This window comes from Bifidobacterium imperatoris (assembly GCF_002860405.1).
GTDB classification, from domain to species: domain Bacteria; phylum Actinomycetota; class Actinomycetes; order Actinomycetales; family Bifidobacteriaceae; genus Bifidobacterium; species Bifidobacterium imperatoris.
Genome location: NZ_NMWV01000031.1, coordinates 1 through 40473, shown reverse-complemented (window position 1 = coordinate 40473; position 40473 = coordinate 1). Strand labels below are relative to the sequence as shown.

31 protein-coding genes, 1 rRNA gene, 1 pseudogene and 1 riboswitch are annotated in these 40473 nt (G+C 55.2%); of the genes and pseudogenes, 11 read left to right on the top strand and 22 right to left on the bottom strand.

The features are described 5' to 3' along the window. The 15 genes from Tam1G_RS10100 to Tam1G_RS10030 all read right to left on the bottom strand — a co-directional run. Window positions 1–338: ribosomal RNA gene (locus tag Tam1G_RS10100) — 16S ribosomal RNA — on the bottom strand; the annotation flags it as partial. Window positions 339–861: 523 nt separating this feature from the next. Next, complete coding sequence (locus tag Tam1G_RS10095; protein WP_101626418.1) at window positions 862–1362, bottom strand: GNAT family N-acetyltransferase; 501 nt, start codon at window positions 1360–1362, stop codon at window positions 862–864. Window positions 1363–1556: 194 nt separating this feature from the next. After that, window positions 1557–3434 (bottom strand): oleate hydratase, encoded by a 1878-nt coding sequence (locus tag Tam1G_RS10090; RefSeq protein ID WP_101626417.1) that lies wholly within the window; start codon window positions 3432–3434, stop codon window positions 1557–1559. 110 nt (window positions 3435–3544) lie between these two features. Further along, window positions 3545–4426 carry an aldo/keto reductase gene (locus Tam1G_RS10085; protein ID WP_101626416.1) on the bottom strand — a complete coding sequence of 294 codons (882 nt, stop codon included), beginning with the start codon at window positions 4424–4426 and terminating at the stop codon, window positions 3545–3547. Between the two features lie 81 nt (window positions 4427–4507). Next, complete coding sequence (locus tag Tam1G_RS10080) at window positions 4508–4906, bottom strand: DUF4186 domain-containing protein (protein WP_101626415.1); 399 nt, start codon at window positions 4904–4906, stop codon at window positions 4508–4510. A gap of 23 nt (window positions 4907–4929) precedes the next feature. Continuing rightward, window positions 4930–8487 carry a DNA polymerase III subunit alpha gene (dnaE, locus tag Tam1G_RS10075; RefSeq protein WP_165781987.1) on the bottom strand — a complete coding sequence of 1186 codons (3558 nt, stop codon included), beginning with the start codon at window positions 8485–8487 and terminating at the stop codon, window positions 4930–4932. 192 nt (window positions 8488–8679) lie between these two features. Beyond that, a complete protein-coding gene (locus Tam1G_RS10070; protein ID WP_101626413.1) occupies window positions 8680–9621 on the bottom strand; it encodes an RluA family pseudouridine synthase in 942 nt (313 codons plus the stop codon). Continuing rightward, the gene (locus tag Tam1G_RS10065; protein WP_101626412.1) at window positions 9621–10172 is read right to left on the bottom strand and encodes a signal peptidase II; all 552 of its coding nucleotides are present in this window, start codon (window positions 10170–10172) and stop codon (window positions 9621–9623) included. The genes Tam1G_RS10070 and Tam1G_RS10065 overlap by 1 nt, the downstream gene beginning before the upstream one ends. 20 nt (window positions 10173–10192) lie before the next feature. After that, a complete protein-coding gene (locus Tam1G_RS10060) occupies window positions 10193–11503 on the bottom strand; it encodes a DivIVA domain-containing protein (RefSeq protein ID WP_033889743.1) in 1311 nt (436 codons plus the stop codon). Window positions 11504–11650: 147 nt separating this feature from the next. Then, entirely contained in the window at window positions 11651–11953 is a 303-nt protein-coding gene (locus Tam1G_RS10055; protein ID WP_101626411.1) for a YggT family protein, read from the bottom strand. A gap of 113 nt (window positions 11954–12066) precedes the next feature. Then, on the bottom strand, window positions 12067–12555 hold the full coding sequence (locus Tam1G_RS10050; protein WP_033889741.1) for a cell division protein SepF: 489 nt from the start codon (window positions 12553–12555) through the stop codon (window positions 12067–12069). A gap of 12 nt (window positions 12556–12567) precedes the next feature. Continuing rightward, entirely contained in the window at window positions 12568–13779 is a 1212-nt protein-coding gene (gene ftsZ, locus Tam1G_RS10045; RefSeq protein ID WP_101626410.1) for a cell division protein FtsZ, read from the bottom strand. Window positions 13780–13965: 186 nt separating this feature from the next. Continuing rightward, the gene (gene dusB / locus Tam1G_RS10040; RefSeq protein ID WP_101626409.1) at window positions 13966–15207 is read right to left on the bottom strand and encodes a tRNA dihydrouridine synthase DusB; all 1242 of its coding nucleotides are present in this window, start codon (window positions 15205–15207) and stop codon (window positions 13966–13968) included. 88 nt (window positions 15208–15295) lie between these two features. Then, window positions 15296–16768: a glycine--tRNA ligase gene (locus Tam1G_RS10035; protein WP_033889739.1), complete on the bottom strand. Its 1473-nt coding sequence runs from the start codon at window positions 16766–16768 to the stop codon at window positions 15296–15298. A gap of 116 nt (window positions 16769–16884) precedes the next feature. After that, entirely contained in the window at window positions 16885–18312 is a 1428-nt protein-coding gene (locus Tam1G_RS10030; protein WP_423220491.1) for a C1 family peptidase, read from the bottom strand. 174 nt (window positions 18313–18486) lie between these two features. After that, window positions 18487–18594: riboswitch (TPP riboswitch) on the top strand. Here Tam1G_RS10030 and thiM point away from each other — a divergent pair. The 11 genes from thiM (at window position 18586) to Tam1G_RS09975 (ending at window position 32402) form a co-directional block, all read left to right on the top strand. Beyond that, complete coding sequence (gene thiM, locus Tam1G_RS10025) at window positions 18586–19482, top strand: hydroxyethylthiazole kinase (RefSeq protein ID WP_101626407.1); 897 nt, start codon at window positions 18586–18588, stop codon at window positions 19480–19482. (Overlaps the previous riboswitch by 9 nt.) Window positions 19483–19663: 181 nt before the next feature. After that, window positions 19664–22405: a phosphomethylpyrimidine synthase ThiC gene (thiC, locus tag Tam1G_RS10020; protein ID WP_101626406.1), complete on the top strand. Its 2742-nt coding sequence runs from the start codon at window positions 19664–19666 to the stop codon at window positions 22403–22405. A 54-nt stretch (window positions 22406–22459) separates the two neighbouring features. Then, window positions 22460–23257, top strand: coding sequence for a bifunctional hydroxymethylpyrimidine kinase/phosphomethylpyrimidine kinase (gene thiD, locus Tam1G_RS10015; protein ID WP_101626405.1), 798 nt, complete (start codon window positions 22460–22462; stop codon window positions 23255–23257). 10 nt (window positions 23258–23267) lie between these two features. Then, window positions 23268–23645, top strand: coding sequence for a thiamine-binding protein (locus Tam1G_RS10010; RefSeq protein WP_101626404.1), 378 nt, complete (start codon window positions 23268–23270; stop codon window positions 23643–23645). 298 nt (window positions 23646–23943) lie between these two features. Then, the gene (locus Tam1G_RS10005) at window positions 23944–25317 is read left to right on the top strand and encodes an MFS transporter (RefSeq protein WP_101626403.1); all 1374 of its coding nucleotides are present in this window, start codon (window positions 23944–23946) and stop codon (window positions 25315–25317) included. Between the two features lie 116 nt (window positions 25318–25433). Further along, window positions 25434–25907, top strand: coding sequence for a hypothetical protein (locus Tam1G_RS10000; RefSeq protein WP_101626402.1), 474 nt, complete (start codon window positions 25434–25436; stop codon window positions 25905–25907). 9 nt (window positions 25908–25916) lie between these two features. Continuing rightward, window positions 25917–27287 carry a serpin family protein gene (locus Tam1G_RS09995; protein WP_101626401.1) on the top strand — a complete coding sequence of 457 codons (1371 nt, stop codon included), beginning with the start codon at window positions 25917–25919 and terminating at the stop codon, window positions 27285–27287. 20 nt (window positions 27288–27307) lie between these two features. Further along, window positions 27308–28351 carry a LacI family DNA-binding transcriptional regulator gene (locus Tam1G_RS09990; protein WP_101626400.1) on the top strand — a complete coding sequence of 348 codons (1044 nt, stop codon included), beginning with the start codon at window positions 27308–27310 and terminating at the stop codon, window positions 28349–28351. A gap of 318 nt (window positions 28352–28669) precedes the next feature. After that, window positions 28670–30232, top strand: a complete 1563-nt coding sequence (locus Tam1G_RS09985) for a glycoside hydrolase family 32 protein (protein ID WP_101626399.1) — start codon at window positions 28670–28672, stop codon at window positions 30230–30232. A gap of 274 nt (window positions 30233–30506) precedes the next feature. After that, on the top strand, window positions 30507–31562 hold the full coding sequence (locus Tam1G_RS09980; protein WP_101626398.1) for an ABC transporter substrate-binding protein: 1056 nt from the start codon (window positions 30507–30509) through the stop codon (window positions 31560–31562). A gap of 63 nt (window positions 31563–31625) precedes the next feature. Beyond that, window positions 31626–32402, top strand: coding sequence for an ABC transporter permease (locus Tam1G_RS09975; RefSeq protein ID WP_101626397.1), 777 nt, complete (start codon window positions 31626–31628; stop codon window positions 32400–32402). 48 nt (window positions 32403–32450) lie between these two features. Here the strand turns inward: Tam1G_RS09975 and Tam1G_RS09970 are convergent, their stop codons facing one another. The 7 genes and pseudogenes from Tam1G_RS09970 to Tam1G_RS09940 form a co-directional block, all read right to left on the bottom strand. Next, window positions 32451–33239: an isoprenyl transferase gene (locus Tam1G_RS09970; RefSeq protein ID WP_101626396.1), complete on the bottom strand. Its 789-nt coding sequence runs from the start codon at window positions 33237–33239 to the stop codon at window positions 32451–32453. Window positions 33240–33241: 2 nt separating this feature from the next. Next, window positions 33242–33961, bottom strand: a complete 720-nt coding sequence (gene recO, locus Tam1G_RS09965) for a DNA repair protein RecO (protein ID WP_101626395.1) — start codon at window positions 33959–33961, stop codon at window positions 33242–33244. A gap of 88 nt (window positions 33962–34049) precedes the next feature. Next, complete coding sequence (locus Tam1G_RS09960; protein WP_165781988.1) at window positions 34050–35762, bottom strand: alpha/beta hydrolase family protein; 1713 nt, start codon at window positions 35760–35762, stop codon at window positions 34050–34052. Window positions 35763–35905: 143 nt separating this feature from the next. Then, window positions 35906–37108 (bottom strand): flavodoxin-dependent (E)-4-hydroxy-3-methylbut-2-enyl-diphosphate synthase, encoded by a 1203-nt coding sequence (ispG, locus tag Tam1G_RS09955; RefSeq protein WP_033889721.1) that lies wholly within the window; start codon window positions 37106–37108, stop codon window positions 35906–35908. A gap of 72 nt (window positions 37109–37180) precedes the next feature. Beyond that, a complete protein-coding gene (gene dxr, locus Tam1G_RS09950) occupies window positions 37181–38368 on the bottom strand; it encodes a 1-deoxy-D-xylulose-5-phosphate reductoisomerase (protein ID WP_101626393.1) in 1188 nt (395 codons plus the stop codon). Beyond that, the gene (locus Tam1G_RS09945; protein WP_101626392.1) at window positions 38365–39987 is read right to left on the bottom strand and encodes a DivIVA domain-containing protein; all 1623 of its coding nucleotides are present in this window, start codon (window positions 39985–39987) and stop codon (window positions 38365–38367) included. The genes dxr and Tam1G_RS09945 overlap by 4 nt, the downstream gene beginning before the upstream one ends. Before the next feature lie 299 nt (window positions 39988–40286). Then, window positions 40287–40473, bottom strand: a pseudogene (locus Tam1G_RS09940) (site-specific integrase); the annotation flags it as partial.

The window sequence follows — 40473 nt, the reverse complement described above, 5'->3', positions numbered from 1 at the left end:
AGGAGTCTGGGCCGTATCTCAGTCCCAATGTGGCCGGTCGCCCTCTCAGGCCGGCTACCCGTCGAAGCCACGGTGGGCCGTTACCCCGCCGTCAAGCTGATAGGACGCGACCCCATCCCACGCCGCAAAAGCTTTCCCAGAAGACCATGCGATCAACTGGAACATCCGGCATTACCACCCGTTTCCAGGAGCTATTCCGGAGCATGGGGCAGGTCGGTCACGCATTACTCACCCGTTCGCCACTCTCACCACCAGCAAGCTGATGGATCCCGTTCGACTTGCATGTGTTAAGCACGCCGCCAGCGTTCATCCTGAGCCAGAATCGAACCCTCCACAAAAAAACAATGCGGAAAGACATCGAATAGATGACTCTCAAAACAAAATCGACGAGACGATTCCTTAAGGAAGGAACCACTCTCACAAAAACCTCGTCCCGTTTCAACCAACCAAGGACCCAACCGACAAAAACAGTCAGGCACGAGACAAGCTGGCAATCATTGACTATAAAGAAGTAGTACAAACACGCTCTTGAGTTCTCAAACCACCACCACACCGGCAAGCAGCCAACCAACCAAGGGAAGGAAACCCGCCGTGCCGAGCGGCAACAGATGAATAACCTACACGACAACCAGAACAAACGCAAATCAGGCATACTAAAATACGCCAAAAACGTTGCAACGCCGGCGTTCCATCGGCGTGTCGAAAATCAGAAAAACCACGCCTTATCTGTCACATTACGCTTGTTTTCCGCACCAACGTGGACCGACATTAATCATTCACTAGTGTGTCGTGATAATTCATTTCACGTTCAATTCCCCTCAATCCGCTACGCAGACACCTGCCTTCCCTTTTGTGAGGGGCTTAGAAGGTCAGACGCATCTGGTGCCAAACCACATTGCCATGCGTAGACCCAGAGATGCCTTCATCCTTATAACCGAATCGTGCATAGAAACCGACCAGCCGGTCTTTGCAGGTGAGCACCAGTCCTTTGCGGCCGCGAGCGCGGGAATCCTCAATCACCTGCTGCATCAACATGCTGGCATATCCATGATGCTGATATAACGGTGCAGTATCCACACCGAAAATCATCTGCCATGCGCCGTGCGGGTCGTGTTGCGTGGCATCGTCGTACATATCATCAGTCAAATCGGCACGGTTGGTGGCAAAGCCATTGATGAAGGAAGCAATATGGTTGTCATCTGTTAATAGCCAGAAGCATTCCGGATACGACTGCAGCCGCGCCTGGAGTGAATCACGACTTGCTGCCTCCGCGGCCGGGAAGCATTCCGCCTCAATCGAAGCCAATGCATCGAGATCTGCAACAGTAGCGTGACGAATCGTCCAGGTTTGCGGCACAGTCATATTCGTATTTCCTTTCTTATCTGCGGTCTCTCCCTCAGTCTCCGCATACGCGGAGCCAGCTCGTCCAGCAACTAAGGACGAACTTCATTCGCCTTTTGTTAGCTCGACGGTCGTCTCGCACATTGCCTACAAACAGCTCTGCTGTTTGCTTTACGGCAACGTCCCATCAGAGGGAGCCGTGAAAGAGGTGGCAATCAGATGACGTGGTATTCCTTGAGCAGGGTGGCGATATCGGTGCCGTCGAGTTTCTTCAGCACCTTGCCGAGCACTGCCTTTTCAATGAAGTTGAGCTTCATATCCGTCACCGGTTTGCCATCACGCAGTTTGACGGTGGCATTGAGCAGGTTGCGCACATCGTAGACACTGCCCCACACTTCAGGCACGCCACGGTCCACATCAAGCAACGTGTACACCGCTTCCATACCGGTGCGCATTGAGTACTCAGTGGTGAAGATCGTGTCACGCGGGGTTTCGGCGAACTGACCGAGGAACGCGAAGTTCACAGCACCATCAGGCACCACATCCGGGCGGTCGCCGGCCGCGCGCGGCATGAAGAACGCCGTGATATACGGCATCATCACCGGCACCGTGTTCGCATGATTCTTGGCGAGTGCCTCGATCTTGTCGGTTGGCACACCCATGTGGTAGAGCCATTCCTCGCAAATCTCCTCACCGGTGCATTCGGTCATCGGCTTCTTCACATAGTTGCCGGGCTTGTCTGGGAATAGGCCATAAACCCATACGCACAGCTGATCCTTGGGCTGGTCACGGAACTGCTGCTGACGGTTCAGCGTCCAGCTGAGCAGCCAGTTGGAATCAGTGACGGTCACAATGCCACCGGTGACTACGTGACCAGTGAATGGGTCACGCTTGCAGATCTTCTGAATATACGGAGGAATCTCACCGTCCAGTGTGGTGACGGTGGCGCTCATCCACTTGGTGGCCTGCGGGTCGGAGCAGAACTTGTTCGGGTGGCCAAAGCTGGGATCCTGCTTGGCGATGTTGCGCCACATATCCCAACCGCCGCCCGGCTTCAAGTCCGGATTCCATGCGGCCGGCGAATTCTGCGAACCCATTGTGGAGTTCTCCACGCAGCCACCGTTGGTGATGAACACCAGATCATCTGCGGTCAGATCAATCGAGGACTTCTCTCCCTCATGATCAATATCCAAACGCACAGCAAGCTTCTTAGTAGGCGAGCTGTACGGATTGCGCTTGAAGACGCCGGAAGTGGCTTGAATCTTCAAAATCGTATCCTGCCCCACTCCAGTGTGTTCGCGCTTGGGGCCGTCGCCACCACCGATGGCGAATTCCACGTTCTCCACTTTGGTGTTGTACTGGAATTGCACGCCGTGGCTTTCCAAATACTTGACCATCGGCAGAATCATCGACTCATACTGGTTGTATCGGGTGAAACGCAAGGCTGAGAAATCAGGCAAACCGCCAATGTGGTGGATGTAGCGCTTGATGTACAGCTTCATTTCCAACGCGGAATGCCAGTTCTCGAATGCGAACATAGTTCGCCAATACAGCCAGAAGTTGGAATTCAGTACCTCATCATCGAAGAAATCAGTGATGGGCTTGTCGTACAACTCTTCATCCGGCGTGAAGAAGAGCTTCATGATTTCCTGTGAAGCCTTATCACTCAGACCGAACTTGCCCTGGAAACCAGCATCCTTGCCGAGATCCTTAGTAGCACGGCACAGGGAATAGTTCGGGTCTTCCTTGTTGAGCCAGTAATACTCATCCAGTACGCTCACGCCCTCAGTCTCAATGGAGGGAATCGAACGGAATAAATCCCACATGACCTCGAAATGGTTGTCCATTTCGCGACCGCCACGCATCACATAGCCGAGGCCTGGAATATCTGCGCCATCGCAGGCACCACCCGGCACAGGATCCTTCTCGAGGATATGAATGTGATCGCCCGGCATTTGACCGTCACGCACTAGATAGCAGGCCGCAGACAGCGCAGCAAGTCCAGTACCGATAATGTAAGCGTTCTTGTGATCGACTCCGACCGGCTTCTCCGGGCGGGCAAAGGCTTCGTAATTACCGTTGGAATAGTACATGGCACTCCTCCTTTGGAGAATATGTTGACATCACGTCAACCTTTTGACAGACATCTTGTCGCATTATTTGCCGCTCTGCCATAGGCAACTCTCGGTGTTGTGTGGGTTTATCAGATATTGCCTCGTACATGTTGGTCGGCCCATGACTGAGAATGGGTGAACGTAGCAGGATTGGCGCTTACGTTGCCGTTCGGCTCGTCTAATGCGTCGATGGCAGCCAATTCAGTGGGCGTCAGATCAAAGCTGGCGCTGGCGAGGTTCTGACGCATACGTTCCACATGCTTCGACTTCGGAATGATGATGCGGCCTTCCTGCGTATGCCAACGCAGCACTACTTCTGCTGGAGTCACGCCATGAGCCCGAGCCGCAGCAACCACCGGAGCAGATTCGATATCCTTACCGTGGCCCAGCGGACTGTACGCCTCAGCAACAATGCCATGCGCCTTGCAGAATGCAAGATTGCCGGGCTGGCTGAATCGTGGATGCACTTCAATCTGGTTAACGGCAGGGGCCTCACCAGAATCCTCGATAATCGCACGCAGATGCTCAGGTAGAAAGTTGCTGACGGCAGGCACACGAATCGCACCCTCATCGCGAAGCTTCAGCAGCGCGCGCCAGGTTTCCTTATAGAAACCAGCGGCAGGGAACGGCCAGTGAATCAGGTACATATCGATAACATCGACCTTGAGCTTCTTGCGTGATTCCTCGAACGCCACCATCGCTGAGTCATAGCCCTGGTCGCAATTGCGCAGTTTAGTAGTCACCCAAACCTTACCTGCCATGCCAGTGGCTTTGAGCGCATCGCCCACCTGTTCCTCGTTGTAGTAGGCTGCCGCGGTATCAATGTGACGATAACCAATCTCCAAGGCTTCCTCAACAGCTCGCTGCGTATCCTCCGGAGGAATCTGGAAAGTACCGAATCCAATTTGTGCAATTACAGACTTGGATTTATCCTGCAGCGTAATTGATGGCGATTCGAGTTGTTGGCTCATAAGTATCGCTTCCCTTCAATGCGATCATGTTCCTCGCCCATTGTAAGTTTGCGATGTTCTTCTAACCAGTATCTTGCTCGATTACCGCACCGGATGGTGAATCAAATCACGTTCAATCCAAGCCATGACCAAATCTGCAAGCCTGTTGGTTTCCTCTTCAGTAAGTGCACGACCTTGAGGAATATGATGCCATTTTTCGATACAGCCTCGGCAACAAGTAGCAGTGGCATGCTGAGCGGTGAATACGGGGTGACCGCGCCACGGCGTCTGTTTGCCATCATTCTTAGGCTCGGCAGCGCCGACACGATCATGTAGCATTTCATGAGCATGGCGGTTGATGATGGCTTTGCCCTTCGCACGAGCGTAGGCGCGGTCCTTATCTGAAAGCATGAACTTGGCGCGAAACTTCGAATGCGATAGTCGTTCCAATGTTTCCGCTATCCAGCGTTGTTCATCTCGTTCAGCTTCTACGTTAGGCACGGTTCGCTATGGTAGTCCCCTAATTACGCGGCAGCAGGCAAACAGCTCGGACCGAAGAGGATTTTAATCTCAGCGAATAATGACGTGTCACGCTTTACTCGGAAACGATCACCGAACGTCAGCACCTGAGCATTGCCCTTTTCATCCATTACAGCGAGATGAACCTCGCTGTATCCGGGATGACTGGCCAACACTTGCCCCAAACGAGCCATACGATCGCGTTCCAACGCCACGGTCGGCAACGTAATCACCAAAGGTCGTTCATCTTCGGCTTCCAAGGTGGGCACCTGCATTTCCGTGGCTCTCAAGGATACGGTTTCGTCACGCAGCTCCACCTGTCCGCGAATCTGCACCACCGCGTCCACGGCAAGTTCCGCGGCGGCAGCCTCATACACTTTGCCGAAGAACATGCACTGAATGCTGCTTTCCATGTCTTCGATGGTGACGATGGACCACGGATTGCCCTTCTTGGAAACACGGCGATCCACACCAGTCACCAAACCAGCCAACGTGACCTGCTGTCCGTCAGGCATAGTTTTGGCACGGTCAATCAAATGCGCAATCGACATCTCTCGCAAGCTTGCAAGCACAGACTGCATGCCCGAAAGCGGGTGGTCGGACACATACAAACCCAGCATCTCACGTTCGAAGTTGAGCTTGGTCTTCTTATCCCACTCCTCCACATCCGGCACGGTCACGGACGCATCGCCCATTGCCTCCGCTCCCCCGTCCTCATCATCGGAGAACAAATCGAACTGGCCCTCAGCCTGCTTGCGTTTCAGACTTACCACCGAATCGATGGCAGCCTCATGCACAGTGAACAAAGCACGGCGGTTCGGATCGATGGAGTCGAATGCACCGGCCTTAATCAAAGATTCCACGAGTCGGCGGTTCAGTGCGGTCAGTGGCACACGGCGAATGAAGTCCATGAAATTCACGAACTTGCCGCGCGGCCCCTCACGCTCGGCAATAATGTCCGCCACGGCTTTCTCACCCACGTTACGGATAGCGCCCAAACCGAATCGCACCACGTCGCCGACTGCGGAATACTCATATACCGACTCGTTCACATCCGGAGAGAGCACCTGAATGCCCATACGTCGTGCCTCGCCAAGGTACAAGGCCGTCTTATCCTTGTTCGTAGCCGCACCCTGCAACAAAGCAGCCATGAACTCTACCGGATAATGAGTCTTCAAGTATGCGGTCCAATAGGAAATCAGACCATAGGCTGCGGAATGCGCCTTGTTGAAGGCGTAGCCGGAGAACGGAACCAGAATATCCCACACAGCATTCGCTGCCTCTTCGGAATAACCGTGTTCCTTCATGCCAGCGAAGAACGGCACCTTCTCCTTAGCCAGCACCTCAGGCTTCTTCTTACCCATTGCTCGACGCAGCACATCTGCCTTGCCCAACGAATAACCTGCCAAGATTCGGGCGGCGGACTGCACCTGCTCCTGATAAATAATCAGACCATACGTCTCATCGAGCACCTGCTTGAGCGGTTCCTCGAGCTCGGGATGAATTGGCGTGATCTTCTGCAAGCCATTCTTGCGCTTCGCATAATTAGTGTGCGAATCCATCGACATTGGGCCCGGTCGATACAGAGCGATCAATGCGGAAATATCGTTGAAGTTATCCGGCTTCAACGTCTTGAGCAAGGAACGCATACCATCGGAATCAAGCTGGAACACGCCCAACGTGTCACCACGGGAAAGCAGTTCATACGTGGGTTTGTCGTCCAGCGGAATCTTCGTATAGTCGATGGCCGGCTTACCGTTCGCTTCGATGTTTCTCAGCGTGTCATGAATCACCGTCAAGTTGGAAAGTCCAAGGAAATCCATCTTGACCAAGCCCAGCGTTTCGCACGTATGATATTCGAACGTGGTAGTAATTGTGCCATCAGTACGCTCCAGCAGCGGGCTCGTATCCGTAATCGGAGCACTACCCATGATGGTGGCGCACGCATGCACACCCGTCTGGCGAATCAGACCCTCGATGCCCTTGGCTTCGTCCGTGATGCGGCGCGCATCTGGATCGGACTCATACATCTCGCGGAATTCACGCGCCTCTGCATAGCGTTTCGCCGTCGGGTCGAAGATGTCATGCAGGCTGATGTCCTTGCCGCCCGTGGCAGCCGGAGGCAACGCCTTGGTTACCTTCTCACCCACTGAGAACTCGTAGCCCATGATTCGAGCCGAATCCTTCAGCGCCTGCTTCGTCTTAATCGTGCCGTAAATCACGCACTGTGCAACCTTATCGGTGCCATATTTCTCGCCGCAATACTCGATTACACGGGCGCGGCCTTCCGGATCGAAGTCGACGTCGATATCCGGCAGAGACACACGCTCCGGGTTCAGGAACCTTTCGAAAATCAGGCCATGCTTCAGCGGGTCCAGCTCAGTGATACCCATTGCGTAGGCCACCATTGCGCCTGCTGCAGAGCCACGGCCGGGCCCCACCATGATGCCGTGGTCTTTCGCCCATTGGATGTAATCGGCCACCACCAAGAAGTAGCCGCAGAACTGCATCTGGCAAATCACACCACACTCGTAATCCGCTTGCTTGAGCACTTCAAGCGGAGGGTTGCCGTCGTAGCGCTTCTCCAGACCTTCCTCGACCTTCTTCAGGAACAAAGAAGTCTCATCCCACCCCTCGGGGCAGGGGAACTTTGGCATGAACGCGCCATCCTCATGATCGTCGAACATCACATTGCAACGCTCAGCGATTCGAAGCGTGTTATCGCACGCCTCAGGCAGCTCCTTGAACAGGGTGCGCATCTCCTCTGCCGTCTTCAGGTAGTAGCCCGTGCCATCGAACTTGAATCGGTCCGGGTCATCCAGACGAGAGCCTGAATTAATGCATAGCATCGCATCCTGTGCGCCCGCATCTTCCGCGTGCACGTAATGCGAATCATTCGTTGCCAGAATCGGAGCGTTAAGTTTTTTCGCAATGGTGAGCAAATCCTTGGTCACCTGCGTTTCAATCGAAAGCCCGTGATCCATCAGCTCGATGAAGAAGTTGTCTCGGCCGAAAATGTCCTGGAACTCGCCGGCTGCACGCAGCGCCTCATCGAACTGTCCCAGACGAATGCGCGTTTGGATGATGCCCGAAGGGCAACCAGAAGAAGCGATCACGCCTTTGGAATATGTGGCCAAAACCTCCTTATCCATACGGGGATATCGCATCACACGACCTTCAAGGTTGGCCACTGAGGAAGCCTTGATGAGGTTGACCAAGCCTTCATCGTTTTCCGCCCACATGGTCATGTGGGTAATCAAACCACCACCGGAAACATCATCGCGACGTTGCGCCTCGGTACCCCAGTGCACACGCGACTTGTCCTGGCGAGCGGTTTCAGGAGTCACATACGCTTCAATGCCGATAATCGGCTTAACACCGTTGGAGACACAGTTGGTATACATTTCATATGCGCCGTGCATGTTGCCATGATCAGTAATAGCTACTGCTGGCATGCCTAATTCGGCGGCGCGCTTGGCCAACGCCGGAATCTTCGACGCACCATCCAACAATGAATAGTGCGTGTGGTTGTGCAGATGTACGAAGTTCCCCATTTCAGCCATGCGTTCCACCATACCGCACGCTCTGCTCAGCCTTCACCTTCACTGACTGTAGGTTTTTGGACACCGGCTGTAGGATTTCCAACACTGACTGTAGGATTTCCAACGTTTTTCGTTTAAAAACCTACAGTAAGAGTTCAAAATCCTACAGTCAGAAGATGCTAGGAACACCGGGCAAGGCAAAGAAGGAGAAAATCAGGAAGCTATGGGAGCCGTATCTGTATGACGGGCCCGCATAGTTTCGAGCGCTTGCGCCAAATCAGCGGGATAGTGTGATTCCACCGTCGTCCAAATACGGGTACGGGGATGGCGGAATTCAAGTTTCATGGCGTGCAGCCATTGGCGATCGAGTCCAAGTATCTCAGATAGCACAGGATTGGCACCATACATCGGATCGCCGCACAAAGGGTGGCCGATTGAGGAGAAATGCACACGAATCTGGTGCGTTCGACCCGTCTCCAAATTCACAGAAACCAGCGTAGCTTCATGACCGAAGCGTTCCAGCACATCCCAATGCGTCACTGCCGGTTTGCCAGCAGGCGTCACGCAAAAACGAAAATCCGAAACCTTTGCACGACCAATCGGCGCCTCAATAGTAGCTTTATCCTGTTTCAGCGAACCTTGCACCAGCGCGTGATAGGTTTTCTTCACCTCATGCTCGGCAAACTGCCTGCGCATTTCCGTATATGCCAAATCGGATTTGCACACCAGCATCAGTCCGGACGTGCCCACATCCAAGCGGGAGACAATACCTTCACGTCCAGCAGCACCTAAAGCGGTAATATGCACACCACGGTCTCGCAAAGACCCCAGCACCGTAGGGCCAGTCCATCCAACCGAAGCATGGGCAGCAACACCAACCGGCTTGTCGACTACAACAACGTCATCGTCTTCGTAGACCACAGCCATATCGTTGGCAATAGGTTCAGGCTCCTTACGTTCTTCAACCAAATCGAATTCGACAGTATCTCCCGCCGCCAATGTGCTGGAACGTGCCACATCACGGCCAAGTACACGAGCTTGGCCGGAATCAACTAAGTCAGCAGCTTTGGAACGAGAAATACCGAGCATTTTGGCTACGGCGACGTCGAATCGTTTGCCAATCAAAGCGTCAGGAGCGGGAACCATACGATTCATTACTCGGCATCCACCTTTGTCTTAGCTGATTCTTCGGCATCGCTCTTTGCAGTCGCAATGTCCTTTACCGTAAATGGTTCGTTCAGTAGAATCAGTACGACAATGACTACGCCTGCTACCACAAGATAAATATCCGCAACATTGCCGACAGACCATCCGTAGTTCAGGAAATCCACAACCTTGCCGTTGAGGAATCCATCCGCATACATCACACGGTCAATCAGGTTGCCGAAAGCGCCAGCGAACGCAAAGGACAGCGCAACCGTCCACTTCAAAGACACAGCGCGCAATCCGTAGTACAGCAGTGCACAGCATGCGACAATGGCGAGCAGACTGATTACCCATGTAGAGCCGGAGCCCATGCCTAATGACGCACCGGGGTTACGCACCAAGGTCAGGGACAACAGCCCGGGAATCACTCGGATGGTCTGCCCGCCAGACAATGCCGATAACGCCCAAAACTTAGTGAATTGGTCAACAATCAAAGCCACAGCGGCCACACATGCAAAGACGGCCGCGCGAATACGCAGCCGTCCCTGTTGGTTTGTCATACGACTTACCCTACCTACGCTCAGTTAGCCTTGGACGAGGTCTGATCCTGATAGTTGTTCGATTCGGAAACCTGTGCGGCGAGCTGGCCAAGGAACTCGGTCAGGCGTGCACGGTACTCGGTCTCGAACTGCTTGAGGCTCTGAATGTTGCCCTCAATAACCTTGGACTGGTTCTGCAGGTTGTCACGCACCTGCTGTGCATAGGTATCGGCTGCGGAACGAGTCTGCTTGTCGTATTCCGCGGCACGACGCTGCACATCTGCCTCGTACTCATCAGCATCAGTGTGCTGAGTCTTGGAGTAGTTGTCGGCATCCTGGCGAGTCTTCTCGGAGTAGGAGTCCGCATCAGCACGCGTGTTCTCAGAATAGGTATCTGCGTCGGTACGGGTGTTCTTAGAGTAGGCGTCTGCATCAGCGTGAACGCGATCACGGTAGGCGTCAGCCTCGGAACGGGTGCGATCAGAATACGTGTTGGCCTTGGTAACCAGATCGTTGTACTTGTTCTGGCTGGCTTCGGTGATTTCCTTAGCCTTGGTCTTGCCCTTTTCAACGTACTGATCATGCAGCTGCATAGCCAAAGTCAGCATAGCGGTTGCACGCTCCGGTTCACTGCCCGGCATAGCGGCAGCACCGGCAATCTTCTGCAGGGAGCCGGTTTCGGTGCTCGGCTCAACCTTGGAGACCTGAGCACGCAGCTGGTTCTCACGCTGCTTGGCTTCTTCAAGCTGACGAGACAGCTCCTGAATCTGAGCGGCCTGCTGCTGAGCGACACCGCCCTGCTGCTGAGCGGCAGCAAGCTGACGGGACAGTTCTTCGTTGGCGGCGCGGAACTGGTCACGTTCCTTCTGGATTGCTGCAATCTGCTGGCCGACGGCCTCCTGGTTTCCGGAAGCCTGAGCAGCCTGGGCAGTCAGCTGATCGATCTGGGCATTCAGCTGATCGACCTGGCCCTTGAGCTGATCGTTCTGAGCGGAAAGGGCGCGGTTGGATTCCTCTGCTTCGCTGAGCTTAGCTGCGGCCAACTGAGCGGCCTTATCACCTTCAGCGGAAGACTGCTGGCCCTGAGCGGCAGCATTCTTCAGCTCATTATTCTCAGCCTGGAGCTTCTGCACCTGACCGGTCAGCTCGGAAATCTTGGCATTCAGGTTGGTCACATCGGGGCCCAGAGCCTGAGTTGCCTGACCGCCGGCTACTGCCTGACGGCCCAGAGCCTCCACGGTCTCCGTGACCTGATCGAGGAAGTCGTCAACCTCGTCGACATCGTAACCTTCCTTGAATCGCACGGTCTGGAAGGTGTGCTCCCTAATATCCTTCGGCGTCAACAGAGCCATAAATATTGCACCTCGCTTTGGGGCTTTGCCCTCGCTTACGTTGGTATCAAGTATTGATGCTATCACGACCCCTTCGATTCATGGGAGTTTTGTGCCGATTTCAAGGTGCGACATGCCGTATTCAGCACAAAAAATAGTGATTTTGCATCAGAAAATAAGGTAGATGACGCTCTCCAGTACCACTAACGCGAAATACAGCACTATAAAGCTCATGTCCAGATATATAGAGCCGAGCGGAAGCGGCTTGATATATTGGCGCAGCCAGCGCAGCGGAGGCTCTGTAATGGTGTACACCATATTGATCAGTTGAGCCACGATACCATGCGGGTACCAATTACGAGCCAGGATTGACACCCAATCCAAAACCATGCGAATGATAAGCACTGTGATATAGGCATTAACCAGCCAAGCGAGAATACGGCCAATAAGAGTGAAGAGAAAAGGCAACATGGGGTAAGCCTAACAACCGGATATGAAATGTTTGCTTGGAGCTCAATAAAAATCGGCCGATCCCCTACTGGGAATCAGCCGATAGCAACAATAATGAGCAGTATTCGCGAGTATCAGTCAGAGAACAAATCTCGGGCGGATGCTGCGTTCGTAGGCTCTTCGACTTTGATGTTCACCTGAGCCGGGCTCAGTAGGAACACGCGCGGCGTAACACGTTCCAACGAGCCACGCACACCAAACACCACACCTGCGGAGAAATCAACAATACGGTAGGCCACTGCTTCGGAAACACCGGTCAAGTTCAGCACAACAGGCACGCCATCACGCAACGCACGACCGACCAACTGAGCATCTTCATACGACTTCGGGTGAATCGTGGTGATGCGATTGACTCGGCTACTACCCTGGAATGGGGTGGTCTTTGAGCTTTGACTCGGTGCGGGAGAAGTCTGAGCCATAGGCGTTACCGTATGGTCAGAGTCAAAGTTCGGCTTCGGCTGAGGCTTCTGTTGCTCCTCTTCCTCCTCGACGAACTCATCGTCATCATCTGCCACATCGCTCATGCCCAAATAGGACATCGCGTTTTTCATGAACCCGGCCATGCTTCAGTCCTTTCAGCGCAGGAAGTCGGGGATGTCAAGATCGCCCGCGGGATCGTTGAGAGCAATGGTGGGATGTTCGGACGTCGGGTCGTCAAACGGCAGCGAAGCGGAATCACCCGTGCTCGGCGTGAACGTGGGCTGCACCGTAGGCTGGGCGACCGGGGCCGGCTGAGCTACCTGAGTCGGAGCTGCCGCAGCGGGCTTAGCAACCGGCTGCGCGGGAACAACCGGAGTCACTACTTCCTGATCGTCTGCATCCTGAGCGGAAACATGATCGAAGCCGGCAGCAATAACGGTAACGCGAACCTCGTCGCCGTAAGCGTCATCCAATGCAAGACCCCAAATAATCTGAGCTTCAGGATGGATGGCCTTGCGCACCAACTCGGTGGCGGCAGAAGCTTCCTGCAGCTTCAAATCGGTCGGGCCAGCGATGTTGATCAATGCACCATGAGCACCCTCGATGCTTTCTTCCAGCAACGGGGAGCTGATAGCGATTTCAGCGGCCTGAGTTGCACGATCCTCGCCCCGCGCGGAACCAATACCGAACAAAGCGGTACCAGCACCACGAAGGATGGAATTCACGTCGTTAAAGTCGACGTGAATGTAGGAGTTCATCGAAATCAGGTCGGTGATGCCCTGCACACCGGCAAGCAAAGCGGTATCAGCGGTCTTGAATGCTTCGATAATGCCGATGGAACGGTCGGAAAGCTCAAGCAGTCGATCGTTCGGAATCACAATCAGAGCGTCGACTTCCTTGCGCAGGTTATCGATGCCGTAATCAGCGGATGCGGAACGCTGCGGGCCTTCAAAGCTGAACGGGCGGGTCACCACTGCAATGGTCAATGCGCCCTGCTGATGTGCGGTACGTGCCACAATCGGGCTGGCACCCGTACCCGTGCCGCCGCCTTCGCCACAGGTGACGAAAACCATATCGGCACCCTTCAGCGCTTCCTCAATATCCGACTGATGATCCTGCGCGGCCTTTGCACCACGCTCAGGATCAGCACCGGCGCCAAGACCACGACTGGTTTTATCAGACAGGGAGATCTTGACGTCAGCGTCAGAACGCAACAAATCCTTGGCATCGGTATTTACCGCCACAAATTCAACGTTCTGCAATCCTTCGGCGATCATACGGTTAACGGCATTGCCGCCGGCTCCGCCTACGCCGACGACCTTAATGTTGGTCTTGTCGTTGAACTCAGTCTGGGCGATCTCGCTCACGTTTGGCTCCTGTCACTTCACGGTTACACCCAAGAGTAGCGCAACTGCCCTACTCGTGGAGTCAATTCGCACATGGATTAGTGCGTGTTGTGCAATATTTTTTCTGCGAACACACCAAAAGGGCTCGGCAGGGCACCTTTCGGCCTGTTTCGTTGCCTATTTCCTCAACGGAAATCAGCGCAAAGACTAATAACTGGCATCCATCGGGTCGTCGCCGAAGAGTGCTTCACGCTCCTCATGGGAAGTGGTGCGCGATTCCAACCATCCATAAGGAAGATGAACTTTCTTGGCAAAACGAACTCGGCCACGCGGCTTGTCAATTACTCGTGGGGGGTATTCAATCGTGGGGTCCAAACGCGCTATCTCACGATCCACATCAGCGAGATTCTCGCATTCCATGAAGGCTTTTCTGGTGGAACCGCCTACGGGGAAACCCTTGAGATACCAAGCGATATGCTTACGCAAATCATGTACGGCCATCATTTCGTCACCATCATAGAATTCGGTAAGCAGCTCGGCATGCCGATGAATCACCTGACAGACCTCGCCAAGATTCGGATTGATGCGCTCAGCATTGCCTGCGAAAGCGTTCTTGATATTGGCGAACAGCCACGGCCTGCCTTGACAGCCACGACCGATGGCCACGCCATCGCAACCGGTCTCGCGAACCATTTCCAATGCATCTTCCGCACCCCAAATATCACCGTTGCCGAAAACGGGAATATTGAGATGTTCCTTCAGTTCACCGATTCGAGACCAATCCGAATGCCCCCCATAGTATTCGGCAGTGGTTCGAGCGTGCAACGTTACCGCCTTGCAACCCTCTTCTTGTGCAATATGCCCAGCTTCGAGGAATGTTTCATGCTGATGGTCGATTCCTACGCGAATCTTAGCGGTAACAGGGATGCCCGCAGGTTCGCATACGGCAACCACTCGCGCAATCAAATCGGTGAAGATATCCGTTTTCCACGGTAAGGCCGATCCGCCTCCGCGCCGCGTGACCTTGGGAACCGGGCAGCCAAAGTTCAGATCCACATGGTCCGCCATACCTTCATCAACTACGATTTTGGCGGCCTGCTCGGTGATGGAAGGATTCACGCCATACAGCTGGAGCGAACGAATCTTCTCGCTAGGAGCAAAATGGCACAACCGCAATGCTTTGGGGTTTCTTGCCACCAAAGCACGAGCGGTAATCATCTCCGCCACATAGAGGCCATCCGGACCATATTCCTCACAAATCACGCGGAACGGCCAGTTGGTGACACCCGCCATTGGAGAGAGTACAACCGGCGTGGGAACAGTGATATCATCCAGCTGCACCGGAGCAATATGCACCGGTTCGCCCGGACGTTCCTGCGCATCCGTGCGCGGATCGAGATTATCGGTCTCATGCGGTTCGGCGATAATGGTTTCGGAGGTATCTGTCACGTTGCTTCCTACATAGCGTGGCTCCCCTCGTTATTGAACGGAGGGGAGCCAAATCAGTCATCGTTATGCGATCTTACGAATTCGGGAATCAGTACAAGCCGCCGGCTTCCTGAATGCCGGAAGCAGGCCAAGGCTCGCCACCCATTTCCACAGGCTTCAGCGGCACACGAGTACGCTTTTCGCTGATGCGGGCGCTGACGTAATCAGCAACCTTATCCAGAGAGACGCGTTCCTGAGCCATCGTGTCACGCTCACGAATGGTCACAGCCTGATCCTCGAGGGTGTCGAAGTCCACGGTGATGCACAGCGGAGTACCGATTTCATCCTGACGACGGTAACGGCGACCAATAGCGCCGGATTCGTCGTAGTCGATCATCCACTCGTTGAAGCGCAGGTCGGCAGCCAGGTTGTGGGCCACTTCCTGCAGTTCCGGCTTCTTGGACAGCGGCAGCACGGCAGCCTTGATCGGAGCCAAGCGCGGATCGAGACGCAGCACGGTACGCTTGTCGACGCCACCCTTGGTGTTCGGTGCTTCGTCCACATCGTAGGCATCCACGAGGAAGCACATCAGGGAGCGGGTCAGACCTGCTGCCGGCTCGATGACGTACGGAATGTACTTCTCGCCAGTTGCCTGGTTGAAGTAGCTCAGATCCTCGCCGGAGTGCTTGGCATGAGCCGTCAAATCGAAGTCCGTACGGTTGGCGATGCCTTCGAGTTCGCCCCAATCGGAACCCTGGAAACCGAACTTGTATTCGATGTCCACGGTGCGCTTGGAGTAGTGGGCCAGCTTCTCCTTCGGATGCTCATAGTGGCGCAGGTTCTCCGGCTTGACACCGAGGTCAAGGTACCACTGGGTACGAGCGTCAATCCAGTACTGGTGCCATTCCTCATCGGTGCCCGGCTTGACGAAGAATTCCATCTCCATCTGCTCGAACTCTCGGGTACGGAAGATGAAGTTGCCCGGAGTGATCTCGTTACGGAAGGACTTACCCATGTTCGCAATACCGAACGGCGGCTTGGAACGGGAGGAAGTCATTACGTTCTTGAAGTCCACGAAAATACCCTGAGCGGTTTCCGGGCGCAGGTAGTGCAGGCTGTTCTCATCCTCGACCGGGCCGAGGTGAGTGCGCAGCATCATGTTGAAGTCACGCGGTTCGGTCCACTCGCCACGGGTACCACAGTTCGGGCAGACAATATCTTTCATGCCGTTCTCAGGCATCTTGTCGCCGTGCTTTTCGGCGTAGGATTCCTCGAGCTTATCGGCACGGTTGCGCTTGTGGCAGTTCAGGCATTCGACGAGCGGATCGTTGAACACGCTGACGTGACCGGAAGCCACCCACACTTCAGGCGGCAGAATGATGGAGGTGTCCACACCGACCACGTCGGGGCGAGTGACGACCATAGAACGCCACCATTCGCGCTTGATGTTGTCTTTCAGAGCAACACCAAGAGGGCCGTAATCCCAAGCGGAACGAGTGCCGCCATAGATTTCACCGGCAGGGAATACGAAGCCACGACGCTTTGCGAGGGATACGACTTCATCGAGTTTAGATTGAGCCACAATGCACCTTCTGGTTTGAACGGTTTGGGGACTTACTTACAACCGCTTCAGGATAGCGGCACTCCCCTACATCTCTATATATGAGGTATCGGGGAGCGCCGAATCACTATTTGAGCTCAGCGGCAAGAGCGCGTGAGCGGCTCCCACGGTTCAAGCTCTACCGGCTCGCTTTGCGCAATGGCCAGCGTCGCCTCGTCGAGCATGTCCTTGCGGATGATGAGTTCAGTGACGAACTGGTCGAACCAGGCGTCGGAAGCCACATAGTAGCCATCCTTGCCGTTGTCCTTACCCCAGCTGTTTTCAATCTTCCAACGGTTAGGCTTGTCGTTCTCGTCCAGATTCACACCAGTGAGCGTCATCGCATGATTGCTTGGACGGTCGCCGTACTCAAGGCCATCAGCCTTATCGAAGGTGAATTCAGTACCGAACAGCTGATCCACTCGCACAGTACCGCGATCGAACACACCTTCACCACGCAGCGCGAATTGCATGCAATCGCAGGCGAACCAAATCGGGTGGCCAGCTGCGATCTGGTCGACGGCGGCCTTCTTGAACACGGCCAGCGGCACGTTGACGAATTCCATATCGCCGGCTTCAATCACATTCGCGGTGCAACGGATGCGGTAGCGCTTGCCGAATGGGGTACGAGCCATCGGAGCATTAGAGATGGTGACGAAATCATTGACATCCACAGGCACATACTTCTTGTAGAACTCAAGCGGCGTGATACCGGTTTCGCGAATCTGCTTGCGTTCATCCTTGCCGGATTCGCGCTTGGCCTGCTCGGTCTTATCAGCCTTGCTGTCCTTATTATCATCCTTGTCGTCATCATCATCCTTGACTCGTGCCAGGAAGTCGAACGTTGCCGGAGGCTCACCGAGTGCGATAGCGCAGATGCGATATACCGTGGCCATATCCTCACGCTTGGCTTCACGCAGCATCTCCACCGATTCGCCGGCAGCATGACGGCGACGAAGCTCAGCGGCGAACTCACGCAGCTTAGTGTTGAGGTATTGCTTGAAGGCATCCGAGTCACGCGAATTGGCGGACTCAGGGTAAGCGGACTTCGGTACCAGGCCATATTTATTGACCAGGGCGGCGAACATCTGCCACCAGCCGCCATCGTCGGACGGACCATCGTTGATGACCTCGAAGATACGGGAATCAGTGGGCTCGTCCAAGGTTTCCAACACATGCTCAAGATACGTGTTGGACTTTTCGATGGCGTCCCAGAAGAACAAATAGGTTTCGGAGAATTCGAAATCTTCCAAGTTCCAGTGGTGCATCAGCTCGTAACGCAACGTGTTGAGCGATGCGAACATCCAACAGCGGCCCGAGCGCTCCTGATTGGTGATGGAGCCCTGCTTGAGTTCGATGGAAAAGTCACGGGGCAGATCACGCAGGCCTTGGTAATCGGTGGCTGCGGCAAGCACACCGGTGGAGACGGCAGCATTGGCGGCCACAAGATTGGCACGGTCAGCATTGAACGCACGCGAGTATTCCTGAAGTTGATTGATATCAACAGCGGACTGATTAGTCATCATTCCTCCCGAAATTCTAGGGATTCCAAGCAAACGAACCTCATCCTACACGCGTGTCACAGCAAGAGCCCGCATAAATACCACGAGGTTTGGCGACGCGCCAGAGCAATCACATAAAAATCAACGATTCTGTTCGGATTTGTAAAGAAAATGTCCGCATACGCGCATAGCGTCAGCATTGTAATGCAGGGGAACCCGCGTCAACGGCGGGTTGAGAATGGCATAACGCCTAACCCTTAGAACCTGTTGGTTAAGACCATCGTAGGGAGCAGTGATATGAGCGATGATTCGCACGTACATTGTGGTACACAAACATCTCAATCAAATGATTTGGCAGAACTACGTGAAGCCATAGCGCAGGCGGTGCGAGATGTAAAAGCCAAAACACCTCTGGCGCAATCGTTCACGAATTTCGTCACTATCAATCTTGTGGCCAATGCGCAGCTGGCCGCAGGTGGCACGGCAGCCATGAGCTTCCTGCCGGATGATGTGATTGAAACCGCGAAAATCGCCGGCGCGAACTATATCAATGTGGGTACGCTACTGCCGTTCTATAAGGACGCGTTGCCAACCATCGCACAACGACTCAACTATCTCGGCAAGCCTTGGGTATTGGATCCCGTGGCCGCTGGCATCGGCAAAACCCGCACCGCAATTTTGCAATCATTCAAGGCTGCTCCCCCAACGGTGATTCGCGCCAATGCTTCTGAAGTCATCGCACTAGCCAATATGTGGGGATTGCTAGACGCGGATAAGAAGAGTCGCCCGGCAGGCGTGGAGTCCGTGGATGAAGTGGACGCTGCAATCGAGCCGGCGAAGCTGTTGGCTCGGTTCCTTGCACAGTCCGCTCCCAATCATCAAGCTGCGGTAGCCGTGTCCGGCAAAATCGATCTGGTGACTGACGGCAAGCACGTCTATCGCTTGCCTGGTGGCAGCGCAATGATGGCCAAAATCACAGGAGCCGGCTGCTCCTTGGGTGGCGTAACCGCCACGTACCTTGCTATTGCCGAACCGCTGATTGCTGCGCTGGCCGCTTCCCTGCTGTATGACCGTGCGGCCGAAGTAGCCGAAGCCGAAGCCAAAGGACCCGGCTCGTTCCAAGTGGCGTTCCTCGACGCACTGTGGAATGTGACCGCTGAGCAGGTGGCCGGCAGCGAAATTCTGGCGCAGTAATTCTCTCTCGAAATGGCTTCCCCAGTCGATATGCAGCTTTGGCTCCCCTCAGTCAGCTCAGCCGACAGCTCCCTCACTGAAGGGAGCCAACGAAGAGAAAAATCGGATAGACCTACCTACCTTTTCTGACACTATCCAAATCACACACAGACTTCCTCAATATCAATCAAAAGGAACAATAATGAGCAACGAATATCCGTACGCATCCATGCGCGACTCGTTCGACCTTTCCGCATACTTTGTGGTGGGCCCCGACGATTGCAAAGGCCGACCGTTGACCGACATTGTCGATCAGGCATTGCGCGGTGGCGCCACGTTCATCCAATTGCGCGCCAAGAAGGCCGATGCCTCCGAGCTGACTGCAATGGCTCAGGACATCGCACAAATCATCGAAGACAACAATAAGTCCGATTCCGTGGCGTTTGTAATCGATGATCGTGCTGACGTGGTGTGGCAAGCTCGCCGCAAGGGCATCAAGGTGGACGGTGTGCACATCGGCCAGACCGATATGGAGCCGCGTGAAGCCCGCGCCCTGCTCGGCGATGATGCCATTGTTGGCCTTTCCGCAGAGACCGAAAGCCTGGTCAAGCTCATCAACGAGCTACCTGACGGCTGCATCGATTACATCGGCGCCGGCCCGCTGCATGTTTCCACCACCAAGCCAGAGGCTTCCGTGGGTGGCAACGACGGTTCCGGCAAGACCCTTGATGCCCAGCAAATTAACACCATTTGCGCTGCTTGTGAGTTCCCGGTGGTGGTTGGCGGCGGTGTGACCGTTAAGGATATGCCCATGCTCGCCGGCACCAAGGCCGCAGGCTGGTTCGTGGTGTCTGCCATCGCCGGTGCCGATGATCCGGAAGCCACCACCAAGGCTATGGTTGAGGCATGGAAGGTCGTACGCGGCGACGCCAAGCATGGTTACGCCCCGCGCATTGTGACTCATACTCCGGCCGCTGATACTCAGGCCGCTCAGGAGGGTACTGCAGCTGCCGGCTCCGAAGCCACCGAGAAGAAGTTCACGAACGCCAAGCAGGCCAAGGATGCACAGAAACTCGCCAAGCAGCAGCGTGTGGATATTGCCGCCCGCGGCTCCAAGCAGCGCGATAAGGCGCACATCCGCAAGACCAAGTCGGTGCATTTCGAAAACCAGTTTGGCTCTTACGATCTTGAGGTGCCGTACACCGAAATCAAGCTTTCCGATACTCCCGGTGTGGGCCCGAACCCGCCGTTCATCGACTACAACACTGAAGGCCCCAAGTGCGACCCGAAGGAAGGCCTGAAGCCGCTTCGTCTCGACTGGATTCGTGACCGCGGCGATATTGAAGAGTACGAAGGCCGCCGCCGTAACCTCGGCGATGATGGCAAGCGCGCTATCAAGCGCGGTCGTGCCACCAAGGAATGGCGTGGTCGCAAGCACCAGCCGATGCGCGCCAAGGACCATCCGGTGACCCAGATGTGGTATGCCCGCCACGGCATCATCACCCCGGAAATGAAGTATGTCGCTGAGCGAGAGAACTGTGATGTGGAGCTTGTGCGCTCTGAGCTGGCTGCTGGCCGCGCCGTCATGCCGTGCAACATCAACCACCCGGAGGCCGAGCCGATGATTATCGGATCCGCCTTCCTGACCAAGCTCAACGCCAACATGGGTAACTCCGCCGTGACCTCTTCCATCGATGAGGAAGTGGAGAAGCTCACTTGGGCTACCAAGTGGGGTGCCGACACTGTGATGGATCTTTCCACCGGCAACGACATTCACACCACCCGCGAATGGATTCTGCGCAACTCCCCTGTGCCGATTGGCACTGTGCCGATGTATCAGGCACTGGAGAAGGTGGAGGATGACGCTTCCAAGCTCAGCTGGGAGCTGTTCCGCGACACTGTGATCGAACAGTGTGAGCAGGGTGTGGACTACATGACCATTCACGCCGGCGTGCTGCTGCGCTTCGTGCCGCTGACCGCCAACCGTGTGACCGGCATTGTTTCCCGTGGCGGTTCGATTATGGCCGAATGGTGTTTGCAACATCATCAGGAAAGCTTCCTGTACACCCACTTCGATGAACTGTGCGATATCTTCGCCAAGTACGATGTGGCATTCTCCCTGGGCGATGGTCTGCGTCCGGGCTCGCTTGCCGATGCCAACGACGCTGCACAGCTCGCCGAACTGATGACCTTGGGCGAACTGACCCAGCGCGCTTGGGCCAAGGATGTTCAGGTGATGATCGAAGGCCCGGGCCATATTCCGTTCGACACCGTGCGCATGAACATCGAAATGGAGAAGGCCATCTGCAAGGATGCCCCGTTCTATACGCTTGGACCGCTGACCACCGATACTGCCCCCGGCTACGATCACATCACCTCCGCCATCGGCGGCGTGGAGATTGCTCGCTACGGCACTGCCATGCTGTGCTATGTGACTCCGAAGGAACACCTCGGCCTGCCGAATAAGGACGATGTTAAGCAGGGCGTGATCGCTTACAAGATCGCCTGCCATGCCGCGGATATCGCCAAGCATCATCCGCATGCACAGGATCGCGATCTGGCCATCTCGAAGGCTCGTTTTGAATTCCGTTGGCTTGACCAGTTCAACCTTTCCTATGATCCGGACACGGCCATCGCCTTCCATGACGAGACACTGCCCGCCGAGCCGGCTAAGATGGCGCACTTCTGCTCGATGTGCGGCCCGAAGTTCTGCTCGATGGCCATCTCTCAGAACATCCGTAAGCAGTTCGGTGGCGCTGCAGCCCAGGAACAGCTGGTGCAGGATACGCTGGCAGGCAAGATTCCGTCTGCTCAGGAGGCTCGTGGCGCATTGGCCACAAGCGCTGCGTCGAGCACCAATGCGGATGATATTGCCGCTGGCATGGCTGAGATGAGCCGCAAGTTCCAGGAGGGCGGCTCAAAGCTGTACCAGAAGGCACAGTAACGTACAGCCACCTCGCTACGCTCGGTACGTGTTACGAGTTTTAAAGGAGAAATTATGAGCACCACTTTGCCAGCAGTACTTGCGATTTCAGGTTCGGATTCGTCCGGCGGCGCCGGTATGCAGGCTGATCTGAAAACCATGCTGGCATGTGGTGTGTTCGGCATGAGCGCCATCACCGCACTCACCGCCCAGAACACCACCGGCGTGCGTTCCATTCAGGACACGAAGCCGGATATTCTGGCCGATGAGATCGACATGGTATTCGAGGATATTCCGCCTGTCGCCGTGAAAATCGGCATGGTCTCCTCCGCGGATATCATCAACGTCATCGCTGACCGTCTGACAGCCCATCACGCCACCAACATTGTGCTCGACCCGGTGATGGTGGCCACTTCGGGTGCCAAGCTCATCAGCGATGACGCTATTGCAGCGCTGACCGGCCGACTGTTCGGCATGGCCACCGTGGTAACGCCGAACATCCCGGAGGCCGAAGCCCTGACCGACACCCTGATTCATGATCAGGAGGATATGGAAACTGCAGCTCGTCGTATCAGCGAACAGTACGGTTGTGCGGCTCTGGTCAAGGGCGGTCATGGTACTGAAGACGCCAACGACGTGCTCGCTGAGGTTGATGGCACGGTAACTTGGTTCGATGGCGTGCGTATTAACAATCCGAACACTCACGGCACTGGCTGCACGTTGAGCTCTGCCATCGCCTCGTATCTGGCTCTAGGCGATACGCTGCCTAAGGCCATTAAGCACGCGAAGAAGTATCTGACCGGCGCATTGAAGGCTCAATTGGATTTGGGGCACGGCTCCGGCCCGATGGACCACTTCTGGAAATACCGCTGAAAGGACAACTATGGTCGTTGACCGCAATGCCGTGAAGCAGGAAGTACCCATCGACCCCGAAACCGGCAAGCCGTACCTGAACACCGTCGCAGCGATTCAGGTTTCTGCTGCTGGCGTGGGTTCCGAAGTTTCCCCTTATGTGTCTCAGGCTGTTGAGGTGATTCGCGAATCCGGTTTGCCGCAAGAGACCAACGCATTGTTCACCAATGTGGAGGGCAATCTCGACGATGTGCTCAAGGTGGCCGGCGAAGCAGCCAAGAAGCTTGCCGAGCAGGGTTACCGCACGTCTCTGGTGCTGCACATGGATATTCGCCCCGGTTTCACTGGTCAGCTGACTGAAAAGCCGAAGCTGGTGGATGAGATCTTGGCGAAAAAGACTCAGCAGTAAAACCGCGCATGTGGATTGTCTCGGGGTGTCTCATAGTGAGACACCCCGTTTCATATTCGTTCACAATGTGGCCCGCGACAGGAGCCCAAGAAAAACGCTCCTATAGTTCTTTTCTGACGTACGTGAGCCAGCTCACAATGTTGGCTCGGTAGGTGAATTCAAGACGTAGGCTTGAAATCGTTGACTATCCCACACAATGGGAAGGCAAACGAAGTCGAACCCGCGCTATGAGTTCGTTGCACGGCAATAGACCGTTGAGCGGTTGCCTTGCAACAAGATGTAAGAAGAGGCGCTCACTATGACTGCTGCTGAACAGCAGATTTCCCATGATTCCGCTATGACTGCCGCCGAGGCTCGTACCGCTGAGAATCATGCTCAGGTAGAAGAAATTGTTTCGCGCATGGATCGTGCGCATGAGACCCCGATGTTCTATCGCATCGTCGCTCTGGTGGCGGCCGGCATGCTGATGGACAGCATCGATGTGTATATCGGCAGTGCTGTGGCTTCCAGTGCACTGTCCACCCACTGGTCCACCGTGGCACAAAACTCCACGTTCATGTCCGCAGGCTTCCTGGGCCTGTTGGTCGGCTCGCTGCTGGCCGGTTTCGTCGGCGACCTGAAGGGCCGCCGCGTAGCCTACCAAATCAACCTGCTGCTGTTCGGTGGCTTCACCTTCCTCGGCGCATTCGCCCCGAACATGGCTATTCTTTCTCTTTGCCGTCTTGGCGCAGGCCTCGGCCTCGGCGCTGAAATCGTCACCGGTTTCGCTATGGTCAACGAATTCGCCCCGATGAATCGTCGTGGCCATTGGTGCGCTATCGTTTCGCTCGTCGCCAACTGTGGTGTGCCTATCGCCATGCTGCTGTGCGCATTCATCATTCCTCGCTGGAGCTGGCGTCCGCTATTCGTCGGTATCGGTCTTATTGCCGCTGTGATTTGGTGGCTGCGTCGTGATATCCCGGAGTCTCCGCGTTGGCTGGCTGTGCACGGCCGTTATAACGAGGCTGATGCCATCGTCAAGCAGCTTGAAGCCAACGGTTCTGAGCCTGCTGAAGCTGCTGCCAAGTCTGCTGCTGAATCCACTCGCAACGCTGGTGGCCGTTCGCTCGGCATCTGCCTGCTCGTGGCCATCGTGGCTGTGAGCGCCACCAACGTGTGCTCCTACGCTTTCACCTCTTGGGTGCCGACCATTCTGGTCAAGCGCGGCATCAACCTTTCCTCCTCGCTGACCACTTCCACGATGATGATGCTCGGCGCTCCGGTGGGCTGCCTCATCGGCTCTCTGCTCATCGATCGCATTGGCCGCAAGCGCACTATCGTACCGGCGTTCCTCTTCACTGGTGTGTTCGGTATGCTCTACGCGTTCCAGACTTCCACTGTCGGTGCCATCATCGTGGGCTTCCTGCTCATGATGTGCCTCTACGTGCTCATGGCTTCCGTGGTGGCCGTGTACGCTCCTGAACTGTTCGCCACCAAGGTGCGCTTCCGCTGCGTGGGCGTGGCCAACGCCATCGCCAAGCTGCTCAACGTGTTGATGCCTATGGTGGTGGGTTGGATGCTGATGAACCTCGGTGCCACGTCCATCTTCGTGTCCATCAGCGTGATTGCCATCGCCTCGATGCTTATCGTCGGCATCTTCGGCGTGGAGACCGCTCGCCGTTCGGTGAACTGATAATCAGCTCTTATAGGCCATTCCAACGGGCTTGGTGCAACCATTCGTGTTGCCACCAAGCCCGTTTTATTATGGAAACTGTCAGTATGTCATTTTCAACGGAGAGGAGACATGCCATGACATCGCAAACGCTTTCATCATCTCGCTCCACACGTCTCGATGCACGCGCCATTGGCTGCATTGCCGCCGTTGCCATCGTTTACGGCCTGCTGCTGATATCGATTCTCATAGGCGGCGAAGCCAAAATCGGCGGCGCGCTGCTCATCAACTTTGCTATTCCTCCAGTGCTGCTGATAGCCAATGCCGTATACGCGTCTCGCGCTACGGCACTCACTCACCCACTGCGAGCGCTGCTCTTTCCTCTGCTGTGTTCTGCAGTTGCATTACCGCTGCTCTTTGCGCTGATTACTCCCTATGATGGCGAATGTTCGGTGGAATCAGTCTGCACAAATATGGGTACGTGGTATTTCAATTGGTCCACGATGGATCAGGTGTGGTATTTCCTACTGGTGTTCGCAGTCGCATCATTTGCAGGATTTGGAGTGACGCTTCTCCTACGTTGGGTTATCACACGATCCCGGCACTCTTAGGAGTCCGCGATGGAAAGCCACAGTATCAACCATTACAGCGCGCTGCAGCGCAAGCGTAAACACCAGGTTCGTATCGCCATCATTATGGTGGTCGTGCTTATCGCTTGCGCGTGCGGCGGCGTGTGGTGGACTGTTGGCGATGGTCGGCTGCTCACTATGCAGCTGTTTAAACCGGCCGCGAAACATGCCACGCAGTCGGCGGCTACCAGTTCTTCCGATTTCGCTTATCAATCTGCTTCGGCATTTCTGCAAATGGAGTCGGCTCAGAATAGGCAGGGCAATGTGAACTATTCCCCTGCCTCAATGTGGATGGCGTTGGCGATGGCTGCGCAAGGGGCGGATGGTACGACCCGTTCACAGTTGGATAAGGTACTGGGTACCAAGTCACTGAGTTCTAAGGATTATCAATCGCTGTTGAGCTCCATCAATGGCCGTTATAGTGGTGCGAAATCTCAGATGAACACAGCGAATTCATTGTGGGCCGATAATCAGTACACGCTGAACAAGGATTTCAAAGTAAGCATCGAGGATGCTTTTGACGCGGATGTGCAGTCACTGCCGTTCAATGATGCTGCAGCACAACGTATGAGTCAATGGATTGATCAACATACTCAAGGTTCCTTGAAACCGCGGATCACATTGGAGGGGAACGAAGTCATCTCCATCATCAATATCGTGGCTGCGGATGGGCGCTGGCAGGATCCGTTTAAACCTGAGTTTACTGATAGACAGACTTTCCACGGCACGAACGGCGATAATGATGTGCTGATGATGAATCAGTCATTCGATGGCATGGTTTGGGCGCACGATTCCAACAGCACTTGGCAGCGCATTTCCATACCGTTCGATAATGGCGGCGCACTGACTGTGCTGCTGCCTGCAGCCGGTAGTTTTGACAGTATTATTCAGGATACCGAGAAGCTGCGCTGGGCATTGAGCACTTGCTTGGGGTCTTCATATCAGTATGGATGTATGACTGATGCTCCTGAGGGCTGGGGCGTGGCCGCTGAATCGGCCCTCGTCAACGTTGCTTTGCCGCGTTTCACCATCGATAGCACGTTTGCTTCCGATGATTCAATCCAAGCTTTGAAAACATTGGGCATCAACGATGCATTTGATGCTGGAACTGCTGATCTGAGCAAGATGACGGATGCTGCTCCTGCCGGCGAGTTGTTCATCGGTTCGATTATCCAAGGCACTCGTATTGCAGTGAACGAACATGGGGCAAAGGCTTCAGCGTTCACCAAAGTGGGGGCTGAAGCCGGAAGCGCACCAGTACAACAGCAAGTTGTGGAATTCACCGTGAATCGGCCATTCCTGTATATGCTGACTACGCCGGATGACGTGCCGCTTTTTATTGGCGCAGTGCGCAACCTGTAGTAGGTGTATCGTTTGACCTTATGGTTACGATGAAGGAGATTGCAAAGCGGGCAGGCGTGTCTGTCTCAACCGTGTCACTGGTGTTGAATAATCGCGACGAAGGGCGCGTGCGAGGCAATGTGGCGAATCAGGTGCGCACCATCGCCTCACAACTCGGCTATCAATCCAATCCCCTTGCCAGCTCGCTACGCACCGGACGCACGCATATGCTTGGATTCATTAGCGAAGACGTAGCTACTACCCCATATGCAGGAGGCATTATTCTGGGCGCGCAAACCGCGGCACGGGAACTCGGCTACATGATGATTGTGGTGAGCACCGACGGAGCACAGAACGAAGCTGAGGAAATCGCAGCACTGAAACGCTATGGCACTGATGGTTTTCTGTATGCGAAGATGTCGAACCGGATTACCGACGTACCGAAAGCGCTCAAGGATATGCCGCTGGTCTTAGTGGATGCCACGGATGAGGCGGGCGTCGTTCCCAGTGTGGAACCCGATGAATTCCATATCGGGTACGATGCCACCACACGACTGATTGCCTCGGGCTGTGAGCGCATCGCTTATGTGGGTGCCGAAGATCCGATTATTGCCGAGCAAGGTCGTTTGGACGGATACCGAGCAGCTCTTGCTGAAGCCGGACGAGACTTTGACGAACATCTTATTGTGCATGTGGGCAATAACGAACCCGCATTGGAAGCAGTCAACGCGCTCTTTGACTCGGCACAGCCGGATGGATTCTTCTGCTTCAACGATGCTCGCGCCTGGTATGTGTATGAATGCGCTGCGCGACATGGACTGAAGATAGGCCACGATATCTCCGTAGTGGGCGTGGATAATCATCGCGTGTTCGCGGATACGCTTGTTCCGCAACTCACCACCGTGGAGTTGCCTCATTTCGAAATGGGGTATTGGGCCGCCTCCAAGCTGGTATCACTGATTGAAGAAAGCCCACTAGCCGATATGGAATGGCCAAGCACCACCGCTCCCCTACCGCCGCTCAATGCGCCGGTGCCAGCGAAAATCCACTGTGCGCTTATCGAAAAGGAGTCCGTGCGCAGCTAGTGCACCCAATCGATTCATTCATCAGACGTTTTGGCTCCTATTCGTCTCCTAAATCCTTTGTAAGTTCGCGCAATAACGAATACTGCGCGAACTTACAAAGGATTTTGAAGCTGAAAATGTTTGTATGTTCGCGATGCCTTCGTAATTGCGCGAACTTACAAAGCAAATGAGCGATACCGACAGCAAATACCGAGATGAGATGACACGCTGTGCTCGTCAATCGATTGACGTAAATCGATTGACGACCCATAATATTTCTTGAAATCAACCGCAACCGGACGCAACGATGCAACAGCTCCAGTCAAACAAAGGATTGTTATGACCGATTTCACACCGAAGACCCCGCAGCTCCACCCGATTCTCGACCATAAGGCCGAACTAGCCAAGGCCGAAGCCGGCCTTGCAGCATTAGAGCCTAAGCGCAACAATCGCTGGTACCCGAAGTACCACATCGCTTCCAATGCCGGCTGGATCAACGATCCGAATGGCTTGTGCTATTACAAGGGCCGCTGGCATGTCTTCTACCAGTTGCATCCCTACAGCTCTCATTGGGGCCCGATGCATTGGGGCCATGTTTCCTCTACGGACATGATTCATTGGAAACGCGAACCAATTATGTTTGCTCCTTCTCTGGAAGAAGATAAGCACGGCGTGTTCTCCGGCTCCGCAGCCATAGGCGACGACGGCCAGCTGCGCTTCTACTACACGGGCCATCGCTGGCGTAATCCTGCCGACCGTACCGACGATTGGCAGGTACAGCTGCTTGCCACCCCGGATAACGATGAACTGACCTCTGCCACTAAGCAAGGCATGATCATCGACTGCCCCACCGATAAGGTCTGGCATCACTTCCGCGACCCGAAGGTGTGGAAGACCGGCGAAACCTGGTATATGACCTTCGGTGTTTCTTCGGCCGAAAAGCGCGGCCAGATGTGGCTGTTCACCTCTGAAGACATGGTGAGCTGGAAGTACGAGCGTGTACTGTTCGAGCATCCGGATCCGAACGTATTCATGCTCGAATGCCCCGACTTCTTCCCGTTGAAGGATAAGGACGGCAATGAGAAGTGGGTTATCGGCTTCTCCGCTATGGGCTCCAAGCCGAATGGTTTTGCCAACCGCAACGAAAGCAATGCCGGTTACATGATTGGCACTTGGGAGGCAGGCGGCGAATTCAAGCCGGAAACCGAATTCCGTCCGTGGGATTGCGGTCACAATTACTATGCGCCGCAGTCGTTCAACGCCGGAGGCGAGGATGGCCGTCAAATCGTCTACGGCTGGATGGCACCGTTCATGGATCCCGCTCCGATGATGGATGATGGCTGGTGTGGCCAGTTGACTCTGCCGCGCGAAATCACCCTGGGCGCTGATGGTGACGTGATCACCGCTCCGGTGGCTGAGATGGAAGAGTTGCGCGAAGACACGTTCGACCACGGCTCCATTACGTTGGACGGCGATGGCGAGAAAATCATCTCCGATGATGCCGAAGCCGTGGAAATCGAACTGAGCATTGATCTGAAGCACACCACCGCCGAACGCGCTGGCTTGAAGGTTCACACCACCGATGATGGTGCGTACTTGTATGTGGCGTACGATGATCAGCTTGGCCGTGTGGTGGTGGATCGTCAAACCCTCAAGTATGGCGATCGCGGCTACCGTACCGCACCGCTGACCGAAGCAGAACTTGCCGCCGACACGCTCGATCTGCGTGTATTCGTGGACCGCGGTTCCGTTGAGGTCTACGTAAACGGTGGCCACCAAGTGCTGAGCGAATACTCCTTCGCTTCTGATGGCCCGCGTGCTATCAAGCTGTCTGCAGAATCCGGTTCGCTCGCGGTCAACTCGCTGAAGCTGCACCATCTAAAGTCGATTGGCTTGGAGTAAGATCCTTGCCATGTTGTTCCCGCTGGCCTCGGTCAGCGGGATTTTTTGTTTCATGCGCCTTCCAAGCATGCGGCTATACTGAAGGGCGTTCGCGCGGTTGGTGGCAGCAGCCGTGCCCACATCAGTTGAATAACACCCATCTGACGCGTTATCGATACGTCAAGTGATTAAGGGTGTATGGTTTGATGTCTCGCGCGGGCTCCTCACCTTCCCACGCATGGGGCATCAGGCCGAAAGCGCGTAATGCGCAGAAAGCAAGGTGAAAGAGAAGATGATGAATATCAAGAAGGGCCTGGCCACATTCGCGGCCGCAGCCGGAGCGATTGCCCTGTCCCTGACTATGGCTGCATGCGGCGGCACCAACTCCGCCGATTCCAGCAACTCCAGCACGCCTACCGTGTCGTTCATGCTGGATTGGACGCCGAATACCAATCACATTGGCCTGTACGTGGCCCAGAAGCTCGGCTACTACAAGGATGCCGGCGTCAACGTGAAAATCCTTCCGACTGCTCAGGCCGGCGCAGAAACCAGCGTCGAGAACGGCGTGGCCAATGTGGGCTTCACCACGTTGAGCAACGTGGCCGCTTTCAACTCCCAAGGTGCCAAGCTGAAGTTCGTCTTCGACCTGACTCAGAAGCCGGTGGCCCGTTGGTGCGCTTTGGCTTCCCGCACCGATATCAAAACCCCGAAGGATCTTTCCGGCAAGACCTTCGTGAGCTTTGGTTCCGCCGAACAGACCGCCGTGGTACAGCAGATGATCAAGTACGCTGGCGGCACCGGCGAAATCAAGACCGCCACCGCCGGCACCAACACGTTCGAGACCTTGACTTCCGGCAAGGGTGATTTCGGCGGCTTCTACGTGACCTGGGAAGGCGTGGAAAGCGAACTCAACGGCCCAGCACTGAACTGCTTCGTGGCTTCCGACTGGGGTGTTCCTGGCAACCCAGATCAGCTTGGCTTCGCCGTCAATGACTCTTGGGTCAAGGATTCCAAGAACGCCGATGCTTTGAAGAAGTTCATTTCCGCTACCAAGAAGGGTTACGACTACGCGCTGGCCAATCCGGACAAGGCCGCCGATATTCTCGTGGCCCAGGCCAAGGAAGCCCAGCTCGATTCCAAGCTGACTCGCACTTCTATGGAAGAGATCGCCAAGAACGGTTACTGGACCACCGATGATGCCAAGAACCTGCCCGGTACCGTGAACTTCGATGACACCCAGCCATATCTGGACTTCCAGTACAAGGCCGGCACCTACAAGGACAAGGATGGCAAGAACCCGGCCGAAGCCCCACAGGCCAAGGAGCTCGCCACCAACGATTACGTGGCCTGATTTCATTACTTTGGCTCCCCTCAGTGAGGGGAGCCAATCTATCTTGCAAAGACCTTGACTCCTATGAAGCAATTGAAATCTTGGCTTGCGCGTATCGCGCCGCCAGCAATCACCATCGGCGGATTACTGGTGATTTGGCAGATAGCAGTTCAAGCCGGGCATATTTCCGAGCGCATACTCGCCTCCCCCACGCAAATTGTGGCTTCGATGGTTGATACCTGGCCTGATTTGATGACAGCCGCCGCCATCACTACCTATGAGGGACTCACTGGTTTTAGTATCGCCATCATTGCCGGCGTACTTATTGGCATTGGACTATACGTGTCCAAAATGATGTATCGCGCGTTCTACCCTCTTCTGGCGGCAGCGCAGACAATTCCACTGATTACCGTGGCACCACTGTTCATGATCTGGTTCGGCTTCGAACCATTAGGCAAAATCGTTATTGTGGCCGTCTTCGGCGTGTTTCCCATAGCCGTGCAAACCGCACGCGGCCTGAACGCCGTGCCGGGATTCTATGAGGATGTGGCGCTAACATGCGGTGCAACCCGCGTATGGACGCTGTTCCACGTCAAACTGCGTGTGGCCGCACGCCAGATTTTCGGCGGCATTCGCATTTCCGCCGCCTACATTTTCGGTACCGCGGCCACTGCGGAATACCTAGGTGCTATGAATGGCCTGGGTATCTGGTTGCAAGCCGCCTTCAACTCATTCCGCACGCCACTGATCTTCTCCGCCACAGTAGTCGTTATCGCCGAAACCGCAATCCTCCTGGGACTTATCTCCCTAGTCGAATGGATCGCTCTGGGCAACGGCAAAGACGAAGACCTGGATCAGTAGTTATTACTGAAAAGCTCACAGCGCAATGTGCACTGTGAGCTTTTGAAATTATTTGGCATTACCAAATCGACGATCACGATGGATGTAATCGTCGATGGCACGCCAGAGGACTTCACGTCCGCAGTCCGGGAAGAGTTCCGGCACGAAATCAAGTTCGGCGTAAGCAGCCTCCCACGGCAGGAAGTTCGAGGTACGCTGCTCGCCGGAGGTGCGAATCACCAAATCGCAGTCTGGAATGTCTGGGTTGTACAGATGGTCGGCAATCATCTTTTCGGTTACACGATCGCCGGAAATCTTGCCGTCACGCACTTCGCGCGCAATCGCAGCACAAGCATCGGCAATCTCCGCACGGCCACCATAGTTGATGCAGAACACCACATCGATAACCTTATTATTCTTCGTGCGTTCCATAGCGGATTCCAGCTCGTCAATCACAGACTTCCACAGTTTCGGGCGGCGACCGGACCAGCGTACGCGCACACCCCACTCATCCATCTGCTCCACACGGCGGTGAATGATCTCACGGGAGAAGCCCATCAGGAATCGCACTTCCTGAGGAGAACGCTTCCAGTTTTCCGTGGAGAACGTGTACAGACTCAGATAGCGCACACCCGCCTCAATGGCACCAGCGATAGTGTCGAACACCACTGGCTCGGCAGCCTGATGACCGTTGGTGCGAATCATGCCGCGCTGCTTGGCCCAACGGCCATTGCCGTCCATGATCACGCCCACATGGCGGGGCACTTTGTTTTTCGGAAAATCGGGGATACGGGAGGGGTCGCTGAACGGGGCAGCGGGAATGTCCAATGACGTGTAATCTACGTTCTCAAAAGCCATACTCATGAATCTATCAAGCGCAGCGAACGAATGGGCCGTTCCAAGTAATACTCCGCCCAATCTTCAACCAACTCTTCAGTAATGCGTTGCAACGGAACCTCGTCTAACACAGTCCAGTCGCCTTGAATCAGGGCTTGGAGCTCTTGCACTGCACGCGGTGGAACACGCCGAGCATCAGTGGTGTGATCAGCTTCGCACATCACACCACCTGAGGCAATGGAAAGATATGCTCCCCCAGAGCGCCCACAAACTACGCAAGCGCTGAGTCGCGGCGTCCAGCCAGCCAAGGACATGGCGCGCATCACATACGAACCGCTGATGGCACGCGGCGCATGAGCATGCTTGGCCAATGCATTCAATGCACCAATCAACAGTCGATACTGTGCCGGCACGCATTCATGTTCGGTGCTGGCAAGCTTATCAATGGTTTCCACGATAACGTTCGCAGCCTCATACGCATTGAAGTCAACGGCAATTGATGCACCATACGCAGCTATGGATTCCGCTTGGGAAACGGTATCCAATGTACGGCCTTCGGCTATAAGCAAATCAGCACGCATAAATGGTTCCAGACGAGCGCCGAACCGTGATTTTGTGCGTCGCACGCCTTTGGCTACCGCTCGAATCTTGCCGTGGTTGCGAGTCAAGATGGTGATAATACGATCGGCTTCGCCGAGTTTAGCGGTACGTAATACCACACCCTCGTCTCGGTACAGTGCCATATCGTTTACTCCTCAATCATCATCGCAGCGCCTATATGAGCGATGCGAACGGCGGCTCACCGCCATCATTACATTGCCGCTCGCTGTGTCAGTAGATGAACAGCCCCCAGAACGCGAAGAACAGTAATACGTAAAGCATGGTGAAGGTGAGCAACCAGAACAGGACGCGGCCGAAGCGAGTGGAGGCGAGCACCGGCTCCTGACCGGTAATGATGTTCTTGACCGCGTCCTTACACGGCGGCCACTGAATCAGACCACGCTGCCATGCCACCTCAATCAGACGCATGAATACGCGAGACCATGCCCATACCACTACGATGGACACCACTTGGATAACCGGCCAACTCCAATACATTACACCCGGTGTTTCCGTGGGGGCACCACCCCACGCAAGCTTGACTACGCCCATCACCACCTGGCCAAGTCCTGCAATGAATATGAGCAATGCAGCCATTGTGGATAGGGTCAAAGTCAATAGTGCGTTGCCGAATCCATGCGCGAATCCCAGGACCACCGGCTTTGGGGGAATACGACCCCCAAGTTTTATGGCTTGATGCTTGCGGCGACGCCACCGAGCATCAGCCACTAGTTTGCGTACTAATGCAATCAGAGACATCACAGCAGAAGCAAGCAATAGCAGCAGCATCGTAGCGTGAAGAATCACACCATAGATGGTGCCGGTTCTGCGTGCTTTCAATGCTCTCGGCAATCCGATGGACTGATACAGATTGGTGCCACCCACACGTTCACTGGTTTGGGTGAGACCTGCAGTGGTTCCGACCGACCAATCAATCAGATCATCAACATACGCATCAGCGAATGGAGTGCCTTCTTCGGATTCATCCCCCAAGCGCAGCACATGGTTGGCTACCGGATAGCTGCGAACTGTCACATTCCAGTTACCGGCCTTATGCGCGTTATACAAAATCGCGCGCACGCCCTCCACCTGCGCGGTCATCACATCCTTGGAACCGTAGGCCACATAGGTGGGTACGGCATAGGCACGAGGTACCAGTGTATGAATATCGAAATTCGTCAGTCCAAACAGGCCCGCGTCAACACTGAACAGGCGCTGCACAATGGATTGATATCCATCATTGGCTCCCACCAGTGTGAAATCCTGAGTCACGAAGAACCCCAATGATTGCCTTGGGCTAAACACCATTGGGCTTAAGAGAATCTGGAATGCGATGTCCCGATCTTCCTGCAGAAGGTATGAGGAAATCCACGTCGATTCCGAAGTGGCGTAAATACCAACTTGTTTGGCATTCACATTGTCTAACCCGCGCAAGTATTCGATAACACGATCGTAGGCTTTGGCGGAAGCCGGGTAATCTCGGCTGATATCCGTAGTATTCCAAACCGGTTTATCAAGCACAGCTGTTACGAAACCAGCTGACGCAAGATCGGAGGCCACATCGCCGAAGGAATTGTCGCAAGTGCCATATCCTGCACCATGCATGAACACCATTGCCGGACGTTTGCCGGAAACTCCCTGTGGCTCGCGAATCAATACTTTGATAGCCTGCACACCATTGGCATTGGCCGTATTGCGTGTACCTTGTTCCTGGCTGAGCGAGCCGTCGCGAGCAATGTTCAGTGTTATGTACCGCTCGGAAACATCATAACTGCCTTTTGATGGCAGCTGTTCCCCGGTTGTGTTGTCGAAGGTTACTGAAGTATCGCTGGTTAGCGTGGCCATTGACTGGCCTGTGGGCTCAATATTCCAGGGAACAGTAGTGAGATTGGAAATGGATACCAGTATGCCAATCAGCATGATGAAAATAGGCAGACTCACCATCAGCCGGTGGCCACGAGTCCACGGTTGAGGAGAATGCTGCTGTTGCTGATTTGACACGCGAATTATTGTATCCTCTGCACCACCTGAGGTTCCGTGTTCGCTGCGGGCAAGGAGCCTAAAGAGAACACGGAACCTTTGACGTATCAGTGGCCAGGATGCTGGATGGGCACGACTACCGGACCGGTAGCGTTGGCGGGCACCTGACCGTCCGCTTCCATCTGCGCGGCAATATCATTGGCGATGGTGAGCAGGGTTTCCACAATCTGATCCTCGGGCACAGTCTTAATGACCTTGCCCTTGATGAAAATCTGCCCCTTGCCGTTACCGGATGCCACGCCAAGATCGGCTTCACGAGCCTCACCAGGACCGTTGACGATGCAGCCCATGACGGCCACGCGAATCGGAGCGGTGATATCTTTGAGGCCTTCGGTTACCGCGGAGGCCAGTTGAATCACATCCACCTGGGCGCGACCGCAGCTCGGGCAGGAGATGATATCGAACTTGCGTGGGCGCAATCCCATGTATTCGAGCAGCTTGCAGCCTACTTTGACCTCTTCAACAGGCGGTGCCGAGAGGGATACACGAATCGTGTCGCCAATGCCTTCGGCGAGCAATGCGCCGAATGCAAGGCACGACTTGATGGTGCCCTGCCATGCCGGGCCCGCTTCGGTGACACCAAGGTGCAGCGGCCAATCACCCTTGGAGGCAAGCAGTCGGTACGTCTGCACCATCGTGATCACATCGTGATGCTTGACGGAAATCTTGAAATCATGGAAGCCAACGTCCTCGAACATGTGGGCTTCCTTCAGCGCGGAGGCAACCAACGCTTCAGGAGTCGGACCACCATACTTGGCATACAGTTCCTTATCCAGCGAGCCAGCGTTCACGCCGATGCGCAGTGAAATGCCGGCATCGGTTGCCGCCTTGCAGATGGAAGGACCAACCTCATCGAATTTGCGAATGTTGCCTGGGTTCACGCGAACGGCAGCGCAACCGGCATCAATGGCCTGGAATACGTACTTCGACTGGAAGTGGATGTCTGCAATCACTGGAATCGGCGACTTACGGCAGATCTCCGGCAAAGCGTCGGCATCATCCTGGCTCGGCACCGCTACACGCACAATATCGCAACCGGCTGCGGTGAGCTCAGCGATCTGTTGCAGTGTTGCCGGAACGTTCGCAGTCAACGTATTGGTCATCGACTGTACGGAGATGGGAGCTCCCCCGCCCACCGGCACAGGCCCCACCATGATACGGCGGGACTTACGACGAGGATGCAGCGGGGATTCGCTGGTGAGTTCAATCGGATCGCCGGTTTTGCGGAACGGCTTGTCTACAGGATTCAAGCTTGTGCCTTTCTACCCCTCAGTCTCACTTTGCGAGCCAGCTCCTCTATTGAGGAAAGCTGAGAAGTTGCATTACTTGTTTATCAGCTCATCCGCAAAACGACGTGCTTCGAGCTCCAGTTGGTTCATTTCCTCCACGTTGGCGAACAATGGATTACCGCGAAGTTCAGCATCCATCTCGTCAAGTACTGCCTTGACCGTATCCACAATGCCTAAATACGGTAAACGATGGTCGAGGAAAGCATGCACGGCCTGCTCGTTGGCGGCATTCAGCACAGCCGTATGCTTTTCGGATGCGTCAAGGCAATGGCGAGCCAATTGAACGGCTGGGAATGCTTCATTATCCAATGGTTCAAAGGTCCAAGTCGCAGCTTGAGTCCAATCGCAGGCGGCAGCCACATTATTCATGCGGTCAGGAGCGGAAAGTCCCAAGGCAATCGGCAAGCGCATATCCGGTGGAGAAGCCTGTCCGATAGTGGCACCATCCACGAACTCAACGAGAGAATGCACAATGGATTGCGGGTGCACGGTCACGTCAATGCGTTCCGGAGGAATATCGAACAGGCGTGAAGCCTCGATAACCTCTAAGCCCTTGTTCATCAGCGTTGAAGAGTTGATGGTCACCACCGGTCCCATGTTCCACGTTGGGTGGTGCAATGCCTGTTCCGGAGTGATGTGCTCCATATCAGCACGCTTCCAACCTCGGAACGGGCCACCGGATGCCGTGACAATCAGCTTGGCGACTTCCGCATGAGTGCCGGACCGCAAGGACTGCCAGATGGCTGAATGCTCGGAATCAACCGGGTTAATCTGATTGGCACGCACCTGCGAGCCAAACAGCAGATGACCGCCGGCAACCACCGATTCCTTATTGGCCAGAGCCAACTGGGAGCCTGCCTGAAGCGCTGCGATGGAAGGTTCCAAACCGATTGAACCGGTGATGCCGTTGAGCACCACATCAGCGCCCGATCCGGCAAGAGCGATAACCGATTCAGGGCCACCACTGACCTTGGTCTGCTTGGCTCCAGCCTGAGTCAGGGCCTCTTCAAGGTCTTTGACCTTGGAAGCGTCGAACACCGCTACCTGCGGGACATGAAATGCCGCGGCCTGCTGGGCAAGAAGCTCAATATGAGACCCTCCTGCGGCCAGTCCGGTAACGGTGAACCGCTCAGGATGGCGCTGAATGACATCAAGTCCTTGGGTGCCAATGGATCCTGTGGATCCCAGAATTACTACGCTGCGATTAGAGACTTCGCTCACTGTTCCTTCTTTGTGTCGTCATCGTTGAGCGTGGGGAATGAAAGATCCGGAATGGAGATGCCGAAATCGCTATCGAATGAAGGCATCATCGGGAAAACCGTATCCGGAATCGACTCCTTGTCGCTCGACTTATCGGCATCACCGGCAGTCGTGTCAGCTGGCTTGGCTTCCGGTTGCACCTGCGCAGGTGCATCTTGAGTTACAGCCGGAGAAGTGGAAGCGGTGGCATCAGCGTGTGTATGAACAGGCTGTGCTGACGGAGCGAAGGAAGCCGGCATGTCGGTGTTCTGCACTGGTGCAGGGGTTTCGTGCAAGCGAAGAGCACTCGGCGTGTCCAAGCTCGGCATCTTCGGAGCGAATGAAGACGTTCCCACAGCCGGCATTTCCTGGGAGATTTCAGCCATATGAGCCAGTGCTGCAAGAGAAGAGTTATTATCCGCAGCATTGGTATAGGTAGCAGCTGGCGCTACAGCCGGAGCCGGCTGCGAAGTAGCCGTGTTAGACGGCTTTGACGCCGGTGCAACCGTTGTGACAGGGGCTGCGGCGGCAGGTGCAGTAACAGGAATAGTCGGCTCAGCCGCTGTGGGAACCGGGCGGCCTGCAGGTTGGAATGATGGCAGCGGCTCGGCGGTCCTCGGTGCGGGAGCCTTAGCTGCAGGCTGCGATTCGCTGACCGAAGCAGCAGGAGCAACCGATGGCGCGGAAGGCGTATATGCCACGGGAGCGGGGCTCGTAACAGGAGCGCTAGGCGTCGTCATAATCGGAGCGGTGGCGGAGGCCGGAGCGGGGAACAAGTTCTGTTCGGCCTTACGCAACGCGTCAAACGATTCACCTGCGGCCACAGCAGCTGCGGTAGGCGCTGCAGTGGTTGCAGCACGCTGGGCATCAGCGGAGATCAGCGGAGAGACCGAGCCGTCCGGCTGAGTTGCGGCAATTGCCGCAGTCGTTTCCTGCTTGGTGGCAGAGGAATCATCGGCATCATAATCGCTGACGCGAGCGAACGATTCCAACCGGCTGAGCAACTGGACGCATACGTTCAGGAAGTAATCAACCTGACGCTCGTCATAACCTTTCTTGCCCTTGCGCTGGGTGAAAATGACATTATTCACGGAAGCAGCGTTCAAATCGGCCAGTCCACGCACATCCTCCTGCGTGACGCCGTCCACGCCGAGCGCAGCGGCTGCCTTATCGACCACCTGATCGGCGATGCGATCCACTTGCTTCCTGTCATACGACGGATGCTTCGGCTCGCCCGGCTTGAAACGTTGACGCGGGGCACGCTCCACATGAGATGCGATCTCCTGATACAGCTTCTCGGTCTGAGCCTTCCAAGCCACACGACCTTGTTGAGCGATTTCCCAAGCGGTCTGCTTATCCACAACTGCACGTTCGAGACGGTTCAGCGTGGCATCAACCTGACTGATTACATAACCGTCTTTGGCCAAATCAAACGAAACGGACTGAATATCCTGCTGAGTGAGGTGGATGCCCTCGCTTTCGTACAAGGCGTGGGCACGCTCCAAAAACGCATCCACTTGCGCGGTATCGTATCCCAACTTGCGCTTACCGGCACGCGCGATTCCGGCCTTGCCGTCCCCTTCACGAAGTTCCTTCGCCATCGGCTGATCAACCTCCTGCTGGATAAAACACTCTGTTCACCACTCTACGTGAGTGTTACGACTCAGTAGTTCTTACATTCCGTAATTTCACAGTTTGTTGCGCTTCAGATGAATATGACCGTGCTAAAGAACAGCATGCAACAGACCGAGTACCCTTACCGACTGCAGATAATGAACAAGCCGCTCGGCTTTACTGGCGTAAAGCAGAACGGCTTGTTTCCCATCTTCTTCAATGGTGGGCAATGAGGGACTCGAACCTTCAGCGCCCACAATGCAAGACCGTTGGAATACCAACGTTTTCAGACCATCACAGTCGGTTCGGGAACGTTTTTGCCCACATTTTGCCCACATTCCCTTTCGGCGCCCGATTCGAGCTGCACGGCCGCATCGACCATCCGCGTCACATCCAACAAGTCGGAATCGAACAGGTCCGCGTACACGTCCAGCGTCATGGCCGCGCTCGAATGCCCCAGCATGCGCTGCAAG

What these genes read in the sequence shown, in the direction of transcription:
- Tam1G_RS10095 (WP_101626418.1), bottom strand. Translation starts at nt 1,362, where the DNA reads ATGACTGTGCCGCAAACCTGGACGATTCGTCACGCTACTGTTGCAGAT.
- Tam1G_RS10090 (WP_101626417.1), bottom strand. Translation starts at nt 3,434, where the DNA reads ATGTACTATTCCAACGGTAATTACGAAGCCTTTGCCCGCCCGGAGAAG.
- Tam1G_RS10085 (WP_101626416.1), bottom strand. Translation starts at nt 4,426, where the DNA reads ATGAGCCAACAACTCGAATCGCCATCAATTACGCTGCAGGATAAATCC.
- dnaE (WP_165781987.1), bottom strand. Translation starts at nt 8,487, where the DNA reads ATGGCTGAAATGGGGAACTTCGTACATCTGCACAACCACACGCACTAT.
- Tam1G_RS10070 (WP_101626413.1), bottom strand. Translation starts at nt 9,621, where the DNA reads ATGAATCGTATGGTTCCCGCTCCTGACGCTTTGATTGGCAAACGATTC.
- Tam1G_RS10065 (WP_101626412.1), bottom strand. Translation starts at nt 10,172, where the DNA reads ATGACAAACCAACAGGGACGGCTGCGTATTCGCGCGGCCGTCTTTGCA.
- Tam1G_RS10060 (WP_033889743.1), bottom strand. Translation starts at nt 11,503, where the DNA reads ATGGCTCTGTTGACGCCGAAGGATATTAGGGAGCACACCTTCCAGACC.
- Tam1G_RS10055 (WP_101626411.1), bottom strand. Translation starts at nt 11,953, where the DNA reads ATGTTGCCTTTTCTCTTCACTCTTATTGGCCGTATTCTCGCTTGGCTG.
- Tam1G_RS10050 (WP_033889741.1), bottom strand. Translation starts at nt 12,555, where the DNA reads ATGGCCGGGTTCATGAAAAACGCGATGTCCTATTTGGGCATGAGCGAT.
- Tam1G_RS10030 (WP_423220491.1), bottom strand. Translation starts at nt 18,312, where the DNA reads ATGATGACTAATCAGTCCGCTGTTGATATCAATCAACTTCAGGAATAC.
- thiM (WP_101626407.1), top strand. Translation starts at nt 18,586, where the DNA reads ATGAGCGATGATTCGCACGTACATTGTGGTACACAAACATCTCAATCA.
- thiC (WP_101626406.1), top strand. Translation starts at nt 19,664, where the DNA reads ATGAGCAACGAATATCCGTACGCATCCATGCGCGACTCGTTCGACCTT.
- thiD (WP_101626405.1), top strand. Translation starts at nt 22,460, where the DNA reads ATGAGCACCACTTTGCCAGCAGTACTTGCGATTTCAGGTTCGGATTCG.
- Tam1G_RS10010 (WP_101626404.1), top strand. Translation starts at nt 23,268, where the DNA reads ATGGTCGTTGACCGCAATGCCGTGAAGCAGGAAGTACCCATCGACCCC.
- Tam1G_RS10005 (WP_101626403.1), top strand. Translation starts at nt 23,944, where the DNA reads ATGACTGCTGCTGAACAGCAGATTTCCCATGATTCCGCTATGACTGCC.
- Tam1G_RS10000 (WP_101626402.1), top strand. Translation starts at nt 25,434, where the DNA reads ATGACATCGCAAACGCTTTCATCATCTCGCTCCACACGTCTCGATGCA.
- Tam1G_RS09995 (WP_101626401.1), top strand. Translation starts at nt 25,917, where the DNA reads ATGGAAAGCCACAGTATCAACCATTACAGCGCGCTGCAGCGCAAGCGT.
- Tam1G_RS09990 (WP_101626400.1), top strand. Translation starts at nt 27,308, where the DNA reads ATGGTTACGATGAAGGAGATTGCAAAGCGGGCAGGCGTGTCTGTCTCA.
- Tam1G_RS09985 (WP_101626399.1), top strand. Translation starts at nt 28,670, where the DNA reads ATGACCGATTTCACACCGAAGACCCCGCAGCTCCACCCGATTCTCGAC.
- Tam1G_RS09980 (WP_101626398.1), top strand. Translation starts at nt 30,507, where the DNA reads ATGAATATCAAGAAGGGCCTGGCCACATTCGCGGCCGCAGCCGGAGCG.
- Tam1G_RS09975 (WP_101626397.1), top strand. Translation starts at nt 31,626, where the DNA reads ATGAAGCAATTGAAATCTTGGCTTGCGCGTATCGCGCCGCCAGCAATC.
- Tam1G_RS09970 (WP_101626396.1), bottom strand. Translation starts at nt 33,239, where the DNA reads ATGGCTTTTGAGAACGTAGATTACACGTCATTGGACATTCCCGCTGCC.
- recO (WP_101626395.1), bottom strand. Translation starts at nt 33,961, where the DNA reads ATGGCACTGTACCGAGACGAGGGTGTGGTATTACGTACCGCTAAACTC.
- Tam1G_RS09960 (WP_165781988.1), bottom strand. Translation starts at nt 35,762, where the DNA reads ATGGTGAGTCTGCCTATTTTCATCATGCTGATTGGCATACTGGTATCC.
- Tam1G_RS09945 (WP_101626392.1), bottom strand. Translation starts at nt 39,987, where the DNA reads ATGGCGAAGGAACTTCGTGAAGGGGACGGCAAGGCCGGAATCGCGCGT.